This is a genomic window from Paraburkholderia sp. RCC_158, assembly GCF_041355255.1.
In the GTDB taxonomy this organism is placed as follows: Bacteria; Pseudomonadota; Gammaproteobacteria; order Burkholderiales; family Burkholderiaceae; genus Paraburkholderia; species Paraburkholderia graminis.
In genome coordinates, this window is record NZ_JBFUPM010000004.1 from 57,672 (window position 1) to 115,342 (window position 57,671).

Here is a 57,671-nt window from a genome sequence, read left to right on the forward strand (position 1 = left end):
ATCAGGAACCGCTGCCGCGCACGCACCCGCTCGTCGCCGCGCGTCACGCGGTGCTCACGCCGCATCTAGGGTACAGCACGCGCGACGTGTACGAAGTGTTCTATCGGCAGCAAGTGGAAAACACGCTCGCCTTTCTCGACGGCAAGCCGATCCGCACACTCGCGTAACGCATGGAGCCTGGACGATGAAACCCGAAACCATCGCGCATGCGGCGCGGCAGCTCGCCGAGGCGCGCGTCACTCGCTTGCCGCTTGCGGAACTCGATGCGCATGCGGCGCCGCAAAGCGCCGCTGACGTCCACGCGATTCAGGACGCGACCGTCTCGCTGCTCGGCGAACAGGTTGCCGGCTGGAAGGTGACGACTTCGCCTGCGGGCGAATTCGTGCGCGGCGCGATTCTGGGTTCGCGCGTGCTCGCGAGCCCTGCGTCGATCGACGGCGCGCTCGTGCCAATGCGCGCGGTGGAACTGGAGATCGCCTTCCGCTTCGAGCGCGCGTTGCCGCCGCGCGCGCTCGACTACACCTACGACGAGGTCGCCGATGCGGTGAACGCGTTCGTCGCGTTCGAGATCGTCGATTCGCGCTTCACTAGTTATGCGGACGCCCCGTGGCTGCATCGCGCGGCCGACTGCGTGTCGAACGGCGCGTTCGTCGCCGGGGATGCGCGCGCGGACTGGCGCACATTCGATCTGGCGACGCTCGAAGCGCGCTTATCCGTCGGCGATGCCGTGAGGGTTGAGCGCACCGGCGGCCATGCGAGCGGCGACCCGCTCCTGCCGGCCATCGCGCTCGTCAATGCCTTCCGTCGCGATGCGGGTGTGCCGGCCGGGCGGTTCGTAACGACCGGCACGTACACCGGTCTTCAGCGCATTGACAGCGGCGCGAGCGTCACCGGATCGTTCACAGGTTTTGGAACGGTGTCTTTGACGTTCCTCTGAGCGCGCGCCACCTCTGCGCCTATGCGCCATTCTTTCTCCTTGCGCGCGCTGGTCTGCTGGCGGCGCGCGCGTGTACCGCTGTTCTCTTATCCAATGCGGGGACTCAAATGAACGCTGCAAGCTCTTTTCCGCTGCTACCCGAAGTTGCCGAATTTCTCTCGGGCGCGCCGATTGCCTCTGTCATCGGCGGGCGCGATGCGCTCGCACGCGACGGCACCAGTTTCGATACGTTCGATCCAGGCAGTGCGCGCCACCTCGCACAGGTCAGCGCGCTCGGCGGCGCGGATATCGACGACGCGGTGAGCGCCGCCGCGGCCGCGTTTCCCACGTGGTCCGCGCTCGCTGCGAGCGAGCGCGCTGTTCATCTGCATCGGCTCGCGGATGCGCTGGAAGCGCGCAAGCCAATCCTCGCGCAGATAGAGGCGCTCGACGCCGGCAAACTGGTGCGGGCCGCCGAGCAGGACGTGCAGGTGTGCATCGACACACTGCGCTATTTCACGGACATGGCACTGCACGCCACGCGCCGTACGACGCTAGCAGTCTCCGGGTACGACGCATGGACCACGCGCGAGCCGTGGGGCCCGTGCGGCTTCATCTTCCCGTGGAACTTCCCGATCCTGCTGATCGGCTGGGGCGTGCCGCCCGCGCTAGCGGCGGGCAATACCGTCGTCATCAAGCCCGCCGAGGACACGCCCCTGTCGGCGATTTACCTTGCCCGACTCGCACGCGAAATCGGCTTCCCTGACGGCGTCATCAACGTGGTCACGGGACACGGCCAGACGGCAGGCGCCGCGCTCGCCGCACATTCGCGCCTGAAGCGCTTTTCGTTCACTGGGTCGCCGGAGGTCGGACGGCTCGTCGGCGCCGCATGCGGCGCAAACCTCACCCCGTGCAAGCTCGAGCTCGGCGGCAAAGGCGCGGCCGTGGTGTTCGACGACGTCGACATCGACGCAACTGCTGAGAAGCTCGCTATCGCGATTACCACTCACGCGGGCCAGGTGTGTTGCGATGCGACGCGCTGGCTCGTGCACGAACGCATCCACGACCGCTTTGCCGATGCTTGTGCGAAACGCCTCGCCGACGTGCGTGTCGGATATCAGCTGGATGAGGCGTCGCAGATGGGACCCGTCGTCAATGCGCGGCAGCGCGCCCGGGTGCTCGGTTATCTCGCGCGCGGTCAGGCAGAGGGCGCGCGGGCGCTGCTCGCAGGCGGACCGGCTGACGTGCCGGGTTTCGACGGTTTCTATGTGAAGCCGGCGCTGCTCGCGGGCGACCCCGCGAACGTCGCATCCCGGGAGGAAATCTTCGGACCGGTGGCGTTTCTCACAACGTTTCGCGATGAGGCGCATGCGGTCGAACTCGCTAACGCCACGGACTACGGCCTTGCCAACAGTGTATGGAGCGCAGACCTGCAACGCGCGACGCGGGTTGCGGAAGCGATGGTGGCCGGCAATAGCTGGATTAACGCGCACAACGTGTTTCCGCACGGGGTGCCCTACGGCGGAATCAATAGTAGCGGCATGGGCGGCGGCGTGAACAGTCCGGAAACGCTGTTCGACTACTGGCGCAGCCAGTCGATGGTGCGACCGCGCGCGATCTGAAATCGCAGCGCCAAGCGGCGGCTTGCGATACGGGGGTAGCCCGTTGAGCGCGCCGCGTGCAATTGCACCTTCGGGTGGGGGGATGTGGACCGGCAGCATGAAAACCAGGACGCGCCATCGCGGCCGGTTTGCCGCCTGTCTGCAGCCCGTTTGCAGCCCGTTTGCAGCGGATCGCCTCGCCGGCCGGACAGCGTGCCCGCTTTCCCGTCTACCGATCTGGCGCGGCGGGCGCGTGCACCGGTACACGTAGGTGCTTACGTCGCGCTTGCCGCTTCGGATCCTGCGCCATGCCGAGGCATGGTCGCCGCATCCAGACTCAGCACTGACTGGGCGATCGCCTCGGTCGTCGCGAGCGTGTTAATGGCGCCGGTGCGCAGTGCGCCAAGCACCGCAGTAGTCTCGGTATCTCGCTGGCAACAGCAATAACATAGGGAATGCGCACGAGATCTTCGAACGAGAGCCCGATCACACGGTGCGCAAACGGAGTGCGCGCGGGCTGTCCGGCGAGATCGATGAAGTCGTAGCCCATCATGTCGCCCACTGCGCCGAGCTGACGCACAGCAACGATTCCTGCGCTTTGTCCGAACCATCATCGAGAAGCCCATTCGGGTGCGCAAGCTCAGGATAGTAGAGTCGCGTTGCTTGCATGTTGAAAGACATAGTCCCAGCTGATTATCCAGCGAGCGAATCCTCAAACATGAAATTGCGAGCTCACTGACGGAGCTCTTGGAGCACCCTTTTCGTGCCGGTCTCACCGGTTACGGTCTGTAGCCAATGTCTGAACGTTCGAGAGACGCCGAATAGAAACCGCGGCTCATCGCCGTCTGCCGGCCGACGCGGTTGGCGGCATTCGGACCCACCTGCAGCCGTTCAGCTTCGAGCAGTTTCGATGGCCGCTTCCAGGTACGGCGGCGGCTACTGGTATTGCGCTCTCGGCGCACAGACGTCAAGTTTCAGCGATCACAATCTTGTTGCTTTTGGGCAACCGTGCGGGACCGTCTAGAGAAAGCGCTTCGTTACGCCGACAATAACGAAGCACCGAGATCAGACGCTTCTTTTCAATAATATCGAAGGACCAGTGAAAAATAGCAATCGTCGCGTTGGCGCTGTGGCCGGTCGTTAACCGGAAACGGTTTGGCAACACATAAACGCTGACGGTCCCCAGAAGTTGCTGACACAACCAAAAGAAGGATCAAAGAGTGAAGTGGATCATTGTTGGAGGCTTGTGCTTACTGATTTGCGGATGCCAAGGCATCTCAACAGGGGCAATTCGAGAACGATCGGCACGTGTCGATGCGTCAACATCCCGAACGCTCACTGAAGTTGCAACCTGCCTCACCAGCGCACCCAACCTGGAAGAGCTTCGTGGGGGTGGAAGTATGAAGATACTGTCATTCCCCGATTCAAAGGTCATGGAATTTGCCATCGGTGCCATCCAGATGGGAACCTTCAAGAGCTTCTATCTTGTCACGCTGCGCGACATAGGCAAAGGGCGCATAAACCTGTAATGGCTGATGGAAACGCACCTCGTACTTCCGCGCAAACGCCGCACCGCCAGGCATCTTTTCCAGAGCCATGCCGGCTTCCGGGCAAACGAGGTTATCAGCTGCGGCGCCCGCCAGCCTGGGGAGGAACGAGCCGGCTGCTCACTAACGGCATCGGAGCGCTCGTCCGTCGCATGCGAACGCGTGCGACGGGCAGCATGACGAACATCCACGTCAAATGAATCTTTGTCGCAAAGGCAACGGCAGCAATTGGCGGCGCAGGTCCGGCTCACTCACGCGACCTTGAAATCTTCGCGAGTGACTGCTGTTTCCGGATGATATTGATCAAGCTAAGCAACGCCGGGTGGTTGTATCGACGACCACTGTAGTACATATGGAGTGGATCCTCTGCGCACGCATGGTCTTCGAGAACAACTCTCAGGGTACGCCGCGCCAGCTCATCGGCGATTCGAGCCTCGAGTAGATACGCTATACCCATTCCTGCCTTGCACGCGCTAATCGTGGTCGCGGTATCGTTGATCGTGATCGACCCCGGCACTCGGATCGGGGTTTTTTTACCTGCAACGCTGACTTCCCAACGATAGCTCGAATTGTCACCGAGCAAAAGCTGAAGGCAGTTGTGATCAGCCAGTTCGCTGACGTGACGAGGAGTGCCGTGTTTCTTCAGGTAGGCGGGCGACGCGGCCATCACCCATTGCTGTGGGCCGGTAAGCGGCACCGCGATCATGTCTTCGGGAACATGATGACCGTAGCGAATCCCGGCGTCGTATCCTTCTGCAACGATGTCGATCGGCCGGTTGTCGACCACGACCGTAAGCTGCACATCGGGGCACAGGCGTGCGAATTCCGGCAATGCCGGTGCGACCAGCAAGTGGGCGGCATCCGCGAAAACATTCAGGCGTAAAGAGCCGAGTCGCGCGGTACCCGGCGCTTCAAAACTCTCGAGAGCGGAGCCGATCTGATTGAAGCCGTCTTCCAGCCGGGAAGCGAGATCGAGCCCCGCCTCCGTGGGCGAAACCGCCCTGCTCGTCCGGTTAAGCAGCTTTGCGCCCAGGCGGTCTTCCAGCCTCCGCATCGCGTGACTGACTGCTGACGGCGTCTGCCCGAGTTCGATTGCAGTCAGCCGGAAACTCCGGCACCTGACTATCGCAAGAAACAGCCTTAAGTCCGCAAAATCGATCCGGTCGTTCTTTGCCATGATGAATGCCGTTCATCGTTCCAGTGAATCCGTTTCATTCTACGGTATGTAATCATTTTCTTCGTCGAGGACTTTGGGCGCTGCGGCGTATGCCCCGCTCGTGTATATCCATTCGGAGGAATTCCATGCATGGACTTGAGCAACTACAGATCGGCGATCTGAAAGATACGAGAATTCTCGTCACGGGCGGGTCGACTGGAATAGGAGCGGCTGTTGTTCGCGCATTCGCCGCACAGGGCGCGCACGTGGTCGCGCATTTCAACGAGAGCGAAGCGGCTGCGCAAGCGCTGCGTGCGGAATCGCCGGAGCGCATTCATCTTGTCCACGGTGACGTCAGCGAGCCGGGCGAAGCATCACGGGTCGTGAAGGAAGCGGCGCAACTGCTAGGCGGACTCGATGGGCTCATCAATAACGCCGGCGCCATGTTGGGACGGTTGACATCTATAAGCGCCTCGGCCAGCCACTTTGAACGCGTCGTCAATCTGAACGCAAGATCGGTTTGGGAAGCGACCTCGGCTGCCCATCCGTTTCTCAAGGAGTCCGGTGGGTACGTCATCAATACGTCGTCCGTTGCCGCGCGTACGGGCGGCGGCGCAGGAGCGGTGCTTTACGCGGCCTCAAAAAGCTTTGTCAGCAGTTTGACCCGTGGCCACGCAAAGGAATTCGTACACGACGGAATCCGGGTCAACGCAGTAGCACCCGGACTCATACAGACGCCGTTCCACGACAAATACACGCCGCCGGAAATCTGGGCGTCGCAGACTGCCACGGTGCCGATGGGCAGAGAAGGCCTGCCGGAGGAGTGCGTCGGCGCGTTCCTATTCCTCGCGTCTCCCGCCATGTCGGGATACATCACGGGGCAGATTATCGAGGTCAACGGCGGACAACTCATGCCATGAACGGAGAATCAAGATGAAACAACGGAAATTCGGACACGCAGAAAAGAGCGTCTCTGAAATCGGGTTTGGAGCGTGGGCCATTGGAGGTTCATGGGGCGACGTCGCCGAGAGTGATGCAAAGGCGGCTCTGCATGCAGCGCTCGATAACGGTACAACCTTCATTGACACCGCCGACGTTTACGGCGACGGCCGCTCGGAGCGGATCATCGCGGACGTGCTCAAGGAACGCTCGGGGCCGCGACCCTTCGTGGCGACCAAGGCCGGGCGGAGACTCGACCCTCACGTCGCACAAGGCTACACCGCAGCGAATCTGAATGCTTTTGTCGACCGGTCCTTGAAGAACCTGGAGATGGAGCGGCTCGATCTCGTACAGCTTCATTGTCCACCGACCGAGGTCTATTACCGGCCGGAGGTTTTCGATGCGATGGACCGCATGATCGCAGCGGGAAAGATCAGCAGCTACGGTGTGTCGGTCGAGAAAGTCGAAGAAGGTCTGAAAGCGATCGAATATCCGGGCGTGAAGTCGGTACAGATCATCTACAACATTTTCAGGCAAAGGCCTGCCCGCTTCATTCAGGAAGCTCGCGACCGAGGAATCGCCGTCATTATCCGGGTACCTCTTGCGTCGGGCCTGCTCACCGGAAAAATGACGCGCGAGACGACGTTTGCGGCCAATGACCATCGCCTTTTCAATCGTAACGGCGAGGCCTTCGACAAGGGCGAGACCTTTGCCGGCGTTCCTTATGACGTCGCGCTGGACGCCGTCGAGGAGATCCGCTCACTCGTACCGCAAAATGCCACGATGGCGCAGTTCGCGCTTCGCTGGATCCTCATGAACGATGGGGTGACGACTGTCATCCCAGGAGCGAAGAACGCGGCGCAAGCCAAAGCAAACTCTGAGGCGAGCGAACTGCCGCCCCTCACAGATTCGGCCATGGAGGTCCTTCGCGCGCTATATCTGCAAAAGATCGCACCGTTTGTCCATCATCAGTGGTAAAGCCTCGCTAACAACTGTTGGACATTGCTTTCCGGTTACCCGGAAGCACCGGCAACCAGCCTGGATTCTTGTGCCAGTGGCTTTGACGCTTCAATCAGCTTGGCCCGATCAAGCCAGTCATCAGATGATCGGTCCGTGACCACTATCCGGAGCGCGCACATGCGAGCAACCCGGGGACAAACCTTTCGTTGACGTCGGCCAAGAAGTCAAAACTGGTCAGGCGCTTGACGTCATCGAGGCGATGAAGATGCTTGGAGAGTTGGAATGCGATGTTGAGGGAAGCCGGATATAAGACCGCAGCCGATACCTCGTTACCGCATCACATCAAGATCGACTTGGCAAACCGGGCGGTGTCCATATAAGGCTGTGTGGACCGTTAAGGCGGCTAACGCTCGGCGTTCGACTCAAGCCGCGCACAGGCAAAATGGCAAGCGCCACTATGAACCTTGAGCCCAGGATGTGCTGGCGCATCACCCGACTGACGGTCGCTCGAACGACGGTTCCTGTGGCGTCCATTGGCCTCCCGGGCGCCGGGTCGCTTTCAGCGATACTCATGCGCCGACCGAATATTGCTAGAGCCGATTGAGTGGTCGCTCTAGGTAGTTTACTGGCGCTCGAATGTCCGATCGAAGCTTGATGTACCGTTTTCAGCCGCCTCGGGAAAAACTCAGCCTCAAACGAAAAAAGCTATATGGACATGCGTCCATAAGGCCCTGATTGCCTTGGTGGGAGAAAGAGAATCTTAACCTCCTACCAGCTGCAGCTCGTGCAAGGTACGGATCGCCGCAACCATACGAGCCTGACCGGCGGCTTCGCGGCACAGGAACAATTTCAACAAACGAACAGCATCCTCTGAAATCCAGTCGTTTTGCGTATACATGTACGTATAACAGACGACACACTACTGAATTTTCTGTTTGAAAACAGTTGTTTCCACACTACACTCGAGTCCTCTCCTGGCACCAAGCAATGTTTGGAAGGATAAATAGGAGTCCGACTCATCAAGAAAAATTTTTCTACGTACTACCAAATTCTGTTTCTTGCCGTCCAGCGTCAAACATGGCGATTCAAGTGCAAACGGGTACATTCTTGAGCACACAGAAGTTCGAGCTCAAGCGATGTACTCACGAGTCTTGGCTGGCTGCGCCAGCGCTAGGACGCTCGCCTTTGGATTCGTAGCAATCCAGCCGTCGAGCATATCTGCCCACGCCTGGAGCATCGCCCTCCTCTGCTCTGCATACTCTGCCTTGTTGTAGACCGCGCGCACGCCACGCTGTTCATGAGCGAGGCATTTCTCGATCCAGTCGGTGTTGAACTCTGCTTCGTGCAAGACGTGCTGGCCGTCCGACGCAGATCATGTACCGTGAAAGGATCGGAATCTGTCCCGTCGTCGCGTATCAGCTTGACGGTGCTGTCAATGACGCGGTTCAGAGTCGCCATACTTATTGGGGAGGCCGTCTCATAGCGGCCGGGATGCACGTATGAACTCGCTCCGAAGCACGTCTTGAATGCGACCAGAATGTCCAGAGCCTATTGGCTCAGATAGACAATGTGGGGGCGACCGGCCTTCATCCGTTCCTTCGGAATTGTCCAGACTGCGGCGTCGAAATCTATCTCACCCCACATCGCCAGAATGAACTCGGACTTGCGCACCAGCGTGAGCAGCATGAACCTGATAGCAAGGCGCAGCGTAGGCATCGTCGGCGTCTGTCCAATGCACTGAAAAACACATGGATTTCAGCAGGCGACAGTGTCCGATCGCGCGGCTTGAAGCTGGCGATCGCAGACGGGCGGATGGCCTCCGCAGGATTGTCCACCTTTAGTCCCCGTGCCTGCACGAAACGGTAAACCTGCAGAACGATGTCACGCGCCTGCGCGGCAGGGGCAGCAGCGCCCCTCTCCTTGATCTTCGCGCAGCGCGCCATCAGTCGTGCGGGCGTGATCTCTTCCAACTTCAGCCGGCCAAATTCCGAAGCGAGATTCCGCTCGTATACCGATTTGCGCATCGCCCGTGTGGAGTCGGCAAGAGCAGTCTCCACAAAGTATTTCTCCGCCCACTTACCAAACGTCAGCGCCTCGATAGTCATTCCGAATCCGAGTTCGTCTGGCCTGCGTGGCCTCCGTGCGGAAAGTGATGGATCGTAGCGGCCTATAACCAGGGTTTCCCGGCGACCGTTCACCCGGTAGTCGTACCGGAAGCTCACCGTGCCTGAAGGCGTCACTGCCGCATATAGCCAGCGCTGATCGGCAATCTTAAAGATCTTCTGAGCCGGCTTCAGCGCTCGTAACTGCATGTCTGTGAGCATAGGGACTCCTCGAACGTATACCGTCAACCAATACCGTCAGGCTGATTCGACGGTATCGGACAAGGCCGTCCGAGGAAGAAATGTCGGTACCGTCACCTATACCGACATTTCTATCTGGCATTGCCCGGATCACAGTAGACCACACCGGACAATAACCCCATGTTTTAAAAGGAAAAACATGGAAAATCGGACCTCTCCGAACGACTTGGGAGCAGTCTAAATCACTCCCACTCAATCGTCGCCGGCGGCTTCCCCGAAATGTCGTACACCACCCGGTTAATCCCGCGCACTTCATTAATAATGCGGTTCGACACATGCCCCAGCAACTCGTGCGGCAGATGCGCCCAATGCGCGGTCATGAAGTCGAGCGTCTGCACCGCGCGCAGCGCGACCACATACTCGTAAGTCCGGCCGTCGCCCATCACGCCGACGCTCTTCACCGGCAGAAACACCGCGAACGCCTGGCTCGTCAAATCGTACCAGGACTTGCCGGTTTCCTTGTCGATGAACGTGCGCAGCGTCTCGATGAAAATCGCGTCCGCGCGACGCAGCAGGTCCGCAAACTCGCGCTTCACTTCGCCGAGAATCCGCACGCCAAGACCGGGACCGGGGAACGGATGGCGATACACCATCGCCGGCGGCAAACCGAGCTTCACGCCGAGTTCGCGCACTTCGTCCTTGAACAGTTCGCGCAGCGGCTCGAGCAGCTTCAGGTTCAGCGTCTCCGGCAGGCCGCCCACGTTGTGGTGGCTCTTGATGGTCTGCGTCGCCTTCTTGCCCTTGCCCGCCGATTCGATCACGTCCGGATAGATCGTGCCTTGCGCGAGCCACTTTGCGTCGGTCAGCTTGCCGGCTTCCGTCTGGAACACTTCGACGAATTCCGCGCCGATGATCTTGCGCTTCGCTTCCGGATCGGTCACGCCTTCCAGCTTGCGCAGGAACACATCGCTCGCGTCGACGTGAATCACCTTCACGCCCAGGTGATCCGCGAACGTGGCCATGACCTGTTCGGCTTCGTTCAGGCGCAACAGCCCATGATCGACAAACACGCACGTCAGTTGATCGCCAATCGCGCGATGCAGCAGCGCCGCCGCGACCGACGAATCCACGCCGCCCGACAGACCCAGAATCACGTGCTCGTTACCGACCTGCTCGCGAATTTTCGCGACCGCCTCGTCGATGTAATGCCCCATTTCCCAATCGGGACGCGCGCCGCAAATCTGCAGCACGAAGCGCTCGAGCATCGCGCGGCCTTGCACGGTGTGCGTGACTTCCGGGTGCCATTGCAGACCATAGAAATGACGCTGCTCATCGGCCATCGCGGCGATCGGGCACGATTCCGTCGATGCCATCAGCGCGAACCCCGGCGGCATTTCCAGCACCTTGTCGCCGTGGCTCATCCACACCTTCAGCATGCCGTGGCCTTCGGGCGTCGTGAAGTCGCTGATGCCTTCGAGCAGGCTCGTGTGATTGCGCGCGCGCACTTCGGCATAACCGAACTCACGCAGATGGCCGATGTCGACCCGGCCGCCCAGTTGCTCGGCCATGGCCTGCATGCCGTAGCAGATGCCGAGCACGGGCACGCCGAGTTCGAACACCACTTGCGGGACGCGCGGCGTGTCGGTTTCAGTGACCGAGCTCGGTCCGCCCGACAGGATCACGCCCTTCGGCGCAAAGTCGCGGATGAACGAAGCATCGACGTCATACGGATGGATTTCCGAATACACGTTGGCTTCGCGAACACGACGTGCAATCAGTTGGGTGACTTGCGAACCGAAGTCGAGGATCAGGATCTTGTCATGCATGGCAGCGGACGATGTCAAAAGTGAGCGGATACGGAATGCCGCGCGTACGGCGCGGCGTTGAATTCAAAGCGGTCCACGAGGGAACAAACGGCCGGGGCTTGCGACGGTGAAGCGCAACGGCGGGAAAGCGGAACGCAATGCTGATGCCCGCGTGACGTTCGCTCGTTGCGCCCGAAGCCACAACATGGGTCACCAGGCTGCGGTGCGGCGCGCGTGCGGATTCCGGTTGCTTCGGCAAACGAGTCGCGCGCGGCCCGTCAACCATGGAACGGAGGCCGTGGGGCATTCGCGGCGTCGTCAGCGGCATTGCGGGCATCGTCGCGTGCGGCAGCAGCTTCAGCGCGTGCCGCTCGCTCCGATGGGCTCAGCACTTCGCCCGTCGTGGCATGCAAATGGGCGGAGGTCGTCGGGTTGACCGGCGACGCTTCAGACGCCGCGGGCACCACAGGCGCCACGCCAGGCCTTGCAACCGGATCAACGCCACGACCGATAACAGGCTCAACCACCGGCTCCGCGTGATACACCGGAAACCCCGCCGTAGCCGGCACAACCGGTTCACGGCGATTCGCCTCGAGGTTCGCCGCGTTTTTCGCGGCGTCTTTAGCGGCCTGCTTTTCGGCGCGCTCAGCGGCAACGGCCTCAGCGACGCGCAGCTTCTCGCGCCGCCGCACCGCGCCCGACAAACGCACGCCGCCAAGACCGAGCACCAGCAGCACGACACCGGTCAGCACCGCGACGATCTCCCCGAACGCGCTCAGCGACGGCGTATGCAGCCCGAGCAGCCACACCAGCATGAGCACGCCGGTCAGCCAGTTCACATGGCCGACCACGCGTGCCACCGACGAAGTCAGCGCCCCGTCGATCGACGCATGCAACGCCAGCCAGGCGAGCCCGATGAGCGCCAGGCCAAACGCCTGGCCGGCCAGAGCCGGCTGCGTCTGCACCAACAGCAGCGCGTTGTACAACGACGTCCAGGGCGTCAGCAGGAACAGCAAGCCGAACGCGAGCAGCAACAGCGCATCGACAATCAGTACAGCGCGCAGCAATGGCTTCATTGGCGTTTAGTCCACGTGGTAGTTGGGCGCTTCCTTGGTGATCTGAACATCGTGCACGTGCGACTCGCGCAAACCCGCGCCCGTGATCTGCACGAACTCGGCCTTCTCGTTCATCTCGGCAATCGTGCGGCAGCCGCAGTAGCCCATGCTCGCGCGCACGCCGCCGATCAACTGGAACAGGATCGCGTTCACGGAACCCTTATAAGCGACGCGGCCTTCGATGCCTTCCGGCACCAGCTTGTCGATATTCGCCGAGTTGTCCTGGAAGTAGCGGTCCGCGGCGCCATCCTTCATCGCGCCGACCGAGCCCATGCCGCGGTACGACTTGTACTGGCGGCCTTGATAGAGGAACACGTCGCCCGGCGCTTCTTCCGTGCCGGCGAACATGCTGCCCATCATCACGGCGTTCGCGCCCGCTGCCAGCGCCTTGCTGACGTCGCCCGAGAAACGCACGCCGCCGTCTGCGATGACCGGCACACCCGTGCCCTTGAGCGCTTCCGACACGTTCGCGATTGCCGTGACCTGCGGCACGCCGACACCGGCGACGATTCGCGTCGTGCAGATCGAGCCCGGGCCGATGCCGACCTTCACGCCGTCCGCGCCGTATTCGACGAGCGCCTTGGCCGCCGCTGCCGTGGCGATGTTGCCGCCGATCACTTCGACGTGCGGGAAGTTCTGCTTGACCCAGCGCACGCGCTCGAGCACGCCCTTGCTGTGGCCATGCGCGGTGTCGACGACGATCACGTCCACGCCCGCCTGCACCAGCAGTTCGACACGCTCTTCGTTGTCCGCGCCGACGCCGACGGCCGCGCCCGCGCGCAGCTTGCCGTGCTCGTCCTTACAGGCGTCCGGGTGTTCGGTCTGCTTGGTGATGTCTTTCACCGTCATCAGGCCGCGCAGCTCGAATGCGTCGTTGATGACCAGCACGCGCTCGAGGCGGTGGCTGTGCATCAGCGCCTTCGCCTCGGCGAGCGACGTGCCTTCCTTGACGGTCACGAGGCGCTCGCGCGGCGTCATGATGCTGCGCACCGGCTCGTCCAGACGCTCCTCGAAACGCAGGTCGCGGTTAGTCACGATTCCGATCAGCTGCGAGCCTTCCACCACCGGAAAGCCCGAAATGCCATGCTGCTGCGACAGCGCGATGACGTCGCGCACCTTCATTTGCGGCGGTACCGTGATCGGATCGCGCACCACGCCTGACTCGAACCGCTTGACCTTGGCCACTTCACGCGCCTGCTCGGCAGCCGTGAGATTCTTGTGGATGATGCCGACGCCGCCCATTTGCGCCATCGCAATAGCGAGACGGGCTTCGGTGACGGTGTCCATGGCGGCGGACACGAGCGGCATATTCAGGGAGATGTTGCGGGTCAGCCGGGTCTTGAGGCTGGTGTCGCGCGGCAGAACATCGGAGAAGGCCGGGACGAGGAGCACGTCATCGAACGTGAGTGCTGTTTGGATCAGACGCATGGCAAATCCTATAGGCGCAAAAGCGAATTATACGCGATACCTCCCCGCTTTTCACTGCGCGAACAGCAGCTTAGCGAATTTCGGGCGCATTTTTTCGTGGCTTTTACACCCTTGATTTCGCTTCGCCGTTCGCCTCGGGTTCGATCGCGTTTCGTTTGCTCGGGCCCGAATGCAGAATCAAACAAGACGCCCCTCGCGCCGGCCGGCTACGCTTGCGACCATTCCAGTTTTCTCGCAGGAGCAGTCGATGCAGCGCGGTGTCGCCTATGGAGTCATGGCCGGAGCCCTATGGGGCATGGTGTTTCTGGTCCCGCGCGTGCTGCCGGATTTTTCGCCGCTGTTGCTGTCGGCCGGCCGCTACACGATGTACGGCGTGGTCGCGCTCGCAGCGGCGTTGCCCACGGCGCGTTCGCTGCTGAAGCGCCTGACTCGCGAAGACCTCGTCGCGCTCGTCAAGCTCGCGCTGGGCGGCAATCTCCTGTACTACCTGCTGCTGACGGCGGCGGTGCACCTCGTCGGCATCGCGCCGGCGTCGCTGATCGTCGGCGTATTGCCGGTGACGGTCACGCTGATGGGCCGCGGCGACCGCGGCGCGGTGCCGCTCGCGCGCCTCGCGTGGCCGCTTGCGGTCGTGATGGCGGGCATCGTCTGCATCAATATCGACGTCTTCACGGCCGCCGACGGCACGCCCGCCGGCGTCCTGACGAAGCTGCTCGGCCTTGCCTGCGCAGTCGGCGCGCTCGGCTGCTGGACGTGGTTCGCGGTCGAGAACACCCGCTACCTGCAACGGCACACGCATTTCAGCGGCAACGAGTGGTCCGTGCTGTGGGGCGTCGTGACGGGCGCGCTCGGCGCCGCGCTGTGGCTCGCGATCGCCGCGCTGCCGCCGGGCGGCCCGCAGGGCGAACTGGCGCAAAGCCGCTGGCACAGCTTCTGGGCGCTCAATCTGGTTCTCGCGATCGGCGCGTCGTGGCTTGGCAACGGCCTGTGGAATGCGGCGTCGAAGCGGCTGCCGTTGACGCTATCCGGTCAGATGATCGTGTTTGAAACGCTGTTCGCGCTGCTCTACGCGTTCATTTACGACGAGCGCCTGCCGCGGCCGCTCGAACTCGCCGCGATTCTGTTGCTGGTGGCGGGCGTGTGCTGGTCGGTGCGTCAGCATGCGGACGACGATTCCGGCGGCACTGCGCCGGTCGAAGAAAAGGCTCAGGGTTCGGCGCCCTAGCACGCACGGTCCACGGGCCGCCCCGCATTGCAGCCCGCACCGAGCAACCTACCCGCCTAACGCGAATCCTTGTTCTGCCAGCGACGCCCTTCGATCGAGCCGGCCTTGCGGGTCTTCTCGACGCGACGCTGGCGTGACACCTTCGGGTCCACGAGCAGCGGCCGGTAGATCTCGACGCGGTCGTGATCGGCGAGCACGGTGTCGAGCGGCTTGAGCTTGCCGAATACGCCGACTTTTTGCGTCGCTAGATCGATCTGAGGAAAACGCTGAAGAATGCCGCTCGTCTCGATAGCCTGCGCGAGCGTGGCGCCCGCCGGCAATTGCACGTCGACGAGCGCCTGTTCGTTCGCGAGCGCATAACAGACCTGGACGGACAGACGCCCGCTCATGCCTTGCCGTAGCGCTGGTCCGCGCGCTTCACGAAAGATTCGACGAATGTATTGGCGATGTGATTGAACACCGGCCCGATGATCTTTTCGAGGATGATGTTGGTGAACTCGTAGTGCAGCGCGAACTCGATCTTGCAGGCGTCCGCGCGCAGCGGCGTGAAGCGCCAGAAGCCGGTGAACTTGCGAAACGGCCCGTCGGCGAATTCCATGTCGATGCGGGTGGGCCGCTCCATGCTGTTGCGCGTCGCAAAGTGCTGCTTGATGCCCTTGAAATTGATGTCGATCTTCGCCTCCATGCTGGTATCGTCCCGATGACGGACCTCGACGCCTCCGCACCAGGGCAGGAAGTTCGGGTAATCGGCGACGTCGGTGACGAGGTCGAACATCTGTTCCGCCGAATGGCGGATCAACACGGTTTTCTGGACATCTGCCATAAATTGAACAGCACGTGGCAAGGGTGGACGGGCGCGGCGGGCTTTCCTTGCCCCGCTTTGCTAAAATCGTGATTTTAAACGAGTTGGGCACTTTCCATTCATGAGCATTATCGACAACAGAAAAGCGTTCTACGACTACTCGGTCGAAGAACGTTACGAAGCAGGGCTCGTGCTCGAAGGATGGGAGGTCAAGGCGCTGCGCGCCGGGCGCGGCCAGATCAAGGAAGGTTACGTCGTGATCAAGAACGGCGAGCTGTTCCTGATCGGCACGCACATCAGCCCGCTGCCCGAAGCCTCGACCCACATCAACCCCGACCCTGTTCGCACGCGCAAGCTCCTTTTGCACAGCGAAGAAATTAGCAAGCTGATCGGCAAGGTCGAACAGCGTGGCTACACGCTCGTGCCGCTGAATTTTCACTACAAGGGCGGCCGCGTCAAATGCGAGATCGGCCTCGCCAAGGGCAAGAAGATGCACGACAAGCGCGAAACCGAGAAAAAGCGCGATTGGGAGCGCGAAAAGGCGCGTTTGATGCGCTCGCCGACCTGAGTCTTGCGCGGGCGTTTGCCGCGACGCTGCCAGAGCAGTGTTTGCCGAGCACGATGAAAATGGCCCGCTTGCTGCGGGCCATTTTTTTTACCAGCGTTGGCGCAACGGCGCCTAATCCAAAACCAACCGGGCGCTCAGCGCGCCTCCGCCACCCCGCTCTTGCCCTTGTTCACGATGGTCAGCGCCGAAGCGATCATCGAACTCATATCCGCGAGATTGCCTGGCACGATCAGCGTGGTGCCCTGCTTCGCCAAATTGCCGAACGCGTTCACGTATTGCTCGGCGACCTTCAGGTTTACCGCCTCCATGCCGCCATGCGACTGAATCGCAGCAGCAATCTTCTGGATGGCTTGCGAATTGGCCTCGGCAACCGCAAGAATCGCCGCGGCCTGCCCTTGCGCCTGGTTGATCGCCGCCTGCCGCTCGCCTTCCGATTTCTGGATTGCCGCCTCGCGCCCGCCGGACGCGATGTTGATCTGCTCCTGCTTGCGCCCTTCCGAAGCTGCAATCAACGCGCGCTTTTCGCGCTCGGCGGTAATTTGCGCCTGCATCGCGTGAAGGATTTCCTTCGGCGGTGTCAGATCTTTGATCTCGTAGCGTAGGACTTTGACGCCCCAGTTCGCCGCGGCTTCATCGAGTGACGAGACGATGCTGTGATTGATGAAGTCGCGCTCCTCGAAAGTCTTGTCGAGTTCGAGCTTGCCGATCACCGAGCGCAGCGTGGTCTGCGACAACTGCGTGATCGCGAACACGAAGTTGCTCGATCCATACGACGCCTTCATCGGATCGGTCACCTGGAAATACAGCACGCCGTCCACCTGCAACTGCGTGTTGTCGCGCGTGATGCAGACCTGGCTCGGCACTTCGAGCGGAATTTCCTTGAGAATGTGCTTGTACGCGATCCGGTCGACGAAAGGAAACGCGAAGCTCAGGCCCGGCGTCAGCGTGCGGTGATAGCGGCCGAGCCGCTCCAGCACCCACGCATGCTGCTGCGGCACGATCTTGATGGTCTGCGCCGCCAGCACGATCACGATGACGAGCAGCACCGCCCCGATAATGGTCGAATCCATTTACGCCCTCCAATCTTTAGTTGGTTTGATTAGTTCGATTAACTACTTCGGTTGACTGGTTTGGGTCAAACAAGTCAGCGAATGTCCGACGCTCACCGCGTATTGACATGATGCGTCGCGGGCCGCTTCGCCGCGACCACAAGACAACTGCCGTGCAGTTCGATGATTTCGTAGGTTTGGGCGTCTTCGGGCTCGCCGGGCGCGAGCTCCGCGTCCCATTGCGCGCCGCGATAGCTGACCCGCGCGCGACGCTCGTGCCACGCGGGCACACTGAGCGTCTGCCCGATGTCGAGATTGACGTCCGGATTCGCGGACGCTTCCTTGCGCGTCCTGCGGCCAAAGCGCGAACGCTTGAGCACAAACACGGCCGCCAGCGCGACGACCGCGGCAACGGCGAACTGCACGTCGGCGGCGGCGCCGGCAATGTGCGCGATGGCCGCCGCCACGCAACCGAGCGCGATCATCAGCAGATAGAACGTGCCGCTGAGCAATTCCAGCACGACCAGCACGCCCGCCCCGACCCACCAGAACAATCCCCCTGGCGCCACGTCGACCTCCACAAAGCAAAACACCCCGGATCTACCGGGGTGTTTATAGCACGAAGCGCGGACAAATTACCGGCATTCAGGACGCGCTTCACTGCGCCGCTGACGCGCGTTTGACGCGCCGTTGATATGCCGCACTCTTCGTTATGCGTGCCGCTTAGGACGCGGCACGCCGCACGCTTACTTCGTCGACGATTTCGCCAACTGCTGCCACGTCTCGATGATTGTGTCAGGGTTCAGCGAGATCGACTTGATGCCTTCATCCGTCAGCCATTGCGCGAAGTCCGGATGATCCGACGGACCCTGACCGCAGATGCCGACGTACTTGTCCAGACGCAGGCACGTTTCAATTGCGCGCTTCAACATGAACTTGACCGCCGGATCGCGTTCGTCGAAATCGACCGCCAGCAGTTCCATGCCGGAGTCGCGGTCGAGGCCGAGCGTGAGCTGCGTCAGGTCGTTCGAACCGATCGAGAAGCCGTCGAAGAATTGCAGGAACTCTTCGGCGAGAATCGCGTTCGACGGCACTTCGCACATCATGATGAGACGCAGCCCTTTCTCGCCGCGCTTCAGGCCGAACTTCTCCAGCAAGCCGACCACGCGCTCCGCCTGCTTCAGCGTACGCACGAACGGCACCATGATCTCGACGTTGTCGAGGCCCATCTCTTCACGCACCTTCTTCAGCGCGACGCATTCCATCTGGAACGCTTCGGCGAAGTCTTCGGCGATGTAGCGCGACGCGCCGCGGAAGCCCAGCATCGGATTCTCTTCGTCCGGCTCGTAGCGCGAACCGCCGATCAGCTTCTTGTACTCGTTCGACTTGAAGTCCGACAGACGCACGATCACAGGCTTCGGATAGAAGGCCGCGGCGATCGTCGCGATACCTTCGGTCAGCTTGTCGACGTAGAACGCGCGCGGCGACGCGTGACCGCGAGCGACGCTTTCCACGGCCTTCTTCAGGTCCTGGTCGATGTTCGGGTACTCGAGAATCGCCTTCGGATGAACGCCGATGTTGTTGTTGATGATGAACTCGAGACGCGCGAGACCCACGCCCGCATTCGGCAGTTGCGAGAAGTCGAAAGCCAGTTGCGGGTTGCCGACGTTCATCATGATCTTCACCGGAATGGGCGGCAGTTCGCCGCGCTGCACTTCGGTGATTTCCGTTTCTAGCAGGCCGTCGTAGATCTTGCCTTCGTCGCCTTCCGCGCACGAAACCGTGACGAGCGCGCCATCCTTCAGCACGTCGGTCGCGTCGCCGCAGCCGACCACGGCCGGCACGCCCAGCTCACGCGCGATGATTGCCGCGTGGCACGTGCGGCCGCCACGATTCGTGACGATTGCGGACGCGCGCTTCATGACCGGCTCCCAGTTCGGGTCGGTCATGTCGGCGACCAGCACGTCGCCCGGCTGCACACGGTCCATTTCCGACGGATCGTGAATCACGCGCACCGGGCCCGCGCCGATCTTCTGGCCGATCGCGCGGCCGGTAGCCAGCACGTTCGATTGACCCTTCAGCTTGAAGCGCTGCTCGGCCTTGCCCGTCGCCTGGCTCTTCACCGTTTCCGGACGCGCCTGCAAGATAAAGATCTTGCCGTCGCGGCCGTCCTTGCCCCACTCGATGTCCATCGGACGCTGGTAGTGCTTTTCGATGATGACCGCGTATTTCGCGAGTTCGATCACGTCTTCGTCGGTGATCGAGAAGCGGTTGCGCTGCTCGTGCGTCACGTCGACGGTCTTCACGCGGCCTTCTTCACCGGCCTTCGTGAACTCCATCTTGATGAGCTTCGAGCCAATCGAGCGGCGGATGATCGGATACTTGCCTTGCGCGAGCGTGGTCTTGTAGACGTAGAACTCGTCCGGATTCACCGCGCCTTGCACGACCGTTTCGCCGAGACCGTAGCTCGACGTGATGAACACCGCGTCCTTGAAGCCCGATTCCGTGTCGAGCGTGAACATCACGCCGGCCGCGCCGACGTCCGAGCGCACCATGCGCTGCACGCCCGCCGACAACGCGACTTCAGCATGCGTGAAGCCCTTGTGGACGCGATAGGAAATAGCGCGGTCGTTGTAGAGCGACGCGAACACGTGCTTCATGCGATCGAGCACGTCTTCGATACCGACCACGTTGAGGTAGCTTTCCTGCTGACCCGCGAACGATGCGTCCGGCAAGTCTTCCGCCGTTGCCGACGAACGCACGGCAAACGACAGCTCTTCAGGCGAGCTGTTTTGAAGCGTGTCGAAGCCCGCGCGAATGTCGGCTTCGAGTTGCGGCTGCATGGGAGCGTCGACGATCCATTGACGGATCTCCTTGCCCGCTTCGGCAAGCGCCTTCACGTCGTCGACGTCGAGCGTCTCGAGACGTTGGGCGATGCGTTCCGTCAGGTTGTTGTGATGCAGGAAGTCACGGAAAGCCAGTGCCGTCGTGGCGAAACCGGTCGGCACGCGCACGCCGGCTTCGGCAAGCTGACTGATCATCTCGCCTAGCGACGCGTTCTTGCCGCCGACAATCTCCACATCGGTCATCCGCAACTGCTCGAACGGAACTACATACGCCTTATCCTTTGCGACGGTAACTGCGTTAGTCATACAAGCCCCTAAGTGTGAAAGAAATTCACGGCTGTGCAAGTGGGCTCGAACGCGAGACGCTCATTGGAAGCGTGAGCTCGCGTCTTGCACAACCTGTTGGAGAAGCAATCGCTTGTGGCGTGCGGGGTTGGAGCTTGCGCTCCACCTTCCGCACGAAGAAGGCGAATCGACGCATTTAGCGCCCGATCAATCGCGATCCGCCCGCTTTAGCTCCAGATAACATCGCGTTGAACGACCGTTCGCAGCGAGTTAGACGCCAATCGCCTGCAATTGCTTATCCAACAGGTTGCCGCTATTCTACCGTGCCGACTCTCGAAATGTGACTGTCGGACGAGAATTGCGCCTCGAATCGCGCCAGGCTGCCCGCAGGGCTCTTCCAATGCATGAAGAGAGCCTCCAGGCCAGTCCTGGCGTAGTAGCGGTGCCCACGGCGCGCTGTTTCGACGCCGCTGCATGAGCGGTCAGCCACCGCGCAGCGAAGTCGCTCCAGCAATGTTCCATTCGAGCGCTTTTTGCCGCTCACGTTCCCTGCCCCACTGATGCCGCCCACCGTATTCATCGTCTCCGACGGTACCGGGATCACTGCCGAAACCTTCGCGCATTCGATCCTCTCCCAGTTCGACCAGAAATTTCGCCTGGTCCGCGTGCCTTTTGTCGACTCGACAGAAAAGGCCTACGCCACCCTCGAAAAAATCAATGAAGCGGTCCAGCAGGACGGTCGCCGTCCGATCGTCTTCACCACGCTCGTGGACAGCGCATCGAATCAGATCGTCAAAGGCTCGAACGCGCTCGTGCTCGACATGTTCCAGACCTTCGTCGAGCCGCTCGAACAGGAACTGGAGCTGAAGTCGAGCCACGCGATGGGGCGCGGCCACCAGAACGCGGACACCGAGGAGTACAAGAACCGCATCGAGGCGATCAACTTCTCGCTCGCGCACGACGACGGCCAGTCGAACCGCAATCTCGCCGACGCGGACGTGATCCTCGTCGGCGTATCGCGCAGCGGCAAGACGCCGACGAGCCTCTACCTCGCGATGCAGTACGGCGTGAAGGCGGCGAACTATCCGCTGATTCCGGAAGATTTCGAGCGCGGCAAGCTGCCTACGCCGCTATTGGCGCATCGGCAGAAGATGTTTGGCTTGTCGATCGATCCGCAACGGCTTTCGGAGATTCGCAACGAGCGCCGGCCTGGCAGCAAATACGCTGCGCCGGAAAATTGCCGTTACGAGATCAACGAAGCCGAGGCGATGATGCGTCGCGAAGGGATCAAGTGGCTGTCGTCGACGCACAAGTCGATCGAAGAGATCGCTACCACGATCCTGCAGGAAATCAAGCTGGATCGGCCGTCGTATTGAGCGAGCCTTCGCTCGTTTATGCGCGGCTCGCGCGCTGCTGTCTGCATTGCTCGAACACGCAGACAGCCGCGGCCGCCGCGACGTTCAACGATTCCATGCCGCCCGGCTGCGGAATCGTCACGCGCAACGTGACCGCGTCGCGCCATGCTTGCGACACGCCGGCGCCTTCATTGCCGAATACCCACGCCAGTTCCGCGCTCAAATCGCAATCGTAGATCGCTTCGGCGCCGTGCGAATCCGTGATGACAACCGGCACCGCGAGGCGCTCGATCAACGTCTGCGCTTCGACGTCTTCGTGAATCTGCAGCAGGAAGTGCGCGCCCATGCCCGAGCGCAATACTTTCGACGACCAAGCGTATGCCGTGCCCGGCGCGCAGAACACCTGCTGAATGCCGGCCGCGGCCGCACTGCGCAAGATGGAGCCGACGTTGCCTGCGTCCTGCACGCCGTCGAGCACGATGCAGGTTTGCGCGACCGTGTCGGGCAGCGGCGTGTCGAGCTTTTCCACTAGCAGCAGCATGCCGACGCCGTGCACGACATTCGACAGTTGTCCGAACAGCGCGTCCGGCAACGTCACGATGCGTTGCTCGTCGATACGCGAAACGATCGCCTGCGCTTCGTCGTGACGCAGCGCGCCCTCGGTGACGATGCACATTTCCGGCTGCCCCGCGACGTCGAGATACGCGCTCGCGAGATGAAAACCTTCCAGCAGCGCATGACCGCTGCGACGCTGTTGATGCGTCGATCCGGCAAGCGCCTTCAGGCGTTTATAGAGCGGATTGTCCCGCGAGGTGATGGCTTTCACAGGCAGCGAAGACGGTGAGAAATGAGGAAAGGGATGAGCGCGTTGCTGATCGCATGCGGTGCGGCTAGGTGCTGGTTACGGCGACGGCAGCATTGACGGGCGATTGTGCCACGTTAGCTGCGGCGCCTTCTGCTCACGCGCCGCTGCGTTCGCCGAACGCGTCGCCGTCGAGCAGCGCATCGTCCAGCACGCCGTCCGCGAGTATTTCCGGCACGGCGATAATCTCGCCCGCCGGCAGCGGCACGCCGGTGCCGAATCGCAGATGCGCTTCGCGCACGGGTGCGAACGAGCGCCGGTGATGCTCGCACGGCCCATGTTCGCGCAAGGCCGCCAGATGCTGCGGCGTGCCGTAGCCGGCATGCGCGTTAAAGCCGTACGCGGGATAAGTCTGGTGCAATTCGAGCAGCATCCGGTCGCGCGTCACCTTCGCGAGAATCGACGCCGCCGAAATGCTTTTGACCAGTGCGTCGCCGCCGATCACCGCTTCGCTGCGAACGCTCAGCGTGGGGCAGCGGTTGCCGTCCACCTTCACGAGCGTCGGCGTGACGGACAGCCCTTCTACCGCGCGCTTCATGGCCAGCATGGTGGCGTGCAGAATGTTCAGCGTATCGATTTCCTCGACCGTTGCCGAGGCGATGCAGTAAGCGAGCGCACGGTCGACGATCTTCTCGTACAGTTCGTCGCGCTTTTTCGCGGTAAGCATTTTCGAATCGTCGAGGCCGCGAATCATCGGCTTCGACGGATCGAAAATCACAGCAGCAGCGACGACCGGCCCGGCCAGCGGCCCGCGCCCGGCTTCGTCGACGCCGCAGACGATGTCGTCCGCCGTCTCGAAGTTCAGGCCGACCTGCCGAGTCGCCGCGCTGGCAAGGCCCGCCGTCTTCCGGCGTGGCGCGTGCGCAGCGGCGTGCTCGTTAGTGCGCTTGGTGCGTTCGTCGCTCACGGCCGCGCCCTGCGCTTCTCAACGACACTCGCGACCACTTCCGCCGCACGCTGCGCGGTGTTCTGCTTCAGCACGTGATGCATCTCCGTGAAGATTTCCGTCAGCGTGCGCCGGTTGGCTTCATCGCGCAACTGTTTCAGCGTGGCTTCGGCGAGCGCCTGCGGCGTCGCGAAGTGCTGGAGGATTTCGGGCACCACGAAGCGGCCCGCCAGAATGTTCGGCAAGCCGACGTACGGCAGATAACCCTGCCGGCGCATGATCTGACCCGTCAGCCAGGGCACCTTGTACGAGATGACCATCGGCTTTTTCAGGAGCGCGGCCTCGAGCGTCACCGTGCCGCTTTTAACGAGGATCGCGTCGGCAGCGGTCATGGCGAGTTGCGACTGGCCGTCCGTAATCGTGAGCGCGAGACCGGGGTGCGAATCGACCAGCGGGCGCAGCATCTCACGCAATGCCGGCGTGGCCGCGGGCATCACGAAGCGCAGACCGGGCTCCTGGTGCTGCATCATTTCCATCGCGGCGAAAAACGTCGGCCCGATCAGATCGATCTCCGAGCGGCGGCTGCCCGGCAGCACCGCGATGACCGGACCGCTTTCCGCGAGACCGAGCGTGCGGCGCGCGCCGAGCGTGTCCGGCTCAAGCGGAATTTCGTCGGCAAGAGGATGACCCACGTACGATGCCGCGACGCCCGCTTTTTCCAGCAGCGCCGTTTCGAACGGGAACACGCACAGCATGTGGTCGACCGCCTTGGCGATCTTCTTGATGCGCCCGCCGCGCCACGCCCAGATGGACGGGCACACGAAGTGAACGGTCGGGATGCCGGCCTCGCGCAGCGGATGCTCGAGCCCGAAGTTGAAATCGGGTGCATCGACGCCGACGAACACCGAGGGCGGCTCGGCCAGCAGTTGGCGCTTCAGGTCGGTGCGGATGCGCAGAATCTCGGGAATATGCCGCAACGCTTCGACATAGCCGCGCACGGACAGCTTCTCCATCGGCCAATGGGCGTCGAAACCGGTGGCGACCATGCGCGGACCGCCGATCCCGTAATAATGCGTGGCGGCAGGCAGGCGGCTCGCAAGGCCGTCCAGCAGCGACGACGCCAGCAGGTCGCCGGACGGCTCGCCGGCCACCATCGCGATGCGCAGCGGACTGGGTTGCAATGCCATCGCTTAGCGGATGATGCCGCGCTGCGACGCTTCGACGAATGCGAGCAGCGTCCCAACCGGGCCGTCGCCGTCGCCGCCGGCGGATGCGAGCTCACGCAGTTGCGCCTTGGCTTCCTCGAGCGACAGGCTGTTCTTGTACAACAGACGGTACGCCGAGCGCAGCGCCGAAATGGCGTCCGGCGAGAACCCGCGGCGGCGCAGACCTTCGACGTTGATGCCGTGCGGCTCCGCCTTGTTGCCGGCCGCGATCACGAACGGCGGAATGTCCTGCACGAGCGCCGATGCGCCGCCCAGCATGGAATGCGCGCCGATGCGCACGAACTGATGCACGCCCGACATGCCGCCGACGATCGCGTGGTCGCCGATCGTCACATGGCCCGCCATCTGCGCGTTGCTCGACAGAATGACGTTGTTGCCCACGTGGCAGTCATGGCCGATGTGCACGTACGCCATGATCCAGTTGTCGTCGCCGAGCGTGGTCACGCCTGCGTCCTGCACCGTGCCGGTGTGGATCGTGGTGAACTCGCGGATCGTGTTGCGGTTGCCGATCTCGAGCCGCGTCGGCTCGTCTTTGTACTTCATGTCCTGCGGACGGCCGCCGACCGATGCGTAGTGGCCGATGCGGTTGTCTTCGCCGATCGTGGTGTGACCTTCGATCACACTGTGCGAGCCGACCGTGGTCCGCGCGCCGATCGTGACATGCGCGCCGATCACGGCATACGGTCCGACTTCAACGGATTCGTCGAGTTGTGCGCCCGGTTCGACGATCGCAGTGGGATGAATCCTGCTCATGCGTCCTCGCTTCTGATTCTGTTGCGTTGTCTGGATGGGCTGCGGCGAGCCGGCTGCGCTGCATGAGGCGCCGGCTGGCCGAAGCTCGAGTCAGGTGCCCTTGATTCAGGCGTCCTTGTCCGTGTGACGCACCGCGCACATCAGGTCGGCTTCAGCCGCCACCACGCCGTCCACCTCGGCCCGCGCCTTGAACTTCCAGATGCCGCGCATATGCCGTTCGAACGTGCAGTTCAGGATGAGCTGATCGCCCGGCTCGACGACACGCTTGAAGCGCGCGTTGTCGATACCGACAAACAGATACAGCGTGTTCGACGGATCGCTCGGCTCTTCCGAGAACGTCAGCAGCGCCGCCGTTTGCGCAAGCGCTTCGAGGATCAGTACGCCAGGCATGACCGGACGCGTCGGGAAATGCCCCTGGAAATACGGCTCGTTGATCGACACGTTCTTCAACGCTTTGATGCTCTTGTGCGGCTCGAGTTCGAGCACCCGGTCGACCAGCAGGATCGGGTAACGATGGGGCAGCAGCGTGAGAATCTTATGGATGTCGAGATTGATTTTTTCGGTGCTCATGGTGTTTCTGCTCACGCATTGACTGCGCGATGATGACTGCGGATGCTGGTGCAGGTGGGTTGTCAACGCGTTGTTAGCGCGTGATGAGCGCATGCTGCCGGCGCTCGCCGTGAACCGGTTGCCGTGCCACCGCGGGTCACGGCAACCCTCTTCGCTTCCTGATATTCGCCCGCCATTTTACGCGGAGTCGGCGGGCCGTCCGGAAAACTAGCTTTTCTCGCTCCGTGCATGACCTGCCGCGCCGGATGCCGCGCTCGCCGGCTTGCTGTCCTGCTGATCCGCGGCGGCGTTTTCCAGTGCCTTGATGCGGTCGCGAAGCTTGTCGATATTGCGCAGCAAGGCCGCGCTCTTGTTCCAGTCGGCGTGATTCACGGCCGGGAATGCGCTGGTGTACATGCCGGGCTTGAGCAGCGACTTGGACACGCCGGACTTCGCGGTCACGATCACGTGATCGGCCAGCGTCACATGCCCGGCAATGCCGACCGCGCCGCCGATCATGCAGTGACGGCCGATGGTCGTGCTGCCCGCAATGCCCGCGCAACCGGCAATGACCGTATACGCGCCGACCTTGCAGTTGTGCCCGATCTGCACGAGGTTGTCGATTTTCACGCACTCCTCGATGATCGTATCGGCCATCGCGCCGCGGTCGATCGTGGTGTTTGCACCGATTTCGACGTCCGCCGCGATCGACACGCCGCCCACTTGCGGAATCTTCACCCAGCTACCGGTGCGCGCGTCGCCTTCGCCGACGAAATCCGGCGCGAAGCCGAAGCCGTCCGAACCGATGACCGCGCCCGCGTGCACGATCACGCGCTCGGCGAGCTTGCAGCCGTGATACACGGTGACATTCGGATAGAGATGCGAGCCAGCGCCGATGCGCGTGCCGCGGCCAATGGCCACGTTCGCGTCGAGCCGCACATTTTCGCCGATGACCGCGCCCGCATCCACCGTGACATGCGGCCCGATCACCGCGCTTGCGGCGATCTGCGCGGACGGATCGATCGTCGCGCTCGGATGAATGCCGGGCGCGACCTTCGGCGTGGCGAGGTCGATGAAGGTTTGCGCGACGCGCGCGAAGTAAGCGTACGGGTTCGGTGTGACGATGAAATTACGCCCGCTGCCCGATGCGAGCTTCGCGAGGTCGTCCGCATTGATCAGCACCGCGCCCGCGCGGGTTGTTTCGACTTGCGACAGGTACTTCGGGTTGGCGAGGAACGCCAGCTGGTCCGGGCCTGCCTGGTCGAGCGGCGCCAGACTGCCGACGCGCTGCGAACCGTCTCCCACTACTTCACCGCCGAACCGCTGGACGATGTCCTCGAGCGTAAAAGCCATGCCTATCGTGTCTCCTGCTGATCAGTACAACTTGTCGGTGCGCGCTGTCAGTGCGCGCTGTCGGCGCTCTACTACCGCCTTCAGTTGCCCGAAGCCGCGAGAGCCTTGAGCACCTGATCCGTAATGTCGATGCGCGGGCTCACATACACCGCTTCCTGCACGATCAGGTCATAGTGCTGCGCCTCGGCGATCTGCTTGATCACCTTGTTCGCGCGGTCCAGCACCGCTGCCAGTTCTTCATTGCGGCGCTGATTCAGGTCTTCGCGGAACTCGCGTTGCTTGCGCTGGAAGTCGGTGTCGAGTTGCGACAGATCGCGCTGCTTTTGCGCACGGTCCGTGGACGACATCGACGCGCCGTTCTTGTCGAGCGAATCGGACATCGACTTGAGCTTCTGCGCCATGTCCGCGAGGTCCTTGTCGCGCTTGGCGAACTCGGCCTCGAGCTTGACCTGGGCCGCCTTCGCCGCCGCCGATTCCCGCAGAATCCGGTCCGAATTCACCGCGGCGATCCTGGCTTCCTGAGCGTGCGCCACTCCGACGCCCAGCGTCATTGCCAGCGCCAGCGCGCAAGCCACACGTTTCGAAAACATACCGGTTAGCAAAGTGATCCTCTCGATACTGTTGTTTGGCGAGCCGTCCGCAACGCGGATCAGAACGCCGTCCCGATCTGGAACTGGAACTTCTGATACTGGTCGCCCGTATGCTTGGTGAGCGGGAAGCCCAGGCTCAGCTTGAGCGGCCCGATCGGCGAAATCCATGCGAGACCGACACCGTAGCCGTAACGCAGACCGTTCGCGCCGTTCGAATTGGCCGCAGCGCTCGCGTCCGCCCAGACGTTACCGGCGTCGAGGAACGTGAACACGCGCAAGGTGCGATCATAGCCGGTGCCCGGCAGCGGGAATGTCAATTCGATGTTGCCGACGAGCAGCTTCGAGCCGCCGATCGGATCGCCAGTCGTCTTGTCGCGCGGACCGAGCGAGCTCGGCTCGTAGCCACGGACCGAACCGATACCGCCCGCGTAGTAGTTCTTGAAAATCGGGTATGGCTTGCCGCCCGTGCCCTTGCCGTAGCCGCCCTGGAAGTTGAAGCCCAGCACGAAGCCGCGCGCAAACGAGTAATAGTACTGTGCGTTGATGTCGGCCTTGTAATACTGCGTGCTGCCGATCGGCGTGCCGTATTCGGCGTTCGCCTGCGCGAAGTAGCCGCGGCTCGGCACGAGCGCGCTGTCACGCGCGTCGCGCGACCAGCCCACCGTGACCGGCACGTTGTTCGACACGCGGCCGAAGTCGTCGACGTATTGCTTGTACGACGCCGGCGTGTTCGCGTCGACGTCGAGCTTGTTCTGCTCCAGACCTGCGCCGAAGTACACCGTATCGACTTCCGAGAACGGGATGCCGAACTTCAGGTCGCCGCCCATCGTGACGATCTTGAAGCTCGAATCGGTCGAGTAGTACAGCGGCTGATACGTGCGGTAGTAGACGTCGGTAATACGCTTGATGCCGTCCACCGTGAAGTACGGGTCGACCTGCGTGACGGTCAACGTGCGATACGTCTTCGCGGTGTTGACGTTCACCGCGAGGCTCGTGCCCGAACCGAACACGTTGTCTTGCGAGACGCCTGCGGACAGCACCACCTTGTCCGTCGACGAGAAGCCCGCGCCCAGCGTAATCGCGCCGGTCGGTTTTTCGGCGACCTTCACGTCCACGTCCACCTGGTCGGGCGTGCCTTCCACGGGGATCGTGGTCACGTCGACGTCGGTAAAGTAGCCAAGACGGTTGATACGGTCTTTCGACAACGCGAGGCGGTTCGAGTCGAACCACGAGCTTTCGAGCTGGCGCATTTCGCGGCGCACCACTTCGTCGCGCGTACGGGTGTTGCCCACCACGTTGATGCGGCGCACGTAGACCCGGCGGCTCGGGTCCACTTGCAGCGTCAGGTCCACCTTGTGATTCGACTGGTCGATCTGCGGCTGCGCGTTGACGGTCGCGAACGCGTAACCGTATTCGCCCAGCTTGTCGACGATTGCCTTGGTCGTGGATTGCAGCTTTTCGGCCGAGAAGCGGTCGCCCGGTTTGATCTTGATGAGCTTCGCGAGCTCCGGCTCGCGGTCGAGCAGATTGCCGGCCAGCTTGATGCTCGAGATGGTGTACGGCTCGCCTTCATGCAGCGTGACCGTCAGATACATGTCCTTCTTGTCCGGCGTGATCGACACCTGGGTCGACTCGATGTTGAACTCGAGATAGCCGCGGTTCAGGTAGTACGAGCGGATACTTTCGAGGTCGCCGGTGAGCTTGTCTTTCGCGTACAGGTCATTCTTCGTGTACCACGAGAACCAGTTCGGCGTGGACAACTGCATTTCGTCGCGCAGCGTGCCGGTGCTGAACGCCTTGTTGCCGATAAAGTTAATCTGGCGAATCTTGGCGCTCGGCCCTTCGGCCACCGAGAACAGCACCGAGACGCGATTGCGGTCGATCGGCGTGATGGTGGTCGTGACTTCGGCTGCATAGTAGCCGCGCGTCAGGTACTGGCGCTTCAGTTCCTGTTCCGCCTTATCGACGAGCGCCTTGTCGTAGTAACGGCCTTGCGACAAACCGACCGCGCGCAGCGCCTTGGTCAGGTTTTCCTTGTCGAATTCGTGAATGCCCGCGAAGTCGATCGTGCCGATGGCCGGACGCTCCAGCACCTGCACGATCACTACATTGCCTTCGGTCGCGATCTTGACGTCGTTGAAGAAACCCGTTGCGTACAGCGCGCGAATCGCTTCGGATGCCTTGTCGTCGTTGAACGTGTCGCCCTGCTTGATGGGCAGGTAGGCGAACACCGTACCGGGTTCGACGCGTTGCAATCCCTCGATCCGGATGTCTTGCACCACGAAGGGCGTGGTTGCGTGAGCAACCAGCCCATGCGCGGCGAATGCCGCGGTTATAACCGTCTTCGGAACAAAGCGATGAGGTTTAAACAACGTGCTTCCCCAGTGTGTATAGCTGCATCAGGTCGGACGGTCGCTATTGTGAGCGCCGCCGGACACTTTAAAAGTGGATTAAACGAGCGAGATCGTTGAACAGTGCAATCGCCGACAAAGCGACGATGCAGGCGAGACCCGCCCTCTGAAAAACGAGTTGCCAGCGATCGGAGACAACTTTACCGGTCACAGCTTCAACCAAATAATATAACAGATGACCCCCGTCCAATACCGGAATTGGTAGCAGGTTCAGTACACCGAGGCTAATACTGACGAGGGCGAGGAACGACAGGAATGCAGAAGGACCTAGACGTGCGCTCTTTCCTGCGTAATCGGCGATGGTCACCGGACCGGACAGATTCTTCAGCGATGCATCGCCGACGATCATGCGGCCGAACATCCGCACCGAGTAAACCGCGAGATCCCACGTGCGGCGCGCGCCGAGCTGAAGGCTTTCGACCGGTCCATAACGCACGTTGATGGACGGCACCTGGGTCGCCAGTTCGGCGCCGATGCGACCGACCTGCTGCCCCGTTGCCGCGTCGCGCTGCGCTTGCGGAACGATCCTGATGTCTTCGAGCTTGCCCGAGCCCTGTGCTTCCGTTTGACCCGCGGCTGCGCGCTCTACTTGCAGCGTCAGCGGTTGGCCGGCGTGCGATTTTACATACGCGATGAAGGCTGTGGCGTTATCAGTCGCGACTCCGTTGATCGCGCGCAAGCGATCGCCCGGAAGAAGTCCCGCCTTTTGCGCGGCACTGCCGGGTTGCACGCCGGCAACCGTCAGCTTGCCCCCGCCGGGTTCGAAGCCGAGCCGCGACATGAAGTCGTCGTCGACGTCCTTTTCGGTGACACCGCGCAAATCGAGCTGGAAGTCGGACGGGCCGTTCGCGCCTTTTGCGATCAGCACGACGCGCTTGTGATCGAACGCAGCGCCGAGCAGCTTCCAGCGCAAGTCGGACCACGAGCGCACCGGCTCGGACTCGGCCGCGTTCTCCGCGCGCACCGCCACCACTGTTTCGCCGCCTTCGAAACCGGCGGCCGCAGCGGTCGTGTTGGGCGCGGGCGTGGCAAGAATCGCCGCCGGTTCGGTGACGCCGGTCGCGAACACGAGGCCGAACAGGACGATGGCAAGCAAGAAATTCGCGACCGGCCCTGCCGCGACGATTGCGATACGGCGCCACACCGACTGCCGGTTGAACGCATGCGGCAACGCTTCGGCGGGAATCGGCGCGCCGCCCGTCTCGCGCTCGTCGAGCATCTTCACGTAGCCGCCGAGCGGCAGCGCGGCGACCGTCCATTCGGTGCCGCTCTTCGGACTAACCCATTGGAACAGCGGCTTGCCGAAGCCAATCGAAAAGCGCAGCACCTTGACGCCGCACAGCCGCGCCACGCTGTAATGCCCATATTCGTGGACGACCACCAGCACGCCAATCGCGACCGCGAAGGCGAGCACTTCGATCAGCAGATTCATAGGCGCCTCACTGGACGGCGCGTTCCGTGCGGCGGGCGGCGTCGGGCAGACGCGCGATGAATTCGGCTGCGGCGCGACGCGCGGCGGCGTCCGCTTCGATCACGTCTTCGAGCGCATGCGCGCTGCGATTGGGCAACGCGTTGAGCACCGAGTCGACCACCTGCGCGATCGCCATGAAGCCGATCTGGCGCGACAGGAACGCTTCAACAGCAATTTCGTTAGCGGCATTGAGCGCCGCGCTGGCGACGCCGCCTTCGGCGAGCGCCTTCATGGCCAATGCCAGGCAAGGGAAACGCGTGTAGTCCGGCTTTTCAAACGACAGCGACGCGATTTCCACCAGATCCAGTTGCGCGACGCCCGAATCCACGCGATCCGGGAACGCGAGCGCGTGCGCGATCGGCGTGCGCATGTCCGGGTTGCCGAGTTGCGCGAGCACCGAACCGTCGGCGTACGACACCAGCGAATGAATCACGCTTTGCGGATGAATCAGCACGTCGATGCGTTCGCCCGGCAAGCCGAACAGCCAATGCGCCTCGATGACCTCGAGGCCCTTGTTCATCATGGTCGCGGAGTCGACGGAGATCTTGCGGCCCATCACCCAGTTCGGATGCTTGCAGGCTTCATCGGGCGTGACGTCGGCGAGCGTGGCCGGTTCGCGCGTGCGGAACGGGCCGCCCGACGCGGTCAGGATGATCTTGGAGACGCCGCCATGCAGCGCGGCTTCGCGCGGCAGGCACTGGAAAATGGCGTTGTGTTCGCTGTCGACCGGCAACAGCACGGCGCCGTTGTCATGCACGGCATCCATGAAGATAGCGCCCGACATCACGAGCGCTTCCTTGTTCGCGAGCAGGATGCGCTTGCCGGCGCGCGCGGCCGCGAGGCTCGGCGCGAGGCCGGCCGCGCCGACGATGGCCGCGACCACGGTGTCGCAGCCGTCGCTCTTCGACACCTCGACGAGCGCCTCGGCGCCGTGCGTCACCTCGGTCTTGCAGCCCGCGTCGCGCAGCTTGGCCGCGACGCGCGCCGCCGTGTCGGCGTCGCCGACTACCGCCACTTCCGGCCGGAAGCGCAGGCATTGCTCGACGAGCTTGTCGCCGTTGCGGTGCGCGGTGAGCGCATAAACCGAAAAGCGCTCGGGATGACGCGCGACGACGTCGAGCGTGCTGTCTCCAATCGAGCCCGTGGAACCGAGCAATGTCAGACGTTTTTGCATATCTCTTTCTCTAGCCGAGCAGCAGCATGGCAAGCGGCAGCACCGGCAACAATGCGTCGATGCGGTCGAGCACGCCTCCGTGCCCCGGCAACAGGCCGCTCGAATCTTTCACGCCGGCCTGGCGTTTCATCATGGATTCAAAAAGGTCGCCCACCACGCTGAACGCCACCAGCAGCGTCAGGGCAAGCAGCGCGCGCGGGGCGCCCCAATGCGCCCACAGCTCAGAATACAGGGTCGGCTCGAACGCATGCGAAAGGACCGCCGCCACCGCGACGATCATCACCGCGAGCCAGCCGCCGATCGCGCCCTCCCACGTCTTGCCGGGACTGATGGCGGGCGCGAGCTTGTGCTTGCCGAACGCCTTACCCGAGAAGTATGCGCCGATATCCGCGAGCCATACCAATAGCAGCAGCGACAGCACGAACGGCACGCCTTGCATGCGCGCGGCGACGAGAGCATGCCAGCAGGCGACGAATATCACAATCCCGACAAGCAGCAGAAAGCTGCGCCAGGCGCCTTGCGCGAGCGTCGGCTTGCGCAGCAGCACGAACGGGCCGGCGATCACCCAGAAAATGGCGGCCGCCTTGTAAAACGGCTGCGCGCTGTCCACGCCGATGCCAAGCCGCGTGCTGGCCACGAGCGCGACCGCCGCGACGAGCGCGTAGATAACCGGGCCGGCGCCGCCCAGCTTCAGCAGGCGGGCCCATTCCCATGCGGCGAACACGACGACGAAGGCGATCAGCGCGCCGAACGCGCCGACCGGCGCGAACAACGTGACGGGCAGGAACACCGCCAGAAGCACAATCGCCGTGATGACACGGGTTTTTAGCATGGAAGCGAATCGACGTTTTGCGATTGCGGCTCGAGCTGAGCGCTGGTGCGGCCGAAACGGCGCTCACGCTCGCCGTATGAGGCAATCGCGCGGCCGAGCGCGTCGGCGTCGAAATCCGGCCAGAAGGTGTCGGTGAAATAGAACTCGGTGTAGGCGAGTTGCCACAGCAGGAAATTGCTGACGCGCCGCTCGCCGCCCGTGCGGATGAAGAGGTCGGGCTCAGGCGCATAGGCCATGGACAGATGCTCGGCGAACGAATCCTCGTTCACCTCGACCGGCTTGCCGGCGAGCGCGGCCTGTTCCACGAGCTTGCGGGTCGCCTGCATGATGTCCCAGCGGCCGCCGTAATTGGCGGCGATGGTCAGCGTGAGGCGGGAATTGCGCGCGGTCTTGGTTTCCGCCCGTTTGATCAGGTCGCGGATGCGTGCATCGAAACGTTCGAGATCGCCGACCACGCGCAAACGGATGCCGTTTGCGTGCAGCTTGCCGATTTCGCGCTCCAGCGCCGTGACGAAAAGGCGCATCAGGAACGACACTTCGTCGTTCGGACGGCGCCAGTTTTCGGAGCTGAAAGCGAACAGCGTCAGATATTCGACGCCCTGGCGGGCGCACGCCTCGACGGCCGCGCGCACCGCGTCGACGCCGCGCGTATGACCGGCCACGCGCGGCAAGCGGCGCTGGGTGGCCCAACGGCCGTTGCCGTCCATGATGATCGCGATGTGTCGCGGCACCGCGGCGACATCAGGCACGCGCACGGTTGAACTGGTGTAGGTCATGGCCGTCGGGACAATAACTGCAAATGAAGAAGTAAAAATCCTGAAAGTGTGAGTGCTCCCAGACCTGGCGCTTCACGGCTCGGACTTCGCGCGAGCTCCGCACAGACAGTAACGCCGAAGCGAGCCGGCGTTCTGTTCGGAGCCTCGCAGCCTCATACCGTCATGATCTCTGCTTCTTTGGTCACAACAAGCTTGTCGATTTCAGCGACGAATTTGTCCGTCAGCTTCTGAACGTCGTCGCCGGCGCGGCGCTCGTCGTCTTCCGAAATTTCCTTGTCCTTAACGAGCTTCTTCAGTTGCTCGTTCGCGTCGCGGCGCAGATTGCGCACGGCGACCTTGGCCGTTTCGGCTTCGCTCTTGACGACTTTCGTCAATTCGCGGCGTCGTTCTTCGGTCAGCGCGGGCATCGGCACGCGGATCACGTCGCCCTGGGTAGCCGGGTTCAGGCCGAGATCCGACTCGCGGATCGCCTTTTCGACGACCGGGACCATCTTCTTTTCCCACGGCTGCACGCCGATCGTGCGCGCGTCGATCAGCGTCAGGTTCGCGACCTGCGAGATAGGCACCGGCGAGCCGTAGTAATCGCACTGGATGTGATCGAGCAGGCCCGTGTGCGCACGGCCCGTACGGATTTTCGACAGATCGTTCTTGAACGCGTCGATGGAACGCTGCATCTTTTGTTCAGCGCCCTTCCTGATATCAGCCACAGACATTTTAAAACCTCCGAACCTTCAAAACGGTGCGAGCCGGCCAGCACGCGCGATATGCGGCGGCCCGGGCTCGCGTCAAAGCCCACGTTATGTGAACGAGAGTTTACACGTGGACGAGGGTGCCCTCGTCCTCGCCGAGCACGATGCGCTTCAATGCGCCCGGCTTGACGATCGAAAAAACGCGGATCGGCAGCTTCTGGTCGCGGCACAGCGCGAACGCCGTGGCGTCCATGACCTGCAGGTTGCGGCCGATTGCCTCGTCGAAGCTGATCGTGGTGTAGCGCGTCGCGCTCGGATCTTTCTTCGGGTCGGCTGAGTAGACGCCGTCCACCTTGGTGGCTTTCAACACGACTTCGGCGCCGATTTCCGAGCCGCGCAGCGCGGCGGCCGTGTCGGTCGTGAAGAACGGGTTGCCGGTGCCGGCCGCGAAAATCACGACTTTGCCTTCTTCGAGCTGGCGAATCGCGCGCGGACGGATGTACGGCTCGACGACCTGGTCCATGCGCAGCGCGGATTGCACACGCGCCTCGATGCCGGCGTGACGCATGGCGTCTTGCAGCGCCAGCGCGTTCATCATGGTGGCCAGCATGCCCATGTAGTCGGCCGTGGCGCGATCCATGCCGGCCGCGCCGCCCGCGACGCCGCGGAAGATATTGCCGCCGCCGATCACTACCGCCAACTGCGTTCCAAGACGGACCACTTCGGCCACGTCCGCCACCATTCGTTCGATGGTCGCGCGATTGATGCCGAAGGCATCGTCGCCCATCAGAGCTTCACCGGAGAGTTTGAGCAGGACGCGTTTGTAGGCAGTGGGCATAGGGGTATCCAGATCGCGCAGAACAGGGCAACAACAAGGGACTAATGTAGGGGTGAAACGCCGATTCGGGCAAGCGCCGCCAAATTGATGAACCCGGAAGGTCCACCGGCGGCGGCCGCGCGGCGAGGATCAACCCGCGCGCAGCCTTGCGGCGCTGCCGACCGCGGCACAGTCTTGCTGCGCCGCGGGTACAACGGTACTAGCTGAGACTCGCGATGCTTATTGTTGCTTTGCAGCAGCCACTTGAGCGGCAACTTCAGCGGCGAAGTCGTCCTGCTTCTTCTCGATGCCTTCGCCGACCACGAAGAGCGCAAACTTTTGGACGCTCGCGTTGCCCGCCTTCAGCATCTGTTCGATCGTCTGCTTGTCGTTCTTAACGAACGTCTGGTTCAGCAGCGACACTTCCTTCAGGTACTTCTGCACGCTGCCTTCCACCATCTTCGCGACGATTTCAGCCGGCTTGCCCGATTCGGCGGCCTTCTGCTCGGCGATGCTGCGTTCCTTGGCGATCAGGTCCGCCGGCACGTCGTCCGACGACAGCGAGACCGGCTTCATCGCGGCGATGTGCATGGCCACGTCCTTGCCGACCTGCTCGTCCGCGCCGGTGTACTCGACCAGCACGCCGATGCGCGTGCCGTGCAGGTACGCTGCCAGCTTGTTCGACGTCTCGAAGCGGACGAAGCGGCGGATCGACAGGTTTTCACCGATCTTGCCGACCAGCGCGAGGCGCACTGCGTCGACGGTCTGGCCGTCGAGCGGCAGAGCGGACAGCGCGGCGACGTCGGCCGGGTTTTGCGTGGCGACCAGTTCGGCGATCTTCTTCGAGAAAGCCAGGAAGTCGTCGTTCTTCGAAACGAAGTCGGTTTCGCAGTTCAGCTCGACCAGCGAACCTGCATTGCCGCCGATGAACGATGCGACCACGCCTTCAGCCGTGACGCGCGATGCCGCCTTGCTGGCCTTGTTACCCAGCTTCACGCGCAGCAGCTCTTCGGCGCGCGCCATGTCGCCGTCGGCTTCCGTCAGCGCCTTCTTGCATTCCATCATCGGCGCGTCGGTCTTTGCGCGCAGTTCTGCAACCATGCTTGCGGTAATTGCCGCCATCATTTGCTCCTTGAGTTCCGTCTGTGTTCCGTGTCACACGCCGCCCGCACTTCGATACCGGCGGCAAGAATTCGTTTCAGCGTTATGCGAATTTTTTGCGGATAACGCCTTGCTACAGCGTCGCGGCTTAAAAAAAGGGGGCCTGTAGAAAGCCCCCTTTTTTGCCGGACACGGGGCAGCTTTACGCTTCCGCGTTGACCTCGACGAACTCGTCGCCGTCGTCGCCGCGTGCAGCCTGCACCACTTCGTTGACCGCGTTGGCACGGCCTTCGAGGATCGCGTCAGCCACGCCGGCCGCGTACAGAGCGACGGCCTTGCTGGCGTCGTCGTTACCCGGGATCACGTAGTCGATGCCTTCGGGCGAGTGGTTCGTATCGACCACTGCGATGACCGGCACGCCGAGCTTGTTCGCTTCGGTGACGGCAATCTTGTGGTAGCCGACGTCGACCACGAAAATCGCGTCCGGAATGCCGCCCATGTCCTTCACGCCGCCGATCGACTTCTGCAGCTTGGCCATTTCGCGTTCGAACAGCAGCGCTTCCTTCTTGCTCATGCGTTCGGTTTCGCCTGCTTCCAGCGCTGCTTCCATGTCCTTCAGGCGCTTGATCGAAACCTTCAGCGTCTTGAAGTTGGTCAGCATGCCGCCGAGCCAGCGTGCGTTGACATAAGGCATGCCGGCGCGCAGCGCTTCCTGGGCGATCGTGTCACGCGACTGACGCTTCGTGCCGACGAACAGGATGGTGCCGCGATTGGCTGCCAGTTGACGCGCGTACTTCAGCGCGTCGTTGTACATCGGCAGCGTCTTTTCGAGGTTGATGATGTGAATCTTGTTGCGATGGCCGAAAATGAAGGGGGCCATCTTCGGGTTCCAGAAGCGCGTTTGGTGACCGAAGTGGACACCGGCTTCCAGCATTTGACGCATGGTAACTGCCATGAAAATCTCCGCGAGGGTTGGGTCTTAAGCCGGCTGCCGTATCCGCCGCGCCGCCATGTCTTGTCTGGCTGAGCGCCGCGAACACCCTGGGTGCGCCGGCTTGCGAGTCTGCCGCCTTGATACTGCTCTCACCCGTGGCTCGGGCGACAAGCGCCACGGGAAGCTTCACCTCTATCTGCCGTTGGTTGATTGGTTGCTGGCCTGCTGCCACCAGCCTGCTGCCACCATAATCAGCCCGGAGTCGGTCTGAACGATGACAAGAAGCCACCAGGACAGGAAAAGGATCGACTTAGCCAAACATTATAGCATGCGACTATCGGCTGACTCAACCTGCCGGGTGGCTCCTTCGCGCGGGCTCCGGTTGCACCCGGCGCTTGCCTGGCCGCGTCGCGCGTCGTCTTCTAGCCATAGCGGCAAACCCGCCTGCTCCATCGTTACAGCCGCCGAAACGCCGCCAAAAGACTGCGGCACGGGGAATATGGTGCGATAATCCCGGAATAAATCGCATTTCAGGCCCGACTCATGGCTATCACGCTCAAAAACGAACACGACATCGCGCAAATGCGCGTCGCCTGCAAACTTGCGAGCGAAGTGCTCGACTACATCACGCCGTTCGTCACGGCCGGCGTCACGACCGGCGAACTCGACCGCCTGTGTCACGAATATATGCTCAAGGAACAGGGCACCGTGCCCGCGCCGCTGAATTATCAGCCGCCCGGCTATCCGCCCTACCCCAAGGCCACCTGCATCTCGGTGAACGACGTGATCTGCCACGGCATTCCCGGCGACAAGACGCTTAAGAACGGCGACGCGCTGAACATCGACATCACGGTGATCAAGGAAGGTTACTTCGGCGACACGAGCCGCATGTTCATCGTCGGCGAGGGCTCGATTCTCGCGAAGCGGCTGGTTCAGACCACCTTCGAGTGCATGTGGCTCGGCATTGACCAGGTCCGCCCCGGCGCGCATCTGGGCGACATCGGCTATGCGATCCAGAAGCACGCCGAGGCGCAAGGCTACAGCGTGGTGCGCGAATATTGCGGCCACGGCATCGGCACGGTGTTTCACGAAGACCCGCAGATTCTGCACTACGGCCGCCCCGGCACCGGGTTGGAACTGCAAGCCGGCATGATCTTCACGATCGAGCCGATGATCAACGCCGGCCGCCGCGACATCCGCACCATGCCGGACCAGTGGACCGTCAAGACGAAGGACCGCAGTCTGTCGGCGCAATGGGAACACACGGTGCTCGTGACGGAAACCGGTTATGACGTGCTGACCGTGTCCGCCGGCACGCCCGCGCGCCCGCCGGTGATCGCCGCCACGGCCTGACCGATCCCGCCTTTTCACCGCCAGCCGCCCATGAGTAGTGTTCCAGCCGTCGCCCGATCCCACGCCACGTCGCTCAAGGCGGACTACAAAGTGGCCAAAGCCCAGTTGCTGGAACGCTTCAGGACCGCCACCAACGTCGAAGGATTAATGGCGGCGCTCTCGCGCACCACCGACGACTCCCTGCGCGCCGCCTGGAACACCTGCGAACTTCCGGCCGAGCTGGCGCTCGTCGCCGTAGGCGGATTCGGCCGCGGCGAACTGGCTCCGCATTCCGACATCGACATTCTGGTGCTGCTGCCGGATGCGCCGCTCGAGCATCTGGAAGCGCGCATCGAGCGTTTCATCAGCCTCGCTTGGGATCTGGGGCTCGAGCTCGGCAGCAGCGTACGCAGCGTCTCGCAGTGTCTGGAAGAAGCCGCTAACGACGTCACGGTGCGCACGTCGCTGCTCGAAGCGCGGCGCATTACAGGCAGCGCGGCCCTGTTCGACGACTTCGCGAAGCGCTACCGCGAGGCGCTCGATCCGAAAGCGTTTTTCCAGGCGAAAGTGCTGGAAATGCGCCAGCGTCACGCCAAGTTCCAGGACACGCCTTACGCGCTTGAGCCGAATATCAAGGAAAGCCCCGGCGGTCTGCGCGATCTTCAACTGATTCTGTGGGTGACCCAGGCGGCCGGCTTCGGCAGTAGCTGGCGCGAACTCGAGGCGCGCGGACTCATCACCGAGCGCGAAGCGCAGGAACTGCGGCGCAACGAGGGCTTCCTGAAGTCGCTGCGGGCGCGGGTGCACGTCACTGCCGGCCGTCGCCAGGACATTCTGGTGTTCGACCTGCAAACGCCGGTGGCCGAGAGCTTCGGCTACAAGCCGACCGCCACCAAGCGCGCGAGCGAACAGCTGATGCGCCGCTATTACTGGGCGGCGAAGGCGGTCACGCAACTCGCGACAATTCTGATCCAGAACATCGAGGCTCAGCTTTTTCCCAGCACGAGCGGCATTACGCGGGTGCTGTCCGATCGTTTCGTCGAAAAACAGGGCATGCTGGAAATCGCCAGCGACGACCTGTTCCAGCGCGAACCGAACGCGATTCTCGAAGCCTTCCTGCTGTACGAGCAGACGCCTGGCGTGAAAGGGCTTTCGGCGCGCACACTGCGCGCCATCTACAACGCGCGCGAGGTGATGGACCAGCACTGGCGCCGCGATCCGGAAAACCGGCGTCTTTTCATGGACATCCTGAAGCAGCCGGCCGGCATCACGCACGCGTTGCGCCTGATGAACCAGACCAGCGTGCTAGGGCGATATCTGCTGAATTTCCGGCGCATCGTCGGACAGATGCAGCACGATCTGTATCACGTCTACACGGTCGATCAGCACATTCTGATGGTGCTGCGCAATCTGCGGCGCTTCGCCGTGGCCGAACACGCGCATGAGTATCCGTTCTGCAGCCAGTTGATCGTCAGCTTCGACCGGCCGTGGGTGCTGTACGTCGCGGCGCTCTTTCACGATATCGCGAAAGGCCGCGGCGGCGACCACTCCACGCTCGGCATGGCCGATGCGCGGCGCTTCTGCCGCAATCACGGCATCGAGGGCGACGACGGCGAACTCGTCGTCTGGCTCGTCCAGCAGCATCTGACCATGAGTCAGGTCGCGCAAAAGCAGGACACGAGCGATCCCGAAGTCATCAAGCGGTTCGCCGAACTGGTCGGCACCGAACGCCGCCTGACCGCGCTGTATCTGCTGACGGTGGCCGACATCCGCGGAACCAGCCCGAAAGTCTGGAACACGTGGAAGGGCAAGCTGCTCGAGGACCTGTATCGCGCGACGCTCGCCGTGCTCGGCGGCGCGCGGCCGGACGCGCATTCGGAACTTGAGTCGCGTCAGGAAGAGGCGCTTGCGCTCTTGCGCCTGGAAACTGTGCCCGAAGGCGCGCAGAAGGCGCTGTGGGACAAGCTCGACGTCGGCTATTTCCTGCGTCACGACGCGGCCGACATCGCGTGGCAAACGCGTGTGCTCTACCGTTACGTCGAGACGCCCACGCCGATCGTCCGGGCTCGCCCGTCGCCGATCGGCGAAGCGCTTCAGGTGCTCGTGTACGTGAAGGACCAGCCGGATCTGTTCGCCGGCATTTGCGCGTATTTCGACCGCAATGGCTTGTCGGTGCTGGATGCGCGCGTCAGCACGACGCGTCACGGCTATGCACTCGATAATTTCCTCGTCGCGCATACCGAAGAAGACGTGCATTATCGCGACATTGCCAATCTCGTCGAACAGGAACTGACCGCGCGCCTCACCGGCGACGGCACCTGGCTTCCGGGCCCGTCGAAGGGCCGCTTGTCGCGGCTGTCGCGGACCTTCCCTGTTACGCCGCGCGTCGATCTTCGGGCCGACGATCGCGGCCAATACTACATCCTGTCCGTGTCGGCGAACGACCGGCCAGGCCTTCTTTATTCGATCGCGCGCGTGCTCGCCGAACATCGTGTCGGCGTCGCGTCGGCACGGATTAATACGCTCGGCGAACGCGTCGAGGACGTATTCCTGCTGGATGGGCACGGTCTGTCGGACAACCGCCTGCAAATTCAGGTCGAGACGGAACTGCTGCGCGCGATCGCAGTGTGAGATTTCATGCGAGTCAAATTAACAGCCAAGCACCCGCGGCCGGCTTCGTCCGAACGCGCCCCTGTCCGTAGCGGCAGCACGTCGGCGCGCAAGCCGACACGGCCGGCGGGACCCAAACCGTCGACGTCCGGCCCGGGCGAGGCGCGCGGCCAAGACGCGGGGGCGTCGGCGGGCGGAAAACGTTCGGCTGGCGCTCGCGCGCCGCGTGCTCCTCGCGAGGAAGGTGGGTTCGCGCGTGAGCGTGGCGCTGGCGGGGCTGGCGGCGCGGCTGGCGCGCGGCGGAGCGGGTCCGATCGGCCGCCGCGTCGCGAAGGTACGAGCGGTGCGCCTGCACGGCGTTTTGAAGGAAGCAGTGAGCGCGGTGGCGAGCGAGCGCCGCGACGGTTTGAGGATCGGGCCGGTGGTGGCGAGCGCGCACCGCGTGCCCCAGCCGGCGACCGCGCTGAGCGTGGGCCGCGACGCTTTGAAGATCGCGCCGGTAGCAGCGAGCGCGCACCGCGACGGTTCGAGGATCGCGCAGGTGGTGGTGAGCGCGGGCCTCGTGCCCCGGCTGGCGAGCGCGCCGAACGCGCACCGCGACGTTTTGAAGACCGCACCGGTAGCAGCGAGCGCGCACCGCGACGCTTCGACGATCGTGCGGGTAGCAGTGACCGCCCACCGCGGCGCTTCGACGATCGCGCAGGCGGCGGCGAGCGCGGACCTCGCGCCCCGGCCGGCGACCGCGCCGAACGCGCACCGCGACGTTTTGAAGACCGCGCCGGCAGCAGCGACCGCACACCGCGACGCTTCGAAGACCGCACCGGCAGCACCGACCGAGCCCCTCGCAGCGCAGGCGCCGAGCGCGCCCCCCGTCGTTTCGGAGACAGCACCGAGCGCCCGCCCCGCCGCTTCGACGGCAACGCCGACGGCGGCGCCGCGCGCAAATTCGGTGGAGACCGTGCGCCGCGCGGCGACAGCGGCGAGCGCCGGCCATTTGCTGGACCACGCACCGGAGCAGGCCGTCCTGCGGAAGCCGGTGCGCGCGGCGAGCGCCCGACGGGCCGCGAGCGCGACGCATCCGATCGCCCGCGTTTCGGCAGCGAGCGCGGACCGCGTAGCGACAGCGCCCCGCGTCGCTTCGAAGGCGAACGCGGAGAGCGTGGAGAACGAAGCTTTGCGAAGCCCGTGAAGAGCGGCTACGGCGACCGCCCGGACCGTGAAGCACGCGCGCCCCGTGACGAACGCGGCGAACGCACACCCGCCCGACGCGATTTCAGCAACGCCTCCGCCCCGCGCACAGAGCGCACGGACCGCGCCCCCCGCAGCTTCGATAAGCCATCCGCCGCCACACACCGCGGCCCCGACGACCGCCCCGCGCGCGCCGGCAAGCCGCGCGGCGCCGCATCGGCCGACCGTCACGCGCAAGCCGAGCAGGCCCCGCGCACACCGCGCCGCGACATCGAAGACGCGCCCGGCACGCTGCGTCTGTCCAAGCTCATGTCGGAGCTTGGCCTCTGTTCGCGCCGCGAGGCCGACGAATGGATCGAGAAAGGCTGGGTGCTCGTCGACGGCGAACGGATCGACACGCTGGGCACTAAAGTGCGTCCCGATCAGCGGATCGAGATCGACCCCGCCGCCGAAGCCGTGCAAGCGAGCCAGGTCACGGTGCTGATCCATAAGACAGTCGGCTACGTGTCGGGCCAGGCGGAGGACGGCTATCAGCCGGCCATCACGCTCGTCACGCCGGAAAACCGCTGGGAAGGCGACCATTCGGACATCCGCTTTTCGGTCGCGCATTTGCGTCAACTGGCGCCGGCCGGGCGTCTCGACATCGATTCAACGGGCTTGCTGGTGCTGACGCAGGACGGCCGCATCGCCAAGCAACTGATCGGCGGGCATTCGGAGATCGACAAGGAATATCTGGTGCGCGTCGCCTACGGCGAGCATACCGTCGACGTCGAAAGTCACTTCCCGGCGGAAAGCCTCGAATTGCTGCGCCACGGCCTCTCGCTCGACGACGTTCCGCTCAAGCCCGCGCAGGTCAGCTGGCAAAACGGCGAGCAGTTGCGCTTCGTGCTGCGCGAGGGCAAGAAGCGCCAGATTCGCCGGATGTGCGAACTGGTCGGCCTCGAAGTGATCGGCCTGAAGCGCGTGCGGATGGGTCGCGTGGTGCTCGGCGCGCTGCCGCCCGGACAGTGGCGCTACCTGGCCGCCGACGAGTCGTTCTGACAGACGTCCGAAAAAACAGCCCGATCAGCGTAAGCCGATCGGGCTGTCCCAGTCATCCAGCAATCTCATCGAACCCACGCATTCGCGTGGGTTTTTTCTTTCGCCCCGAACTTCCGCCTCAATCGTCGCTATTCGGGTCCAGGTCCGGAAACAGCACTTCCGTAAAGCCGAACTTCGCGAAATCGTTGATTCGCATCGGATACAGCTTGCCGATCAGGTGATCGCATTCGTGCTGCACGACCCGCGCATGGAACCCTTCGGCAACGCGGTCGATCGGTTTGCCGTACTGATCGAAGCCGTGATACTTGATCATCGAAAAACGGCTGACCGCGCCGCGCAAGCCCGGCACCGACAGGCAGCCCTCCCAGCCCTCTTCCATATCGAGCGAGACCGGCGTGATGGTCGGATTGATCAGCACGGTTTCCGGCACGGGCGGCGCGTCCGGATAACGCTCATTGCTGCCGAAGCCGAAGATCACCACCTGCAGATTGACGCCGATTTGCGGCGCGGCAAGCCCTGCCCCGTTCGCGTCGTGCATGGTCTCGAACATGTCTTTAATGAGCTCATGCAATTCCGGCGTGTCGAAGTGATCGACCGGATCGGCAATACGCAACAGGCGCGGATCGCCCATCTTGAGAATTTCGCGGATCATGACTGCCCCTCCAGGAGCTTACGCATACCATCTTCGTCGAGTACGGGAATGCCGAGTTCCTCGGCCTTCACCAACTTGCTGCCAGCTTCGGCCCCTGCCACCACATAGTCTGTTTTCTTCGACACCGAGCCGGCCACTTTCGCGCCGGCCGCCTCCAGCATTTCCTTCGCTTCTTCGCGGGCAAGGTTCGGCAACGTGCCGGTCAGCACAATGGTCTTGCCGGCCAGCACGCCTTGCGGCGCCCTCGGCGCGGGCGGGCCCTCGGGCCATGTGACCTTGCCGTGCGCGCGCAGTTGCTCGATCACCGTGCGGTTGTGCTCTTCGGCGAAAAACTGGTGAATGGATTCGGCGACAACCGGCCCGACGTCGTTGACTTCGAGCAGCGCCTCCACCGAAGCCTCCATGATCGGGTCCAGCGAGCCGAAGTGCTTCGCCAGATCCTTTGCCGTGGATTCGCCGACATGCCGAATCCCCAGTGCGTAGATGAAACGCGAGAGCGTGGTGTGCCTCGCCTTCTCGAGCGAGTCGAGCAGGTTCTGCGCGGACTTGTCGGCGAAACGGTCGAGTTGCGCGAGCGTCGAGAAGCCGAGGTTAAACAGATCGGCGGGCGTGCGCACCAGGTTCTGTTCGACGAGTTGATCGATAATTTTTTCGCCCAATCCGTCGATGTCCAGTGCGCGCCGCTGCGCGAAATGCCACAGCGCCTGCTTGCGCTGCGCCGGACAGAACAGCCCGCCCGTGCAGCGCGCAATCGCCTCGTCCGGCAGCCGTTCGATGTTGGAGCCGCACACCGGGCAATGCGTCGGCATCACGAATTCGCGAGCGTCATCCGGACGACGGTCGATGAGCGCGCTCACCACTTCGGGAATCACGTCGCCGGCACGCCGCACGATCACCGTGTCGCCGATACGGATGTCCTTGCGGCGCACTTCGTCTTCGTTATGCAGTGTCGCATTGGTCACCGTGGCTCCGCCGACGAACACCGGCTCGAGCCGCGCAACGGGCGTGATTGCGCCGGTGCGCCCGACCTGCACGTCGATCGCGACGAGCTTCGTAAGCGCTTCCTGCGCCGGGAATTTATGCGCAAGCGCAAAACGCGGCGCGCGCGATACGAAGCCCAGCGCCTCCTGCTCGTCGCGCCGGTTGACCTTGTACACCACGCCGTCGATGTCGTACGGCAGCTTGTCGCGCTTCTCGCCCACCGCGTGAAAAAACGCGAGCAAACCTTCGGCGCCCTTCACGACCGCGCGCTCGGAATTGACCGGCAGACCGAGCTCCTTGTACCAGTCGAGCAGTTCGCTGTGCGTGACCGGCATCTCGATGCCGTCGAGCACGCCGATGCCATAGGCAAAGAACGACAGCGGCCGCTGCGCGGTGATCTTCGGATCGAGCTGACGCAAGCTGCCTGCGGCTGCATTGCGCGGATTGGCGAACTCCTTGTGTCCCGCCGCGCGCTGACGCTCGTTCAGACGTTCGAAGTCGCGCTTGAACATCAGCACTTCGCCGCGCACGTCGAGTATGTGCGGCACGCGCTTGCCTTTGAGCCTGAGCGGAATCGAACGGACCGTGCGGATGTTTTCGGTGACGTTCTCGCCCGTCGCACCGTCGCCGCGAGTCGCGGCCTGCACGAACACGCCGTCGACGTAACGTAGCGAGATGGCGAGGCCGTCGAACTTCAGCTCCGTTGCGTAGTCGACGGGCACCGGCGGCTCTTTCGCATTGTTGCCGAGCGCGTCGCCGACACGCTTGTCGAACGCGATGATGTCTTCGTCGGCGAAACCGTTGTTCAGCGACAGCATGGGCTGGTCGTGGACGACCGGCTCGAAGCCGCTCGCCGCTTCGCCGCCCACGCGCTGGGTGGGCGAATCCGGCACGATCAGATCCGGGTGCTCCGCCTCGATGCTTTCGAGCTCCTTGAACAGCTTGTCGTATTCGGCGTCGGGCAGATCAGGCTGGTCGAGCACGTAGTACGCGTAGTTGGCGCGTTCGAGTTCCGCGCGCAGCCACTCGGCGCGTGCAGCCGGGCCGCGCTCGGCCGGAGCGCTCGTGGCTGAATGTGAGGCGGGAGTTCGAGCCATGCTGTGGGACGCTTCTTCAGTGAAATCGGACACTGGATTATCGCAGGAAAGCGTGCCCCTTTACATCGTCCGAATGGCCAGGTTTCGGGCCTCGTGCAATGGCGTTAAAGTGAGCGCAACGTCATTTGCAAACGACAACGGCCGCGCATCGCGCGGCCGTCGGCAACACTGGAAACCTTCGGTGAGTTACTGGCTGAAGAGGCGCCGCGTGGCCGGCGAGCCCGCCGGAATGCCGGCCTGCTCGAGCTTCGCGTAAAGCGTCATCAGCTGCTTTTCGATCGCGAGCAGCGCGGTCTCGGGCAACGGGCACCGACCATCGTCGACCACTCGCCCGCCGATGCGCTCGGCCAGCGACTTCGCGTAGTCGCACATCAGACGGAACGGCAGGATGTCTTCGTCGGCGACCGGCACGTCGAGCACCAGCGTGATCATCTGCCCGCCCTTGTACGTGAGGTCGTCGCGCAGGAAATTGGTGTCGCCGAACTGCAGCATGAACACCGGGCTCTGGCGCGCGTCGAGCTTGACGAAGCGCGTGCCGTCGCGCGACAGCAGCAAGCCGTCTTGCGAAGCGACCGCCTGCACATAGTTGGCCGACCACGGCGCGCCGTCCGACAGCACGTTGATCGACAACTGCGCGTCACATTGTGCGGCGAAAGCGTCGAGCTCGCGCGCCATCGCCACGGTTTCGAGCATGTCGGGAAATTCCGGCGATGCGTCGAGCGCGTCGGCGAACTGCTGCACGCCTGTCACGAACTCGGAAAACTCGAGTTCGTTGAGCGCGCCGCTGCGGTTGGCCAACTGCGCGGCCGCGCGCAGCTCTTCGTAACGCGCGCCGTTTTGCAGCAGTTCCCACGCGCCGCCTTCGAGCTTGCCTTCGATATGCACGGGCTTGCTGCCCGCGCGGCGCAAACGCTGCGCAAGCGGGATGACCTTGTCGCCCGCAACCGGTCCGTTCAGACGAATCGGCACGATGCAGTCGATGCGGCGATCGACGATGGCCGGCGGCGCCGACGAAATCGTAGTGGCCGCAGGCAGGATCGGTTCGATGTGCTCGTCGGACTCGCGCGAAGCGTCGGCGGATTGTGCTGCCGCTGCGTCTTTGTCAGCACCGGCGCTCGCACCGCGCTCGGCATCGTCGTCATTGCCCGCTGGTGTAAAACCGTTCGGCGTAGTCGTCTCGGCCTGAATATCAGCCGGCGTATCGAGCGGCGCAGCGCCCACCGGCGCGCCGAAAGTCGGCTCTACACGCGCCGACGCCGTATCGGCAGACGTATCCGCGCCGACCACCGGCTCGCGGCGCGTGGTCGGCCGGGCCGGTTCGATGAACGGGCTCTGCTCCTCGTGGTCGTCGCGCGCGAAACTCTCCGCGGCGTCCGCCGGCATTGGCCGCGGCATCTTGCGACGCACCTTGGCGCTCTGCCACGCGTTGTACACGACCACGCCCCCGACCACCACGGCGCCCGCGCCGATCAAACCGAGTGTCAACTCGTCCATGCATGCTCCATCAGCAATTCTTTATATGCGCGGCCCGATGCCCGCTCCACGTGTCGCGCAGCCGCGGCCGCAGCGCTGAACGCGGGCGGCCGCGCTTCCATGATTCAAACGAAATTCGAACCGAATTCGAACCTAAGCTCAAACGATATTCTGGGCGAAACCCGCAGCCGTTTCCATGTCGACGGCAACGATGCGCGACACGCCCTGCTCCTGCATCGTCACACCGATCAGTTGCTGCGCCATTTCCATCGCGATCTTGTTGTGCGAGATGAAAAGGAACTGGGTCTTGTCGGACATCGCGCGCACGAGGTTCGCGAAACGTTCGGTGTTGGCGTCGTCGAGCGGCGCGTCCACTTCGTCCAGCAGACAGAACGGCGCGGGATTCAACTGGAACATCGCGAACACCAGCGCGGTCGCGGTCAGCGCTTTTTCTCCGCCGGACAGCAGATGAATGGTCGAGTTCTTCTTGCCCGGCGGTTGCGCCATGACCTGCACGCCGGCGTCGAGAATTTCGTCGCCGGTCATGATCAGCTTCGCCTGGCCGCCGCCGAAAAGACGCGGGAACAGTTCGCCGAAATGACGGTTCACTTCGTCGAACGTGCCTTGCAGCAGCGTGCGCGTTTCCGCGTCGATCTTGCGGATCGCGTCTTCGAGCGTTTCGATCGCGCTCGTCAAATCGGCCGATTGCGCGTCGAGGAACGTCTTGCGCTCGGTCGCCGCCTTCAGTTCGTCGAGCGCGGCCATGTTGACCGGACCGAGCGCGGTGATCGCGTTGTTGATGCGCGTGACTTCGCCCTGCAGGTACGACGGCTTCATGTCCGGCGTGAGCTTGGCCTGCAGTTCCGCCTCGTCCACGCCCGCTGCCGCCAGTTGCTCGACGAACTGCTCGCCGTTCAGCCGCGCGGCCTGTTCCTTCAACTGCAATTCGTTGATGCGATCGCGCAGCGGTTGCAGCGCGCGCTCGGCGGTCAGACGCGTTTCGTCGGCGGCTCGCAGCTTGGCGGTCAGGTCGTCCAGTTCGAGGCGAGCGGCGTGCAACGCCTCTTCCTTGACCGCGCGAATGTCGAGCGCGTCCTGCAAGCCGGTGTGCGCGGTCTGCTCGTTGATCGTTTCGAGCTCGGCGCGCGCGTCTTCCAGCGACGCCGCCACGCGCTCGCTTTGCTCATGCGCGACCTGAATGCTGCGCTTCAATTCGTCGATGCGAGCGGCCATGTTGCGCGCGGCGAAGCGCGCGTCGGTGGCGGCGCGGTCGAGATCGCGCGCCTGTCCGCGGGCCGTGGTCAGCTCTTCGTCGAGCGCCTCGAAAGCCAGTTGATGATCTTCGAAACGCGCCTGCAATTCTGCGAGTTCGCCGTCGTAACGCTCGAAGTTCGCTTCCGACTCGGCACGCAGCGCGCGCTGTTCGTCGATCTGCGCGTTGATCTCTTCGAGTTCCTCGCGAATCTGGGTGCTGCGCTGCGTGTAGCGCTCGTGCGCCTGCGTGAGCTTGAGCACGTCGAGCTGCAACGCATGCACACGCTGCGTCGCGCGCTCGGCTTGCTGGCGCACGTCGGTCAGCACCTGCGCGGCTTGCGTGTGCGCGGCTTCGGCGCGGATCGCGGCGGCCTTCGCTTCGTCGGCGAGCAAAGCCTGAGCGCGCACCTGGCGCGCGAGATTTTCGATTTCCTGCTGACGGGCCAGCATGCCGGCCTGCTCGGAATCGGCGGCATAAAGCTGCACGCCGACTCGCGTCACCACGTGCCCCGCCTTCACGACGAACGCGCCGCCTTCGGGCAACTGCGCGCGCATGCTGAGCGCCTGCTGCAGATCGTCGGCGACGAAAGCCAGGCCGAGCCAGTCGTTGAGCACGGCGCGGATGCCGGCGTCGTCGATCCGCACCAGCGACAGCAACGGCCGCAGCCCAGCGGGCGCCGCAACCGGCTGCCCGGCGACGGGCGGTGCGTAGAACGCCAGCTTCGCGGGCGGCGCGTCGGTGGCGAACGCCTTGACCCAGTCGAGATTCGACACTTCGAGCGCGGCAAGCCGCTCGCGCAGCACGGATTCGAGCGCGGCTTCCCAGCCGGCTTCGACATGCAGCTTCTTCCACAGACGCGGCAACGCACCCAGTTCGTGCTTTTCGAGCCACGGCTGGATCTTGCCTTCGGTCTGCACGTTTTCCTGCAACTGCTTGAGCGCGGCGAGGCGCGCATCGAGCTGATGAATCTGCGCGCTTTCGGCCTGCACGCGCTCTTGCGCGGCGCGCCGTTCGGCGTCCAGACGCGGCAGCGTTTCCTGCGCATCCGTGAGACGCGCTTGCGCGTCGTGCAAAATTTCTTCGTGCTCGGCGAGCTGCATGCGCAGTTCTTCGAGTTGCGCTTCGTCGGGCGCATCGAGACCGCCGGCTTCCGCTTTCAGCCGCTCATGACGCTGCTGCAACTGCTGCAATTGCTGGTCGGCGTTGCGCTGGTGCGCGGCTTCGAGCTTGAGCGCCTGTTCGGTCTGCGCGATGCCGCCGCGCTCCGCGTTCAGTTCCGCTTGCGCATCGCGCCAGCGCGCTTCGAGCGCGGGCATGGCGTCATGCTTCGCCGCGGCTTCTTCCTCGGCGACTACCGCTTTTTCTTCGGCGACGGCAAGCTGTTCCTCGGCGTCTTCCAGATCGCCTTGCGCCTTTTCGGCCTGCGCGAGCCATTGCTCGCGCTGCGCGGTGAGCGCGGCGATCTGCGCCTGCACGCGGTTGCGCGATTCGACGATGAACTTGATCTCGGCTTCGAGCTTGCTGACGTCGGCGTTCGCCTCGTAGAGCGCGCCTTGCGCGCCCTGCATCGCGTCGCTCGCCGAATAGTGCGCGACGCGCAGCGTCTCGAGTTGCGCTTCCACTTCACGCAGTTTGGCGGTTTGCGCCTCGAGGTCGATCTGCGCCTGTTCGATCGCGCGCTGCTGACGTTCCTGCTCGCTGCCCGCCTCATTCTTGCGCAACAGCCACAACAGACGCTGCTTTTCCTCGCCATCGGTCTGCAGTTCCTTGTAGCGCGTGGCGACCACCGCCTGCGCTTCGAGCTTCTCCAGATTCGTGCTCAGTTCGCGGACGATGTCCTCGACCCGCGTCAGGTTTTCCCGCGTGTCATGCAGACGATTCTCGGTCTCGCGGCGGCGTTCCTTGTACTTCGAGACGCCCGCGGCTTCTTCGAGAAACACGCGCAATTCTTCAGGCTTCGCTTCGATCAGGCGCGCGATCATGCCCTGCCCGATGATCGCGTACGCACGCGGCCCGAGACCGGTGCCGAGAAAAATATCCTGGATGTCGCGGCGGCGCGCCGGCAGATTGTTGATGTAGTAGCTCGAGGTGCCGTCGCGCGTCAGCACGCGCTTGACGGCAATCTCCGCATATTGGCCCCACTGGCCGGCGGCGCGGCCGTCCGCGTTGTCGAACACGAGTTCGACGCTCGCGCGGCTGCCCGGCTTGCGCGCAGTCGAACCGTTGAAGATCACGTCCTGCATCGACTCGCCGCGCAGCTCGGAGGCGCGCGATTCGCCGAGCACCCAGCGCACGGCGTCGATGATGTTGGACTTGCCGCATCCATTCGGTCCGACCACGCCGACTAGCTGGCCCGGAACCTGGAAATGCGTGGGATCGACGAATGACTTGAATCCAGCGAGTTTGATCGAGGTCAGACGCACGGCGATTTCGCTGTTTGAGAAGGAAAAATAATAGGTGGCTCACGAAGACCGCACGAGCCGTTCGCGGCTGCGGCGAGACGGCCTACGGTCCTTGCCAGCCCTCGGGAATTGGGGCGCCGGTTGCACGCGCGTCGCGCATGCGCCGGCTAATGAGGGGCAATCATACCATCGCGCGTCGGCGGTTCTTGCGGTCGTTGGACTGGTCGCCCGCGCTGTCGTGCTTGTTGTCGTCGTTGTTGTCGCGGTCGTCCGCGGCGGCGTCGCCTGTGTCCTGATTGGCGGGATCGGGCGGCATGGCCTTCGGGCGATGCATCCAGCTCGACAGCGCCGACGCCAGCACGATGCACGCGCCGCCCGCCCATTCGCGCGGGCCGGGCGTTTCGCCGGCGAAGAGCCATGCGGAGAGCGCCGTCACCACGAGTTCGAACAGCATGATGATCGACGCCCGGTTGGCCGGCACACGCGAGAGCCCGTACTGCACCAGCATGTTGTTCGACGCCAGCAGGAAACCGAGCCCCAGCACGAGCCACGCCGCGGTGCCGAGATGCGCGCCCGTCGGCGGCGAGGGCATCGCTTCGAACAGCGACGCGCACGCGCCGAAAATCGCCGCGCCGCCGAAGATGGTCGCGGTGCGCATCTCCGGTTTCATCTGCGGCAACACGCGGCTTGTCTTGAGGATCAGGACGTTGCTCATCGCGAAGCCCATGCCGCCCGCGAGGCCCGCCCATTCGGCGAGGTTGCCCGGCAGCGGAATGCCGAGCTGCGGCGACCATAGCATCGTCATCGCGCCGACGAGCGACAGCGCGGCGAGACCCGCGCCCGGCCAGGTCAGGCGCTCATGCAGGATGAAATGCGCGAACAGCGCGGTCCACGCGGGCGTCAGATAGAAGAGCAGCAGCACGCGCATCACCTGGCCGTGGATCGAGCCCCACACGAAGCCGAGATTCGTGATGCCCGCGGCGAGCGCAAGCGCCGGCAGCAGCCAGTGCCAGCGCACGGTCCGGATGGCCCGATGACGCACGAGCAGCACGAACAGGCAACCCGCGCCGCTCGTCAGCGCGCTCACCGCCGTGCCCGTAACGCCGAGCGACGCCAGCATCCGTAACGGATACCAGATCACGCCCCACACCGACGCGCCCAGCATGATCGCGAGCGTCGGCCAGCCTGTGCGCAGCCAGTTCGTCATGGCGACGGGCTCCGCGAGAGCGTGGCGGCGATTCGCTCGATGGCGTTGCTGGTGTTGCTGGTTTTGCGCGCGTTACTGCTGTTGCTGGTGTGGAAAGCAGCGGTGTTTTCACGGCTGCATTGCCTGGATGTCTGCCCGGCTCCTGCGTACATTGCTGCTCCTGCGGTGTTGCTGTTCGTGTTGCTGCGTGTCTTGTTGCTTGTGTTGCTGCTTGTATTGCTGCTCGTCGTTGTTTGCGTTGCTGCTCGCGTTACGGCCCGCGCCGTCCGCGCCGCGTCAGGCCCAAGCCCGCCCCACGCCACGCTATAATTCCCTGCTCGCCGCCGCCGTCCCGCCGCCACTTAGCGCGGCTCGACAGGACACCAGCGGAGGCGCATGCGTCGTCGCACCTCTTTCCGCGCTTTCTTCGATCAGGCCCGATCCGCCCAGTGAATCCGCTACTCGACTCCCTTCAGCCCTATCCGTTCGAAAAGCTGCGCGCGCTTTTCAAGGACGTCACGCCGGCCGCCGGCCTCGCGCATATCAGCTTCGGTATTGGCGAGCCCAAGCATCCGACGCCCGCGCTGATACGCGACGCGGTGATCGCCTCGCTCGGCGGTCTGTCCGCGTATCCGGCGACGCTCGGGTCGGCGCCGCTGCGCGAGTCGATCGCGACCTGGGTCACGCAGCGCTACAGTCTGCCGCCCGTCGATCCCGCGACTGAGGTGCTGCCGGTGTCGGGCTCGCGCGAGGCGCTGTTCGCGCTCGCGCAAACGGTCATCGACCCGAAGCGTAATGCAGAAGGCGAGCCTGCGATCGTACTCTGTCCGAACCCGTTCTACCAAATCTACGAAGGCGCCGCGATCCTCGCGGGCGCCGAGCCGTACTTCGTGAACAGCGACCCGGCGCGCAACTTCGCGTGCGATTACTCGGCGGTGCCCGAAGAGATCTGGGCCCGCACGCAGCTGCTGTACGTCTGCTCGCCAGGCAATCCGACGGGCGCCGTGCTTACGCTCGAAGACTGGCGCGAACTCTTCGCGCTGTCGGACCGTCACGGCTTTGTGATCGCCTCCGACGAGTGCTACTCCGAAATCTACTTCGACGAAGCCAGGCCGCCGCTCGGCGGCCTCGAAGCCGCGCACAAACTGGGCCGCGGCTACGAGCGGCTCGTGATGCTGTCGAGCCTCTCGAAGCGCTCGAACGTGCCGGGCATGCGCTCGGGTTTCGTCGCGGGCGACGCCGCCATCCTCAAGGACTTCCTGCTGTACCGCACGTACCACGGCGCGGCGTTGTCGACCGTGTATCAGAGCGCCAGCATCGCGGCCTGGAACGACGAGGCGCATGTGCGCGAGAACCGCGCGAAATACGTGCAGAAATTTTCGACGGTCACGCCGATGCTCGCCGAGGTGCTCGACGTGCGTCTGCCGGACGCCGCGTTCTATCTGTGGGCGGACGTCTCGCGCACCGGCCTCTCCGATACCGAGTTCGCCCAGCGTCTTTACGCCGACTATAATGTGACGGTTCTGCCGGGTTCGTTCCTCGCACGCACCGCGCACGGCGTGAACCCAGGCCGCAATTTCGTGCGCATGGCGCTCGTCGCCGACGTCGACGAATGCACGCAGGGTGCGCAACGAATCGTCGATTTTTGCCGCGGGCTCGCGGGCTGACTGTCGTGCTGCCGCGTTTGCGCTTGCCGGATTTGCGCTGCCGGCTTTGCGCGAACACTGCACACCGCCTCCCTTCTTCAGACTTCAACTCTTCATAAAGCACGCATATGTCGCAACAACTTCAGCAGATCATCGACACCGCCTGGGACAACCGCGCCGAGCTGTCGCCCAAGGCCGCTCCGGCCGACGTCCGCGAAGCCGTCGCCCACGCCATCGAGCAACTCGATAAGGGCGCGCTGCGCGTCGCCGAGAAGAAAGATGGCGACTGGGTCGTCAATCAATGGCTGAAGAAAGCCGTGCTGCTGTCGTTCCGCCTGGAAGACAATGCGCCGATGCCGGCCGGCGGCTACAGCCAGTTCTACGACAAGGTGCCGTCGAAGTTCGCGAACTACACCGCTGAAGACTTCGCGGCCGGCGGCTTTCGCGTCGTGCCGCCCGCCATCGCGCGCCGCGGCTCGTTCATCGCGAAGAACGTCGTGCTGATGCCGTCGTACACCAACATCGGCGCTTACGTCGACGAAGGCTCGATGGTCGATACGTGGGCCACCGTCGGTTCGTGCGCGCAGATCGGCAAGAACGTGCACCTGTCGGGCGGCGTGGGCATCGGCGGCGTGCTGGAGCCGCTGCAGGCGAACCCGGTCATCATCGAGGACAACTGCTTTATCGGCGCGCGCTCGGAAGTGGTGGAAGGCGTGATCGTCGAGGAAAACTCGGTCATTTCGATGGGCGTGTACCTCGGCCAGAGCACCAAGATTTACGACCGCGAAACGGGCGAAGTGTCGTACGGCCGCATTCCGGCGGGTTCGGTCGTGGTGGCGGGCAATCTGCCGTCGAAGGACGGTTCGCATAGCCTCTACTGCGCCGTGATCGTCAAGAAGGTCGACGCGAAGACACGCGCGAAGGTCGGCCTGAACGAGCTTCTGCGAGGCGACTGATGGCGCGCGGCACAAAAACTGTCGTCTACGGCATTCCGAATTGCGACACGGTGAAGAAAGCGCGCGTGTGGCTCGAGGAGCACGGCGTCGAGTTCGAGTTTCACGACTTCAAGAAGGCCGGCGTGACCGAGCCGCTCGTGCAGGACTGGCTGAAGGACGTAAAGCTCGACGCGCTGCTGAACCGTCGCGGCACCACATGGCGCGGCCTGTCCGACGACATGAAGGCCGCTGCCGACACGCAGCCGGGCGCGATCGCGTTGATGATCCACAAGCCGTCGGTGATCAAGCGGCCGGTGCTGGTAGTCAACGGCCGCGTCAAGTCGCTCGGTTTTTCCGCCGACGAATACGCGGCGTTGTTTGCCTGAGCGCGGCGTTGTTTATCTAAAAACGCGGTCCGCCGCGTTGCGTCAAAGCTGTTGCCGGCTGCGGTGCTTCACCGCCAGCCGGCATTTTTTCATTTCCAAGTGGCTTGTACTGAATCCATGTCCGGCACCCTCGCCCTTACCGAACAACTGATCGCGCGCGCCTCCGTCACGCCCGACGACCAGCATTGCCAGCGCCTTCTGATCGAGCGCCTGTCCGCGCTCGGCTTCGAGCACGAAACCATCGAATCGAACGGCGTGACGAATCTGTGGGCCGTGAAACGCGGCGTCGACGGCCGCGCGGGCAAGCTGCTCGCGTTTGCCGGTCATACGGACGTGGTGCCCACCGGCCCGCTCGATCAATGGCAATCCGCGCCGTTCGAGCCGACGCATCGCGACGGCAAGCTGTACGGCCGGGGCGCAGCCGACATGAAAACGTCGATCGCCGGCTTCGTGGTGGCGAGCGAGGAATTCGTCGCGGCGCATCCTCAGCATCGCGGCTCGATCGCGTTCCTGATCACGAGCGACGAAGAAGGCCCCGCCACCGACGGCACCGTCAAAGTGGTCGAAGCGCTGCAGGCGCGCGGCGAACGCATGGACTACTGCATCGTCGGCGAACCGACTTCGAGCGCGCAGTTCGGCGACACGGTAAAGAACGGCCGGCGCGGCTCGATGTCGGGCAAACTCGTCGTCAAGGGCGTGCAAGGCCATATCGCGTATCCGCACCTGGCGAAAAATCCGGTGCATCTGCTCGCGCCCGCGCTGGCCGATCTCGTCGCCGAACGCTGGGACGACGGCAACCAGTACTTCCCGCCCACCACCTGGCAAGTGTCGAACATTCATAGCGGCACGGGCGCCACCAACGTGATTCCCGGCCACGCCGACATCATGTTCAACTTCCGCTTCTCGACGGCCAGCACGGTCGAAGGATTGCAGCAGCGCGTCCACGCGATCCTCGACCGGCACGGCCTCGAATACGATCTGCAATGGACGGTCAGCGGCTTACCGTTTCTCACGCCGCACGGCGAACTGTCGAGCGCGCTGGCGAAAGCGATCAAGGACGAAACCGGCGTGAGCACCGAACTGTCGACCACGGGCGGCACGTCGGACGGCCGCTTCATCGCGCGCATCTGCCAACAGGTGGTCGAGTTCGGCCCGCTGAACGC

49 protein-coding genes and 3 pseudogenes (2 of these 52 cut by a window edge) are annotated in these 57,671 nt (G+C 63.4%); 17 read left to right on the plus strand and 35 right to left on the minus strand.

Annotation, left to right across the window (positions count from 1 at the left end; translation table 11 throughout):
• The 3 genes from AB6809_RS09695 to AB6809_RS09705 form a co-directional block, all read left to right on the plus strand.
• Positions 1-167: the final stretch of a D-2-hydroxyacid dehydrogenase family protein gene (locus AB6809_RS09695; RefSeq protein ID WP_006048710.1), read on the plus strand. The gene continues 820 nt to the left of window position 1, outside the view; the window shows 167 of its 987 coding nt (coding positions 821-987); its start codon lies off the left edge, out of view; its stop codon occupies positions 165-167.
• Between the two features lie 17 nt (positions 168-184).
• Complete coding sequence (locus AB6809_RS09700) at positions 185-937, plus strand: 2-keto-4-pentenoate hydratase (protein ID WP_371026496.1); 753 nt, start codon at positions 185-187, stop codon at positions 935-937.
• A 107-nt stretch (positions 938-1,044) separates the two neighbouring features.
• Entirely contained in the window at positions 1,045-2,538 is a 1,494-nt protein-coding gene (locus tag AB6809_RS09705; RefSeq protein WP_371026497.1) for an aldehyde dehydrogenase, read from the plus strand.
• Between the two features lie 254 nt (positions 2,539-2,792).
• On the opposite strand, the pseudogene AB6809_RS09710 reads toward AB6809_RS09705, so the two are convergent.
• The 3 genes and pseudogenes from AB6809_RS09710 to AB6809_RS09720 all read right to left on the minus strand — a co-directional run.
• Positions 2,793-3,088 (minus strand): annotated as a pseudogene (locus AB6809_RS09710) (sugar-binding domain-containing protein); the annotation flags it as partial.
• Positions 3,089-3,986: 898 nt separating this feature from the next.
• Positions 3,987-4,169 (minus strand): annotated as a pseudogene (locus AB6809_RS09715) (branched-chain amino acid ABC transporter substrate-binding protein); the annotation flags it as partial.
• A gap of 142 nt (positions 4,170-4,311) precedes the next feature.
• A complete protein-coding gene (locus AB6809_RS09720; protein ID WP_006048705.1) occupies positions 4,312-5,241 on the minus strand; it encodes a LysR family transcriptional regulator in 930 nt (309 codons plus the stop codon).
• A 125-nt stretch (positions 5,242-5,366) separates the two neighbouring features.
• Between AB6809_RS09720 and AB6809_RS09725 the strand changes: the two genes are divergently transcribed.
• From AB6809_RS09725 to AB6809_RS09735, 3 genes and pseudogenes are all read left to right on the plus strand, one after another.
• Positions 5,367-6,140, plus strand: a complete 774-nt coding sequence (locus AB6809_RS09725; protein ID WP_029970863.1) for an SDR family NAD(P)-dependent oxidoreductase — start codon at positions 5,367-5,369, stop codon at positions 6,138-6,140.
• 13 nt (positions 6,141-6,153) lie between these two features.
• Entirely contained in the window at positions 6,154-7,137 is a 984-nt protein-coding gene (locus AB6809_RS09730; RefSeq protein ID WP_371026499.1) for an aldo/keto reductase, read from the plus strand.
• Positions 7,138-7,321: 184 nt separating this feature from the next.
• A pseudogene (locus tag AB6809_RS09735) lies at positions 7,322-7,429 on the plus strand (biotin/lipoyl-containing protein); the annotation flags it as partial.
• 819 nt (positions 7,430-8,248) lie between these two features.
• Here AB6809_RS09735 and AB6809_RS09740 read toward each other — a convergent pair.
• The 6 genes from AB6809_RS09740 to guaB all read right to left on the minus strand — a co-directional run bounded on the left by AB6809_RS09740 (position 8,249) and on the right by guaB (position 13,770).
• Positions 8,249-8,467, minus strand: coding sequence for a hypothetical protein (locus AB6809_RS09740; protein WP_371026500.1), 219 nt, complete (start codon positions 8,465-8,467; stop codon positions 8,249-8,251).
• A 200-nt stretch (positions 8,468-8,667) separates the two neighbouring features.
• The gene (locus tag AB6809_RS09745) at positions 8,668-8,805 is read right to left on the minus strand and encodes a tyrosine-type recombinase/integrase (RefSeq protein ID WP_006048701.1); all 138 of its coding nucleotides are present in this window, start codon (positions 8,803-8,805) and stop codon (positions 8,668-8,670) included.
• Positions 8,748-9,443: a tyrosine-type recombinase/integrase gene (locus AB6809_RS09750; RefSeq protein ID WP_371026501.1), complete on the minus strand. Its 696-nt coding sequence runs from the start codon at positions 9,441-9,443 to the stop codon at positions 8,748-8,750. Before AB6809_RS09750 ends, AB6809_RS09745 begins: the two co-directional genes overlap by 58 nt.
• Before the next feature lie 221 nt (positions 9,444-9,664).
• Positions 9,665-11,248, minus strand: coding sequence for a glutamine-hydrolyzing GMP synthase (gene guaA, locus AB6809_RS09755; RefSeq protein WP_006048699.1), 1,584 nt, complete (start codon positions 11,246-11,248; stop codon positions 9,665-9,667).
• A 257-nt stretch (positions 11,249-11,505) separates the two neighbouring features.
• Positions 11,506-12,303: a hypothetical protein gene (locus AB6809_RS09760; protein ID WP_371026502.1), complete on the minus strand. Its 798-nt coding sequence runs from the start codon at positions 12,301-12,303 to the stop codon at positions 11,506-11,508.
• A 6-nt stretch (positions 12,304-12,309) separates the two neighbouring features.
• The gene (gene guaB, locus AB6809_RS09765) at positions 12,310-13,770 is read right to left on the minus strand and encodes an IMP dehydrogenase (protein WP_006048697.1); all 1,461 of its coding nucleotides are present in this window, start codon (positions 13,768-13,770) and stop codon (positions 12,310-12,312) included.
• Positions 13,771-14,017: 247 nt separating this feature from the next.
• On the opposite strand from guaB, the gene AB6809_RS09770 reads away from it, so the two are divergent.
• Positions 14,018-14,995, plus strand: coding sequence for a DMT family transporter (locus AB6809_RS09770; RefSeq protein ID WP_006048696.1), 978 nt, complete (start codon positions 14,018-14,020; stop codon positions 14,993-14,995).
• Between the two features lie 56 nt (positions 14,996-15,051).
• Here AB6809_RS09770 and AB6809_RS09775 read toward each other — a convergent pair whose 3' ends face one another.
• Positions 15,052-15,384, minus strand: coding sequence for an RnfH family protein (locus tag AB6809_RS09775; protein ID WP_371026503.1), 333 nt, complete (start codon positions 15,382-15,384; stop codon positions 15,052-15,054).
• Positions 15,381-15,818, minus strand: a complete 438-nt coding sequence (locus tag AB6809_RS09780) for a type II toxin-antitoxin system RatA family toxin (protein WP_006048694.1) — start codon at positions 15,816-15,818, stop codon at positions 15,381-15,383. Before AB6809_RS09780 ends, AB6809_RS09775 begins: the two co-directional genes overlap by 4 nt.
• Positions 15,819-15,918: 100 nt before the next feature.
• Here AB6809_RS09780 and smpB point away from each other — a divergent pair, with 100 nt between their 5' ends.
• Positions 15,919-16,365 (plus strand): SsrA-binding protein SmpB, encoded by a 447-nt coding sequence (smpB, locus tag AB6809_RS09785; protein ID WP_006048693.1) that lies wholly within the window; start codon positions 15,919-15,921, stop codon positions 16,363-16,365.
• Between the two features lie 134 nt (positions 16,366-16,499).
• Here the strand turns inward: smpB and AB6809_RS09790 are convergent, their stop codons facing one another.
• The 3 genes from AB6809_RS09790 to ppsA form a co-directional block, all read right to left on the minus strand.
• The gene (locus tag AB6809_RS09790) at positions 16,500-17,435 is read right to left on the minus strand and encodes an SPFH domain-containing protein (RefSeq protein ID WP_006048692.1); all 936 of its coding nucleotides are present in this window, start codon (positions 17,433-17,435) and stop codon (positions 16,500-16,502) included.
• A 92-nt stretch (positions 17,436-17,527) separates the two neighbouring features.
• The gene (locus AB6809_RS09795; RefSeq protein ID WP_029970857.1) at positions 17,528-17,983 is read right to left on the minus strand and encodes an NfeD family protein; all 456 of its coding nucleotides are present in this window, start codon (positions 17,981-17,983) and stop codon (positions 17,528-17,530) included.
• Positions 17,984-18,160: 177 nt separating this feature from the next.
• Positions 18,161-20,566 (minus strand): phosphoenolpyruvate synthase, encoded by a 2,406-nt coding sequence (gene ppsA / locus AB6809_RS09800; RefSeq protein WP_029970856.1) that lies wholly within the window; start codon positions 20,564-20,566, stop codon positions 18,161-18,163.
• 539 nt (positions 20,567-21,105) lie between these two features.
• On the opposite strand from ppsA, the gene AB6809_RS09805 reads away from it, so the two are divergent.
• A complete protein-coding gene (locus tag AB6809_RS09805; RefSeq protein WP_006048688.1) occupies positions 21,106-21,921 on the plus strand; it encodes a pyruvate, water dikinase regulatory protein in 816 nt (271 codons plus the stop codon).
• A gap of 16 nt (positions 21,922-21,937) precedes the next feature.
• Here the strand turns inward: AB6809_RS09805 and AB6809_RS09810 are convergent, their stop codons facing one another.
• The 16 genes from AB6809_RS09810 to rpsB form a co-directional block, all read right to left on the minus strand.
• Positions 21,938-22,726, minus strand: a complete 789-nt coding sequence (locus AB6809_RS09810) for an RNA methyltransferase (protein ID WP_006048687.1) — start codon at positions 22,724-22,726, stop codon at positions 21,938-21,940.
• A gap of 133 nt (positions 22,727-22,859) precedes the next feature.
• Entirely contained in the window at positions 22,860-23,669 is an 810-nt protein-coding gene (gene rnhB / locus AB6809_RS09815) for a ribonuclease HII (protein WP_371026504.1), read from the minus strand.
• Positions 23,666-24,835, minus strand: coding sequence for a lipid-A-disaccharide synthase (gene lpxB / locus AB6809_RS09820; RefSeq protein ID WP_006048685.1), 1,170 nt, complete (start codon positions 24,833-24,835; stop codon positions 23,666-23,668). The genes rnhB and lpxB overlap by 4 nt, the downstream gene beginning before the upstream one ends.
• A gap of 3 nt (positions 24,836-24,838) precedes the next feature.
• Positions 24,839-25,627 carry an acyl-ACP--UDP-N-acetylglucosamine O-acyltransferase gene (gene lpxA / locus AB6809_RS09825; protein ID WP_053858266.1) on the minus strand — a complete coding sequence of 263 codons (789 nt, stop codon included), beginning with the start codon at positions 25,625-25,627 and terminating at the stop codon, positions 24,839-24,841.
• 105 nt (positions 25,628-25,732) lie between these two features.
• A complete protein-coding gene (gene fabZ / locus AB6809_RS09830; RefSeq protein WP_006048683.1) occupies positions 25,733-26,197 on the minus strand; it encodes a 3-hydroxyacyl-ACP dehydratase FabZ in 465 nt (154 codons plus the stop codon).
• A 207-nt stretch (positions 26,198-26,404) separates the two neighbouring features.
• Positions 26,405-27,529, minus strand: coding sequence for a UDP-3-O-(3-hydroxymyristoyl)glucosamine N-acyltransferase (gene lpxD, locus AB6809_RS09835; RefSeq protein WP_371026505.1), 1,125 nt, complete (start codon positions 27,527-27,529; stop codon positions 26,405-26,407).
• A gap of 80 nt (positions 27,530-27,609) precedes the next feature.
• Positions 27,610-28,131, minus strand: coding sequence for an OmpH family outer membrane protein (locus AB6809_RS09840; RefSeq protein WP_006048681.1), 522 nt, complete (start codon positions 28,129-28,131; stop codon positions 27,610-27,612).
• Between the two features lie 47 nt (positions 28,132-28,178).
• Positions 28,179-30,491: an outer membrane protein assembly factor BamA gene (gene bamA / locus AB6809_RS09845; protein ID WP_371026506.1), complete on the minus strand. Its 2,313-nt coding sequence runs from the start codon at positions 30,489-30,491 to the stop codon at positions 28,179-28,181.
• Positions 30,492-30,558: 67 nt separating this feature from the next.
• Entirely contained in the window at positions 30,559-31,962 is a 1,404-nt protein-coding gene (gene rseP, locus AB6809_RS09850) for an RIP metalloprotease RseP (protein WP_029970851.1), read from the minus strand.
• Positions 31,963-31,969: 7 nt separating this feature from the next.
• The gene (locus AB6809_RS09855) at positions 31,970-33,175 is read right to left on the minus strand and encodes a 1-deoxy-D-xylulose-5-phosphate reductoisomerase (protein WP_053858268.1); all 1,206 of its coding nucleotides are present in this window, start codon (positions 33,173-33,175) and stop codon (positions 31,970-31,972) included.
• 10 nt (positions 33,176-33,185) lie between these two features.
• On the minus strand, positions 33,186-34,007 hold the full coding sequence (locus tag AB6809_RS09860; protein ID WP_107706687.1) for a phosphatidate cytidylyltransferase: 822 nt from the start codon (positions 34,005-34,007) through the stop codon (positions 33,186-33,188).
• On the minus strand, positions 34,001-34,783 hold the full coding sequence (gene uppS, locus AB6809_RS09865; RefSeq protein ID WP_006048676.1) for a polyprenyl diphosphate synthase: 783 nt from the start codon (positions 34,781-34,783) through the stop codon (positions 34,001-34,003). Before uppS ends, AB6809_RS09860 begins: the two co-directional genes overlap by 7 nt.
• 152 nt (positions 34,784-34,935) lie before the next feature.
• Positions 34,936-35,496: a ribosome recycling factor gene (frr, locus tag AB6809_RS09870; protein ID WP_006048675.1), complete on the minus strand. Its 561-nt coding sequence runs from the start codon at positions 35,494-35,496 to the stop codon at positions 34,936-34,938.
• Between the two features lie 100 nt (positions 35,497-35,596).
• Positions 35,597-36,310, minus strand: a complete 714-nt coding sequence (gene pyrH / locus AB6809_RS09875) for a UMP kinase (RefSeq protein WP_006048674.1) — start codon at positions 36,308-36,310, stop codon at positions 35,597-35,599.
• Positions 36,311-36,529: 219 nt separating this feature from the next.
• Positions 36,530-37,411, minus strand: a complete 882-nt coding sequence (tsf, locus tag AB6809_RS09880; RefSeq protein ID WP_006048673.1) for a translation elongation factor Ts — start codon at positions 37,409-37,411, stop codon at positions 36,530-36,532.
• A 181-nt stretch (positions 37,412-37,592) separates the two neighbouring features.
• Entirely contained in the window at positions 37,593-38,345 is a 753-nt protein-coding gene (rpsB, locus tag AB6809_RS09885; protein WP_371026507.1) for a 30S ribosomal protein S2, read from the minus strand.
• Positions 38,346-38,867: 522 nt separating this feature from the next.
• Between rpsB and map the strand changes: the two genes are divergently transcribed.
• Genes map through AB6809_RS09900 form a run of 3 tightly spaced genes read left to right on the plus strand, consistent with a single transcriptional unit; the run spans position 38,868 to position 44,495 of the window.
• Positions 38,868-39,677, plus strand: coding sequence for a type I methionyl aminopeptidase (gene map / locus AB6809_RS09890; protein ID WP_006048671.1), 810 nt, complete (start codon positions 38,868-38,870; stop codon positions 39,675-39,677).
• 30 nt (positions 39,678-39,707) lie between these two features.
• Positions 39,708-42,287, plus strand: coding sequence for a [protein-PII] uridylyltransferase (locus AB6809_RS09895; protein WP_006048670.1), 2,580 nt, complete (start codon positions 39,708-39,710; stop codon positions 42,285-42,287).
• 6 nt (positions 42,288-42,293) lie between these two features.
• The gene (locus tag AB6809_RS09900) at positions 42,294-44,495 is read left to right on the plus strand and encodes a pseudouridine synthase (RefSeq protein ID WP_371026508.1); all 2,202 of its coding nucleotides are present in this window, start codon (positions 42,294-42,296) and stop codon (positions 44,493-44,495) included.
• 118 nt (positions 44,496-44,613) lie between these two features.
• On the opposite strand, the gene def is transcribed toward AB6809_RS09900, so the two are convergent.
• The 5 genes from def to AB6809_RS09925 all read right to left on the minus strand — a co-directional run bounded on the left by def (position 44,614) and on the right by AB6809_RS09925 (position 53,562).
• The gene (gene def, locus AB6809_RS09905) at positions 44,614-45,147 is read right to left on the minus strand and encodes a peptide deformylase (protein ID WP_006048667.1); all 534 of its coding nucleotides are present in this window, start codon (positions 45,145-45,147) and stop codon (positions 44,614-44,616) included.
• Positions 45,144-47,225: an NAD-dependent DNA ligase LigA gene (ligA, locus tag AB6809_RS09910; RefSeq protein ID WP_371026509.1), complete on the minus strand. Its 2,082-nt coding sequence runs from the start codon at positions 47,223-47,225 to the stop codon at positions 45,144-45,146. Before ligA ends, def begins: the two co-directional genes overlap by 4 nt.
• 186 nt (positions 47,226-47,411) lie before the next feature.
• Positions 47,412-48,719, minus strand: coding sequence for a cell division protein ZipA C-terminal FtsZ-binding domain-containing protein (locus AB6809_RS09915; RefSeq protein ID WP_371026510.1), 1,308 nt, complete (start codon positions 48,717-48,719; stop codon positions 47,412-47,414).
• A 138-nt stretch (positions 48,720-48,857) separates the two neighbouring features.
• Positions 48,858-52,376, minus strand: a complete 3,519-nt coding sequence (gene smc / locus AB6809_RS09920) for a chromosome segregation protein SMC (RefSeq protein WP_371026511.1) — start codon at positions 52,374-52,376, stop codon at positions 48,858-48,860.
• A gap of 160 nt (positions 52,377-52,536) precedes the next feature.
• Positions 52,537-53,562, minus strand: coding sequence for a DMT family transporter (locus tag AB6809_RS09925; protein ID WP_371026512.1), 1,026 nt, complete (start codon positions 53,560-53,562; stop codon positions 52,537-52,539).
• Positions 53,563-53,601: 39 nt separating this feature from the next.
• Between AB6809_RS09925 and AB6809_RS09930 the strand changes: the two genes are divergently transcribed.
• The 5 genes from AB6809_RS09930 to dapE all read left to right on the plus strand — a co-directional run.
• Positions 53,602-53,871: a hypothetical protein gene (locus tag AB6809_RS09930; RefSeq protein WP_371026513.1), complete on the plus strand. Its 270-nt coding sequence runs from the start codon at positions 53,602-53,604 to the stop codon at positions 53,869-53,871.
• A gap of 119 nt (positions 53,872-53,990) precedes the next feature.
• Positions 53,991-55,208 carry a succinyldiaminopimelate transaminase gene (gene dapC, locus AB6809_RS09935; protein ID WP_371026514.1) on the plus strand — a complete coding sequence of 406 codons (1,218 nt, stop codon included), beginning with the start codon at positions 53,991-53,993 and terminating at the stop codon, positions 55,206-55,208.
• Between the two features lie 107 nt (positions 55,209-55,315).
• Positions 55,316-56,143, plus strand: a complete 828-nt coding sequence (dapD, locus tag AB6809_RS09940; RefSeq protein ID WP_053858274.1) for a 2,3,4,5-tetrahydropyridine-2,6-dicarboxylate N-succinyltransferase — start codon at positions 55,316-55,318, stop codon at positions 56,141-56,143.
• Complete coding sequence (locus AB6809_RS09945; RefSeq protein ID WP_006053008.1) at positions 56,143-56,508, plus strand: ArsC family reductase; 366 nt, start codon at positions 56,143-56,145, stop codon at positions 56,506-56,508. The genes dapD and AB6809_RS09945 overlap by 1 nt, the downstream gene beginning before the upstream one ends.
• A 117-nt stretch (positions 56,509-56,625) precedes the next feature.
• Positions 56,626-57,671 carry the 5' portion of a succinyl-diaminopimelate desuccinylase gene (gene dapE, locus AB6809_RS09950; protein ID WP_371026515.1) on the plus strand. The gene runs 94 nt beyond the window's last position, so 1,046 of the gene's 1,140 nt are visible here — the first part of the coding sequence; the start codon lies at positions 56,626-56,628; the stop codon falls past the right edge of the window.

Coding starts and splice junctions, on each gene's coding strand:
- fabZ (WP_006048683.1), bottom strand. CDS start 26,197: ATGAGCACCGAAAAAATCAATCTCGACATCCATAAGATTCTCACGCTG.
- def (WP_006048667.1), bottom strand. CDS start 45,147: ATGATCCGCGAAATTCTCAAGATGGGCGATCCGCGCCTGTTGCGTATT.
- AB6809_RS09725 (WP_029970863.1), top strand. CDS start 5,367: ATGCATGGACTTGAGCAACTACAGATCGGCGATCTGAAAGATACGAGA.
- pyrH (WP_006048674.1), bottom strand. CDS start 36,310: ATGCCCACTGCCTACAAACGCGTCCTGCTCAAACTCTCCGGTGAAGCT.
- AB6809_RS09925 (WP_371026512.1), bottom strand. CDS start 53,562: ATGACGAACTGGCTGCGCACAGGCTGGCCGACGCTCGCGATCATGCTG.
- lpxB (WP_006048685.1), bottom strand. CDS start 24,835: ATGGCATTGCAACCCAGTCCGCTGCGCATCGCGATGGTGGCCGGCGAG.
- guaB (WP_006048697.1), bottom strand. CDS start 13,770: ATGCGTCTGATCCAAACAGCACTCACGTTCGATGACGTGCTCCTCGTC.
- AB6809_RS09915 (WP_371026510.1), bottom strand. CDS start 48,719: ATGGACGAGTTGACACTCGGTTTGATCGGCGCGGGCGCCGTGGTGGTC.
- AB6809_RS09745 (WP_006048701.1), bottom strand. CDS start 8,805: ATGCTGCTCACGCTGGTGCGCAAGTCCGAGTTCATTCTGGCGATGTGG.
- tsf (WP_006048673.1), bottom strand. CDS start 37,411: ATGGCGGCAATTACCGCAAGCATGGTTGCAGAACTGCGCGCAAAGACC.
- AB6809_RS09770 (WP_006048696.1), top strand. CDS start 14,018: ATGCAGCGCGGTGTCGCCTATGGAGTCATGGCCGGAGCCCTATGGGGC.
- AB6809_RS09760 (WP_371026502.1), bottom strand. CDS start 12,303: ATGAAGCCATTGCTGCGCGCTGTACTGATTGTCGATGCGCTGTTGCTG.
- lpxD (WP_371026505.1), bottom strand. CDS start 27,529: ATGGCTTTTACGCTCGAGGACATCGTCCAGCGGTTCGGCGGTGAAGTA.
- AB6809_RS09930 (WP_371026513.1), top strand. CDS start 53,602: ATGGCGTTGCTGGTGTTGCTGGTTTTGCGCGCGTTACTGCTGTTGCTG.
- AB6809_RS09900 (WP_371026508.1), top strand. CDS start 42,294: ATGCGAGTCAAATTAACAGCCAAGCACCCGCGGCCGGCTTCGTCCGAA.
- AB6809_RS09895 (WP_006048670.1), top strand. CDS start 39,708: ATGAGTAGTGTTCCAGCCGTCGCCCGATCCCACGCCACGTCGCTCAAG.
- guaA (WP_006048699.1), bottom strand. CDS start 11,248: ATGCATGACAAGATCCTGATCCTCGACTTCGGTTCGCAAGTCACCCAA.
- AB6809_RS09860 (WP_107706687.1), bottom strand. CDS start 34,007: ATGCTAAAAACCCGTGTCATCACGGCGATTGTGCTTCTGGCGGTGTTC.
- AB6809_RS09705 (WP_371026497.1), top strand. CDS start 1,045: ATGAACGCTGCAAGCTCTTTTCCGCTGCTACCCGAAGTTGCCGAATTT.
- map (WP_006048671.1), top strand. CDS start 38,868: ATGGCTATCACGCTCAAAAACGAACACGACATCGCGCAAATGCGCGTC.
- AB6809_RS09780 (WP_006048694.1), bottom strand. CDS start 15,818: ATGGCAGATGTCCAGAAAACCGTGTTGATCCGCCATTCGGCGGAACAG.
- lpxA (WP_053858266.1), bottom strand. CDS start 25,627: ATGAGCAGGATTCATCCCACTGCGATCGTCGAACCGGGCGCACAACTC.
- smpB (WP_006048693.1), top strand. CDS start 15,919: ATGAGCATTATCGACAACAGAAAAGCGTTCTACGACTACTCGGTCGAA.
- AB6809_RS09775 (WP_371026503.1), bottom strand. CDS start 15,384: ATGAGCGGGCGTCTGTCCGTCCAGGTCTGTTATGCGCTCGCGAACGAA.
- AB6809_RS09720 (WP_006048705.1), bottom strand. CDS start 5,241: ATGGCAAAGAACGACCGGATCGATTTTGCGGACTTAAGGCTGTTTCTT.
- AB6809_RS09805 (WP_006048688.1), top strand. CDS start 21,106: ATGCCGCCCACCGTATTCATCGTCTCCGACGGTACCGGGATCACTGCC.
- ligA (WP_371026509.1), bottom strand. CDS start 47,225: ATGGCTCGAACTCCCGCCTCACATTCAGCCACGAGCGCTCCGGCCGAG.
- dapD (WP_053858274.1), top strand. CDS start 55,316: ATGTCGCAACAACTTCAGCAGATCATCGACACCGCCTGGGACAACCGC.
- AB6809_RS09790 (WP_006048692.1), bottom strand. CDS start 17,435: ATGGATTCGACCATTATCGGGGCGGTGCTGCTCGTCATCGTGATCGTG.
- AB6809_RS09700 (WP_371026496.1), top strand. CDS start 185: ATGAAACCCGAAACCATCGCGCATGCGGCGCGGCAGCTCGCCGAGGCG.
- rseP (WP_029970851.1), bottom strand. CDS start 31,962: ATGAATCTGCTGATCGAAGTGCTCGCCTTCGCGGTCGCGATTGGCGTG.
- uppS (WP_006048676.1), bottom strand. CDS start 34,783: ATGACCTACACCAGTTCAACCGTGCGCGTGCCTGATGTCGCCGCGGTG.
- AB6809_RS09945 (WP_006053008.1), top strand. CDS start 56,143: ATGGCGCGCGGCACAAAAACTGTCGTCTACGGCATTCCGAATTGCGAC.
- AB6809_RS09855 (WP_053858268.1), bottom strand. CDS start 33,175: ATGCAAAAACGTCTGACATTGCTCGGTTCCACGGGCTCGATTGGAGAC.
- ppsA (WP_029970856.1), bottom strand. CDS start 20,566: ATGACTAACGCAGTTACCGTCGCAAAGGATAAGGCGTATGTAGTTCCG.
- AB6809_RS09730 (WP_371026499.1), top strand. CDS start 6,154: ATGAAACAACGGAAATTCGGACACGCAGAAAAGAGCGTCTCTGAAATC.
- AB6809_RS09750 (WP_371026501.1), bottom strand. CDS start 9,443: ATGCTCACAGACATGCAGTTACGAGCGCTGAAGCCGGCTCAGAAGATC.
- frr (WP_006048675.1), bottom strand. CDS start 35,496: ATGTCTGTGGCTGATATCAGGAAGGGCGCTGAACAAAAGATGCAGCGT.
- rpsB (WP_371026507.1), bottom strand. CDS start 38,345: ATGGCAGTTACCATGCGTCAAATGCTGGAAGCCGGTGTCCACTTCGGT.